The following is a 54,545-nucleotide window of genomic DNA, read 5'->3' on the forward strand; positions in this document are numbered from 1 at the left end:
GCTGCCGGAGAACGCTCCGAAGCCTGCCGCAGTTCGCGCTGCGCAGAAGAATGAAGCTTCGGCCAAGGAAGGAGCCGAATAATGGATCTCAAGATTTCTACGCTTGGCGGCGAAGACGCCGGCAAGGTGAAACTCTCCGAGGAGATTTTCGGCCTTGAGCCCCGCGAGGACATCCTGCAGCGCGTCGTGCGCTGGCAGCTGGCCAAAAAGCAGCAGGGCACCCACAAGATCAAGGGCCGCGCGGAAATCGCCCGCACCGGCGCCAAGATGTACAAGCAGAAGGGTACGGGCCGCGCTCGTCACTCCTCGGCTCGCGCCCCGCAGTTCCGCGGCGGTGGCAAGGCGCACGGCCCGGTCGTTCGCAGCCATGAGCATGACCTGCCCAAGAAGGTCCGCGCTCTCGGCCTGAAGCACGCTCTCTCGGCCAAGGCCAAGGCATCGAACCTGATCATCGTCGATGATCTGGCGATCACCGAGGCCAAGACCAAGGCGCTGGTTGCCAGCTTCGCCAAGCTGGGCCTGACCAACGCCCTGGTGATCGGCGGTGCCGAGCTTGACGCCAACTTCAAGCGCGCTGCGTCGAACATCCCGAACATCGATGTCCTGCCGATCCAGGGCATCAACGTCTACGATATTCTGCGCCGCGGCACGCTGGTCCTTTCGAAGGCCGCCGTCGAGGCCCTCGAGGAGCGCTTCAAATGACGGATCTTCGCCACTATGACGTGATCGTCAGCCCGGTGATCACCGAAAAGTCGACCCTGGCTTCGGAAGCCAACCAGGTCGTTTTCAATGTTGCCCGCAAGGCGACGAAGCCGGAAATCAAGGCCGCGATCGAAGCGCTGTTCAGCGTCAAGGTCACGGCGGTCAACACCCTGGTCCGCAAGGGCAAGGTGAAGCGCTTCCGTGGCACGATTGGCCAGCAGAGCGATGTCAAGAAGGCGGTTGTGACGCTGGCCGAAGGCCAGTCGATCGACGTCGCGACGGGTCTCTGAGCTAGGTCGCGAGGACAGAACAATGGCACTTAAGAAATTTAAGCCGGTAACGCCTGGCACCCGTCAGCTGGTCATCGTCGACCGCTCGGGCCTTTACAAGGGCAAGCCCGTCAAGGGCCTGACCGAAGGTCTGACCAAGTCGGGCGGCCGCAACAACTACGGTCGTATCACGGCCCGCTTCATCGGCGGCGGCCACAAGCGTTCGTACCGCATCATCGACTTCAAGCGTCGCAAGCTTGACGTCGTCGGCACGGTCGAGCGGCTGGAATACGATCCGAACCGCACTGCCTTCATCGCGCTGGTGAAGTACGAGGACGGTGAGCTGAGCTACATCCTGGCTCCGCAGCGCCTCCACGCCGGCGACAAGGTCGTCGCCAGCGAGAGCGCCGACGTCAAGCCGGGCAACGCGATGCCGCTGTCGGCGATGCCGGTCGGCACGATCGTGCACAACATCGAGCTGAAGCCGGGCAAGGGCGGTCAGATCGCTCGTTCGGCTGGCGCCTACGCCCAGCTCGTCGGTCGTGACCAGGGCATGGCCATCCTGCGCCTCAACTCGGGTGAGCAGCGCATCGTCCACGGCTCGTGCTTCGCCACCGTTGGCGCCGTGTCCAACCCGGACCACGCCAACATCAACGACGGCAAGGCCGGCCGCACGGTCTGGCGCGGCAAGCGCCCGCACAACCGCGGCGTGACCATGAACCCGGTCGACCACCCTCACGGCGGTGGTGAAGGCCGCACCTCGGGCGGTCGCCACCCGGTCACCCCGTGGGGCAAGCCGACCAAGGGCAAGAAGACGCGGTCCAACAAGGCGACCGACAAGTTCATCGTGCGCTCGCGCCATCAGCGCAAGAGCTAAAGAAAGGTAGTCTGACGTGACCCGTTCAGTTTGGAAAGGCCCGTTCGTCGACGGCTTTCTGCTCAAGAAGGCAGAGAAAGTGCGCGAGGGTGGCCGCAACGAAGTGATCAAGATGTGGAGCCGTCGCTCCACTGTCCTGCCGCAGTTCGTCGGTCTGACCTTTGGCGTCTACAACGGCCAGAAGCATATTCCGGTCTCCGTGTCCGAAGACATGGTCGGCCACAAGTTCGGTGAATTCGCTCCGACGCGGACCTACTACGGCCACGGCGCGGACAAGAAGGCGAAGAGGAAATAACAATGGGCAAGGCCAAAGCTCCGCGCAGGCTTGCTGACAACGAGGCGCGTGCCGTTCTGCGCACGATCCGCGTCAGCCCGCAGAAGCTGAACCTGGTTGCGGCTCTGATCCGCGGCAAGAAGGTCGGCACCGCGCTGTCGGATCTGGAATTTTCGCGCAAGCGCATCGCCGGCACTGTTAAGAAGACGCTCGAATCGGCTATTGCCAACGCCGAGAACAATCACGACCTCGATGTCGACGCCCTCGTCGTCGCCGAAGCTTTTGTCGGCAAGTCGATCGTGATGAAGCGTTTCCATGCCCGTGGCCGCGGTCGCGCCAGCCGCATCGAAAAGCCGTTTTCGCATCTCACGATCGTGGTTCGTGAAGTTGAAGAGAAAGGGGAGGCCGCCTGATGGGTCAGAAAATCAATCCGATCGGTCTGCGCCTCGGCATCAACCGCACCTGGGATTCGCGTTGGTACGCGAACACCAACGAGTACGGCAAGCTGCTGCACGAAGACCTCAAGATCCGTAAGTATCTCGAGGAAGAGCTGAAGCAGGCTGCGATCTCCAAGGTCGTCATCGAGCGCCCGCACAAGAAGTGCCGCGTCACGATCCACGCCGCCCGTCCTGGCCTGATCATCGGCAAGAAGGGCGCGGACATCGAGAAGCTGCGCAAGAAGCTGACCGAGATGACGAATGCGGAAACGCACCTCAACATCGTCGAGGTCCGCAAGCCGGAGATCGATGCCACGCTGATCGCTCAGTCGATCGCTCAGCAGCTCGAGCGCCGCATCGCCTTCCGTCGCGCCATGAAGCGCGCCGTGCAGTCGGCCATGCGTCTCGGCGCCGAAGGCATCCGTATCAACTGCTCGGGCCGTCTAGGTGGTGCTGAAATCGCTCGTATGGAGTGGTACCGCGAAGGTCGCGTTCCGCTGCACACGCTGCGCGCGGATGTTGACTATGGCACCGCAGAAGCTAAGACCGCCTACGGCATTTGCGGCGTGAAGGTCTGGGTGTTCAAGGGCGAGATCCTTGAGCATGACCCGATGGCTTCCGAGCGCCGTGCTACCGAGGGCGATCATCAGCCGGCTGCCGAGCGCGAGCGTGGTCCGCGCCGTCGTGAGAACGCCTGAGAACATAGAATTTTGGAGTAAGAACGATGCTGCAGCCAAAGCGCACAAAGTTCCGGAAGCAGTTCAAGGGCCGCATCCACGGCACCGCCAAGGGCGGCACCAATCTTGATTTTGGTGGCTTTGGTCTGAAGGCGTTGGAGCCGAACCGGGTCACCGCCCGTGAGATCGAGGCGGCTCGCCGCGCGATCACGCGTGAAATGAAGCGTCAGGGTCGCGTGTGGATTCGCGTGTTCCCCGACGTGCCGGTCACCTCGAAGCCGACCGAAGTTCGTATGGGTAAGGGCAAGGGCGCGGTCGATTACTGGGCCTGCCGAATCAAGCCCGGCCGCGTGATGTTCGAGATCGACGGCGTGTCCGAGGAAGTTGCGCGTGAAGCGCTCCGTCTCGGCGCCGCCAAGCTCTCGGTCAAGACGCGCTTCGTACAGCGCATTGCTGAATAAGGAAGGTCACGAGTCATGAAAGCCGCAGAAATCCGGTCGAAGACCGCCGACCAGCTGAACGACGAACTCGGCGCCCTGAAGAAGGAGCAGTTCAACCTGCGCTTCCAGAAGGCGACCGGTCAGCTCGAGAAGACCGCCCGCGTGAAGCAGGTCCGCAAGGACATCGCGCGCATCAAGACCATCGCCGCCGAGAAATCGGCCGGCAAGAAGGCTTAAGGACGAGAAACATGCCAAAGCGCATTTTGCAGGGCACTGTCGTCAGCGACAAGAACGACAAGACCGTTGTCGTGAAGGTCGAGCGTCGCTTCACGCACCCGGTCATGAAGAAGACCGTGCGTATGTCGAAGAAGTACAAGGCGCACGACGAGAACAACGCCCACAAGGTCGGCGACCAGGTGTTCATCCAGGAATCGGCTCCGATTTCCAAGGATAAGTGCTGGGTCGTCATCACCGACGCCCAGGCGTCGCAGTAACGAAATATTTGGACAAGCCGGGTAGGGCGCTACGCCACTACCCATGAATAAAGAAGGCGGCCAGTCATGATTCAGATGCAAACAAACCTCGACGTCGCGGACAATTCCGGCGCCCGTCGTGTCATGTGCATCAAGGTGCTGGGCGGTTCGAAGCGGAAGTACGCCTCCGTCGGCGACATCATCGTGGTGTCGATCAAGGAAGCCATTCCGCGCGGCCGCGTTAAGAAGGGCGATGTGATGAAGGCGGTCGTGGTTCGCACGGCCAAGGACATCCGCCGCCCGGACGGCAGCGTGATCCGTTTCGACAAGAACGCAGCTGTTCTCGTCGATAATAAGAAAGAGCCGATCGGCACGCGTATCTTCGGACCGGTTCCGCGCGAGCTCCGCGCCAAGAACCACATGAAGATCATCTCGCTCGCGCCGGAAGTGCTGTAAGGAGCCGGAAAAATGCAGAAGATTCGCAAAGGCGACAAGGTCGTCGTCCTCGCCGGCAAGGACAAGGGCCGCTCGGGCGAAGTGCTCCGTGTGATGCCTAAGGACGACAAGGCCGTCGTGCGCGGCGTCAACATGGTGCGCCGCCACCAGAAACAGACCCAGTCCCAAGAGGGCGGGATCATCAGCAAGGAAGCGCCGATCCATTTGTCGAACCTCGCGCTGGCCGACCCCAAGGATGGAAAGCCGACCCGCGTCGGTTTCCGCACCCAGGAGGATGGCACCAAGGTGCGCGTCGCAAAGCGCTCGGGAGAAGTGATCAATGGCTAAGGCAGAGAACCAGCCCCGCCTGCGCAAGGTCTACGAAGAGACCATCCGCAAGGCGCTGTTCGAACAGTTTAAGTACGACAACGAGATGCAGATCCCGCGTCTCGAGAAGATCGTCCTGAACATGGGTGTTGGCGAAGCGACCGCTGATTCGAAGAAGCCGACGGTTGCCGCTGGCGACCTAGCTCTCATCGCCGGTCAGAAGCCGGTCATCACCCGCGCCCGCAAGTCGATCGCCGGCTTCAAGGTGCGTGAGCAGATGCCGCTTGGCGCCAAGGTCACGCTTCGCAAGGAGCGCATGTATGAGTTTCTGGACCGTCTGGTCACGATCGCGCTGCCGCGCGTTCGCGATTTCCGCGGCCTGAACCCGAAAAGCTTTGACGGCCGTGGCAATTACGCTATGGGCATCAAGGAGCACATCGTGTTCCCCGAGATCAACTACGACAAGGTAGACCAGATCTGGGGTATGGACATCATCGTTTGTACGACTGCCAAGACGGACGACGAGGCCCGGGCTCTGCTCAAGGCCTTCAACTTCCCCTTCCGGCAGTAACGGCAGCGAGAAAAGGAAAAATCTGAAATGGCAAAGACCAGCTCAGTAGAGAAGAATAATCGGCGCAGGAAGCTCGTCGACCTGAACGCTGCGAAGCGCAAGGCCCTCAAGGCCATCATCATGGACAAGAGCCTTCCGATCGAAGAGCGCTTCCGCGCTCAGCTGAAGCTCGCCGCGATGCCGCGCAATTCTTCCAAGACCCGCATTCGCAATCGCTGCGAGGTGACCGGTCGCCCGCGCGCCTATTATCGCAAACTGAAGATGTCGCGTATTGCATTGCGCGAACTCGGCTCGCTGGGCGCAGTGCCCGGCCTGGTCAAGTCGAGCTGGTAAGGAGCACACGCTATGTCTCTTAGTGATCCTCTCGGCGATATGCTGACCCGCATCCGTAACGCCTACGGCCGCAAGAAGACCAAGGTTTCGACCCCGGCTTCCCGCCTGCGCGCCCGCGTTCTGGATGTCCTCAAGTCCGAAGGCTATATCCGCGACTACAGCCAGGTCGATTTCGGCAATGGCAAGTCGGAACTCGAGATCGAACTGAAGTACTTTGACGGTGCACCGGTCATTCGCGAAATCGCTCGCGTTTCCAAGCCGGGCCGCCGCGTCTACGTGTCGGTCAAGTCGATCCCGCACGTCGCCAATGGCCTCGGTATTTCGATCCTGTCGACGCCGAAGGGCGTCATGGCGGACCATGAAGCACGCGAACAGAACGTCGGCGGGGAAATCCTCTGCCAGGTGTTCTGATCCGCCGAGCATAAGACAGAAAGAACGAGGACAAGAACATGTCTCGTATTGGCAAGAAACCCGTTCAGGTGCCGGCCGGCGTGACTGCAAACGTCAACGGTCAGACCGTCACCGCCAAGGGCCCGAAGGGCGAGCTGCAGTTCGTCGTCAACGACGAAGTGCTCGTCAAGTTCGAGAACGGCGAAATCGCCGTTCAGCCGCGTGACCAGTCGAAGGACGCGCGCTCCAAGTGGGGCATGTCGCGTACTCAGATCGTCAACATCCTGACCGGTGTGAAGGACGGCTTCGAGAAGAAGCTCGAGATCAACGGCGTTGGTTACCGCGCCGCCATGCAGGGCAAGAACCTGCAGCTGGCGCTCGGCTTCAGCCACGACGTTGTCTACCAGACGCCGGAAGGCATCACCATCACCGTGCCGAAGCCGACCGAAATCATCGTGTCCGGCATCGACAAGCAGGCGGTTGGCCAGGTCGCGGCTGAGATCCGCGAATATCGTGGCCCTGAGCCCTATAAGGGCAAGGGCGTGAAGTATGCTGGCGAGAAGATCGTCCGCAAAGAAGGCAAGAAGAAGTAAGCCGCGGTGCTCGGTCGCGGGAGGCGATTTTCGCCTACCGCACATGGCCGTGCCCGTTTCAGAAGGCAAGGAACAACTACAATGGCTTCCAAGGAATCCACCCAGCGCCGCGCAGCGCGCGTTCGCCGTCAGCTCAAGAAGGTCTCCGGCGATCGTCTGCGTCTGTCGGTTCATCGTTCGTCGAAGCACATCTATGCTCAGATTATCGATGATTCGAAGGGCCACACCATTGCTGCCGCTTCGACCCTTGAGAAGGATCTCAAGGGCCTGAAGACCGGTGCCGACACCGCTGCCGCCGCTGCCGTCGGCAAGCTGGTTGCCGAGCGCGCCGTCAAGGCTGGCGTGAAGGAAGTTGTCTTCGATCGCGGACCGTACATCTATCACGGCCGCGTCAAGGCTCTCGCCGACGCCGCTCGCGAAGCTGGCCTCAGCTTCTAACAACGGGATCTTGACGAGGCGCGTGGCGCCTCGTCGCACGATCACCAGTTGCAATAAATCCGGCGACGTTATAGACGCCGGATTTCAGTTTTTAACCCCCGTGCTTCCGGAAAAGAATAAGGATCAGGAAAATGGCACAAGAACGTAGGGACGGCGGTCGCGATCGCGGCCGTGATCGCGAAGAGCGCGAAAGCGAATTCGTCGATAAGCTCGTTCACATCAACCGCGTCGCCAAGGTGGTCAAGGGTGGCCGTCGTTTCGGCTTCGCTGCTCTCGTCGTCGTCGGCGACCAGAAGGGCCGCGTCGGCTTCGGCCACGGCAAGGCTCGCGAAGTGCCGGAGGCTATCCGCAAGGCTACCGAAGCTGCCAAGCGCGACATGATCTTCGTGCCGCTGCGCTCGGGCCGCACGCTGCACCACGACGTTGAAGGCCGCCACGGCGCTGGCCGCGTCCTGCTGCGCACCGCCAAGCCCGGTACCGGTATCATCGCCGGTGGTCCGATGCGCGCTGTCTTCGAGACGCTCGGCATGCACGACGTCGTTGCGAAGTCCATGGGTTCGTCGAACCCGTACAACATGGTTCGCGCAACCTTCGACGCCCTCAAGAGCCAGATGCATCCGAAGGATGTCGCTGCTCAGCGTGGCATCAAGTACTCGGCCCTCCAGGCCCGTCGCGGCGCAGCCGTTGCGGCCGACGAATAAGCCTGACGGGGAAGGATTACGACAATGGCAAAGAACGCTAACAAGACCATCACGGTCGAGCAGGTCGGCAGCCCGATCCGCCGCCCGAAGGAGCAGCGCGCAACGCTGATCGGCCTCGGCCTCAACAAGATGCATCGTCGTCGTACGCTCGAGGACACTCCGGCAGTGCGCGGCATGATCGCCACCGTTCAGCATCTCGTCCGCGTCGTCGACGAGAAGTAAGCTGGAGCGCAGGAGAAGAACGATGAAACTCAACGAACTGCGTGACAACGAAGGCGCGACCCACTCCAAGAAGCGTCTCGGACGCGGCATTGGCTCGGGCTCGGGCAAGACCGGTGGTCGCGGCGTCAAGGGTCAGAAGTCCCGTTCGGGCGTTGCGATCAATGGCTTCGAGGGTGGCCAGATGCCGCTCTACCGTCGCCTGCCGAAGCGTGGCTTCACCAACATCTTCGCGAAGGAATTCGTGACGGTGTCGCTGGGCCGCGTCCAGGCTGCGATCGATGCAAACAAGCTCGACGCCAAGGAAACCGTTACGGCTGAAGTGCTGGTGAAGGCCGGCGTGATTCGCCGCGTCAAGGACGGCGTCCGCCTCCTGAGCGACGGCGAGCTGAAGGCCAAGGTTTCCTTCGATCTGGCCGGCGCCTCCAAGGCCGCCGTCGAGAAGGTCGAGAAGGCTGGCGGCTCGGTGAAGCTGCCTGAGGCGGCTTCCGCCGAATAACAATCCGTGATCAAGCGGCTACCCGGTCGGGTGGCCGCTTGCATCTTTACCGCCCGAAGCCTATTTCGAGGCTTCGTCGACACGTGCCCGCCTCGTGCGGGCTTTCGAACGTGAGCTAGCGGAGAATTTGCATGGCATCGGCTGCTGAGCAACTTGCATCAAATCTGAATTTCGCAGCCTTCGCTAAGGCCGAAGACCTGAAGAAGCGCATCTGGTTTACGCTTGGCGCGCTGCTCGTCTATCGACTCGGCACCTACATCCCGCTTCCCGGCATCAACCCGGAAGCCTTTGCCCACGCTTTCACCCAGCAGGCGGGTGGCGTGCTCGGCATGTTCAACATGTTCGCCGGTGGCGCCGTTGGCCGTATGGCCATCTTCGCGCTCGGCATCATGCCCTACATCTCTGCCTCCATCATCATGCAGCTGATGACGTCGGTCATTCCGTCGCTCGAAGCGCTGAAGAAGGAAGGCGAGCAGGGCCGCAAGATCATCAATCAGTACACCCGCTACGGCACGGTGCTTCTCGCGCTCGTCCAGGCCTACGGCATTTCGGTCGGACTTGAGAGCGGCAACGGCATCGTCACCGATCCGGGCATGTTCTTCCGCGCCTCGACCGTCCTCACGCTCGTCGGCGGCACCATGTTCCTGATGTGGCTCGGTGAGCAGATCACAGCGCGCGGCATCGGCAACGGCATTTCGCTGATCATCTTCTCCGGCATCGTCGCCGGCCTGCCGCACGCCATCGGCGGCACGCTGGAACTGGGCCGCACCGGCGCTCTGTCGACCGGCCTGATCATTGGCATCATCATCCTGGCCGTCGTCGTCATCGCCGCGATCGTGTTCTTCGAGCGCGCTCAGCGCCGGCTGCTGATCCAGTACCCGAAGCGCCAGGTCGGCAACCGCATGTTCCAGGGCGACACGTCGCACCTGCCGCTGAAGCTGAACACCTCGGGCGTCATTCCGCCGATCTTCGCTTCGTCGCTGCTGCTGCTGCCGGCCACCATCGCTGGCTTCTCCAACACGCAGTCGATGCCGGGTTGGGCAAGCAGCATCCTGGCCGCCCTCGGCCATGGTCAGCCGCTCTATATGCTCTTCTATGCCTCGATGATCGTGTTCTTCGCGTTCTTCTACACGGCGATCGTCTTCAATCCGAAGGAAACCGCCGACCAGCTGAAGAAGCATTCCGGCTTTATCCCCGGTTATCGTCCCGGCGAGCGTACTGCCGAGTACATCGACTACGTACTCACCCGCATCACCGTCATTGGCGCCATTTACCTCGTTCTCGTGTGTCTTCTGCCTGAATTTCTGATTTCGGCGACCGGCGTGCCGTTCTATCTCGGCGGTACTTCGCTGCTGATCGTCGTAAGTGTCACACTTGACACAGTTGCACAGATTCAGGGACATCTGATTGCCCATCAGTATGAAGGGTTGATCAAGAAGTCGAAGCTCCGCGGGGGCAAGAGGGGAAGATGAGGCTGATACTGCTCGGACCGCCCGGGGCGGGAAAGGGAACACAGGCGCAGCGCCTGGTTGAGAAGCACGGAATTCCGCAACTATCGACCGGCGACATGCTGCGTGCGGCCGTGAAAGCCGGCACCGAAGTCGGCAAGCGCGCCAAGGCTGTGATGGATGCGGGGCAGCTTGTCTCCGACGAGATCGTCAACCAGATCGTCTCCGAGCGAGTCGACGAGCCGGATTGCCGCAAGGGGTTCATCCTCGACGGTTATCCGCGCACCGTTCCGCAGGCCGAGGCTTTGACCCGGATCCTGGCCGGTAAGGGGCAGGGGCTCGACGCTGTGATCGAGCTCAAGGTCGACGAATCCGCGCTGCTGAAGCGCATCGAGAATCGCGTCGCCGAGACTGTCGCCGCCGGCGGTCAGGTTCGGGCGGACGACAATCCCGAGTCGTTCAAGAAGCGGCTCGACGAGTATCGTGAGAAGACCGCTCCGCTGTCGGCCTATTATGCCGGCACGGGCGAGTTGAAGACGATCGACGGCATGGCGGACATGGATACCGTGACCGCCGAGATCGAGAATATTCTCGGAGAAGCTGCTGCACGCGCCAGCTAAGGCGTCGCAGTTGACTAATTCGGCCTTGTGGACTATAGCGGCGCGTCTCCCAATCTGGCGCGATCCGCATAGTCCTATAAGGACATGCCGATCGTATTGAAGAAGGAACACCCGCAAGGGCCGGTCTCCACCGGACGCGGGGTAACGCAATCGCCGGTATGACCGGCACAATGGAGAAGAAGATGGCCCGTATAGCTGGCGTCAATATCCCGACCAACAAGCGCGTGATCATTGCGCTTCAGTACATTCACGGCATCGGCCCGAAGTTCGCTTCCGAGATCGTTGAGAAGGTGGGCATCCCGACCGATCGTCGCGTCAACCAGCTCACGGACGCCGAAGTTCTGGCAATCCGCGAAACCATCGACCGCGACTACCAGGTTGAAGGCGACCTGCGCCGCGAAGTTTCGATGAACATCAAGCGTCTGATGGACCTCGGCTGCTACCGCGGCCTGCGTCATCGCCGCTCGCTGCCGGTCCGCGGCCAGCGCACGCACACCAATGCGCGCACCCGCAAGGGCCCTGCAAAGGCCATCGCCGGCAAGAAGAAGTAATTTGAGGGAATAGGGGAGTACGGGAGTAGGGCAGTATGATCAGGGTGCGGCAAGCCGCGGCCTTCAGCATACTCCCGACTTCCCTGCTCCCTCACTCTCTTGAAGGTGTAGCCGCTGGAGTTACGGCGGCGTAGAGATCACTTGAAAGGACAAAAATGGCCAAGGAAGCCGGACGTATTCGCCGTCGCGAACGTAAGAACATTTCGTCGGGTGTCGCCCACGTCAACTCGACCTTCAACAACACGATGATCACCATCACCGACGCGCAGGGCAACACCATTGCCTGGTCGTCGGCTGGCGCTCAGGGCTTCAAGGGTTCGCGTAAGTCGACCCCGTTCGCTGCCCAGATGGCTGCCGAAGATGTCGCCAAGAAGGCGCAGGAGCATGGCATGCGCACGCTCGAAGTCGAGGTTTGCGGTCCGGGTTCGGGTCGTGAATCGGCTCTGCGCGCTCTGCAGGCTGGCGGTTTCACCATCACGTCGATCCGCGACGTGACGCCGATCCCGCACAATGGCTGCCGTCCGCGCAAGAAGCGTCGCGTCTAGTTCATTGTTTTAATGCCGCATGGGCGCAATTCCGCGCTCATGCGGTTTTTTCCAGATCGCCTGTCACGATTGGATAGTGCAGGGAACCGGAAGGATGACAAGATGATCCAGAAAAACTGGCAGGAACTGATCAAGCCCAACAAGATCGAGTTCTCGTCCAAGGGCAAGACACTGACGACGCTGGTCGCAGAGCCGCTCGAGCGTGGTTTTGGCCTCACTCTCGGCAACGCGCTTCGTCGCGTGCTGCTTTCGTCGCTGCGCGGCGCCGCTGTCACGGCCGTGCAGATCGATGGCGTGCTGCATGAGTTCTCGTCGATCGGCGGTGTGCGTGAAGACGTCACCGACATCGTGCTGAACATCAAGGAAATCGCTATCCGCATGGAAGGCGATGGCCCCAAGCGCATGGTCGTTCGCAAGCAGGGCCCCGGCCCGGTGCTGGCAGGCGACATCCAGACCGTGGGTGATGTCGAGATTCTCAATCCCGACCACATCATCTGCACCCTGGACGAGGGCGCCGAGATCCGCATGGAGTTCACCGTCGACACCGGCAAGGGCTACGTGCCGGCTGACCGCAACCGCGCCGAAGACGCTCCGATCGGGCTCATCCCGGTCGACAGCCTCTACTCGCCGGTCAAGAAGGTGTCCTACAAGGTCGAAAACACTCGCCACGGCGAGGAGCTCGACAAGGACAAGCTGACCATGACCATCGAGACCAACGGTTCGGTCTCGGGTGAGGACGCCGTCGCTTTCGCGGCTCGCATCCTGCAGGATCAGCTCGGCCTGTTCGTGAACTTCGAAGAGCCGCAGAAGGAAGCTGCTGCAGAGCAGGTTACCGAACTCGCGTTCAACCCGGCGCTGCTCAAGAAGGTCGACGAACTCGAGCTTTCGGTGCGTTCGGCCAACTGCCTGAAGAACGACAACATCGTCTATATCGGCGACCTGATCCAGAAGACCGAGGCGGAGATGCTGCGCACCCCGAACTTCGGTCGCAAGTCGCTGAACGAGATCAAGGAAGTTCTGGCCTCGATGGGTCTCCATCTGGGCATGGAAGTGGCCGACTGGCCGCCGGAGAACATCGAAGATCTCGCCAAGCGTTACGAAGACCAATACTGAGGCGTAGGCCTCTCGAACCAAGATTTGAAGGAGTAAGCCATGCGCCATGGATTCGCCGGCCGCCGGCTGGGCCGCAGTTCCAGCCACCGCAAGGCAATGTTTGCCAATCTGGCCGTCTCGCTGATCGAGCACGAACAGATCACCACCACCCTGCCGAAGGCGAAGGACCTGCGTCCGATCGTCGAGAAGCTCGTCACGCTCGGCAAGCGCGGCGACCTGCACGCCCGCCGTCAGGTCATCGCCCAGATCGGCAACGAGCCGGTCGTCAAGCGCCTGTTCGACACGATCGCCCCGCGCTACGCCACCCGCAACGGCGGCTACCTGCGCATCATGAAGGCGGGCTTCCGTCACGGCGACAACGCCCCGATGGCTGTGATCGAGTTCGTTGAACGCGACACCTCCGCCAAGGGCGCTGCCGACCATGCCCGTACGGCTGAGGAAGCCTCGGAAACGGAAGCCGCTTAATCGGCTCTGGTTCGTCGGAATAGCGAAAGGGGCCTTCGTGGCCCCTTTTTGCTTTTCCAGCCGATCGCTACATGATCCCGAAAGGCGCTCTTGCTCGGAAGACCCGCTTGAATTTCCGGCAAGAAGCCTTTCATTTTGCACAATCGTCGTGACAATGGCGCCCGCTCGTTCAGGAGGATTCGCATGGTCGCGAAAAAGCTTTCCCTGGTTCTGACTGCCGCTTGGCTCGCCGCTGCGCCTTTCGTGGCCGCGCCGGCATGTGCCGAAGATGCGCCGCCACCGGCGCCACCGCCAGCGGAGCAGAAAACCGAAGCGCCGGCACCGGCGCCGGCCCCCAAGGAAGAACCCGGCCTGAAGGAAGTACTGTCGGAGTTCCTGGGCAAGGCGGAGGAAAGCCTGCCGACCCAGGGCAAGCGCCTGCCGCTCGGCAATGCCGAACTTCAGCTTTCCTTCGCGCCTCTGGTCAAGACGACCGGGCCGGCCGTGGTCAATGTCTATGCTTCGCAGCAGGTTCGCGTGCGCTCGCCCTTCGCGGGTGATCCGCTCTTCGAACAATTCTTCGGCGGTCAATTTGGCGGCCAGGCGCCGCAGCGCATGCAATCCGCGCTGGGTTCCGGCGTGCTGGTCGATCCGAGCGGGATCGTGGTCACCAACAACCACGTCATCAAGGACGCAGACGAAGTGAAGGTCGCGACCTCGGACGGGCGTGAATTCCCTTCGAAAGTGCTGCTGAAGGACGATTCACTCGATCTGGCGGTGCTCAAGATCGAGGACAGCAAGCCGTTCCCGGTCATTCCGGTCGGTGATTCCGATGCGCTCGAGGTGGGCGACCTCGTGCTGGCAATCGGCAACCCGTTCGGCGTCGGCCAGACCACGACCAGCGGTATCGTTTCGGCGCTTGCGCGCAGCCACATCGGCGTGTCCGATTTCGGTTTCTTCATCCAGACGGACGCGGCGATCAACCCGGGCAACTCGGGCGGCGCGCTCATCAACATGGGCGGTCAGTTGGTAGGCATCAACACCGCCATCTTCAGCCGCAGCGGCGGCTCGATCGGCATCGGTTTCGCCATCCCGTCCAATATGGTCCGCGCGGTGGTCGAATCGGCCAAGCAGGGCAGGGACTATTTTGAGCGACCCTTTATCGGGGCGACGTTCGAGCCTGTGACGGCTGCAATCGCGGAGTCGCTCGGCATGGCGCAGCCGGCTGGCGCGCTCGTCTCTGCCGTGTCTGCCGACGGCCCTGCGGCCAAGGCCGGCCTCAAGCCGGGCGACGTGGTGCTGTCGCTCAACGATATCGCCATCGAGCATGTCGACGCGCTGGGTTATCGCCTGGCGACGTTGTCGATCGATAATCCCGCAACGCTCAACATCCTGAGCCAGGGCGCGGAGAAGAAGGTCGAGATCACGCCCATTCGCCCGCCGGAAGACGCGTCGGCGGCCGAGATCACCATCGACGGCGAGAGCCCCTTTGCGGGCGCCAAGATCACGGCACTCTCGCCGCGGCTGGCGCAGCGGCTCGGCATGCCCTCGGAGGCGAAGGGCGTGGCGATCGTCGACATCCAGCGCGGCTCCAGTGCGGCCGAGTTCGGCTTCATGCCGCGCGACATCGTTCGCGAGGTCAATGGCTTGTCCATCGACACGCCCAAGAAGCTCAAGCAGTCTGCTGCGCAGAAGACGCGGTGGTGGCGCTTCACCGTGGAGCGCAACGGCCAGCTGATGCGCCAGGTTCTGCGCTACTGAGGTTGAAACGAGTATGGCCGATCTGTTCCAGGCCGAACCGGAGAAGGCAGCGCCCGGGCGCCCGCTGGCTGACCGCCTGCGCCCGGCGAGCCTTGCAGAGGTCGTCGGCCAGGAGCATCTGACCGGCGAGGACGGCGCGCTGACGCGCATGATCCGCTCCGGCTCGCTGGGGTCGATGATCTTCTGGGGCCCGCCCGGCACCGGCAAGACCACTGTGGCGCGGCTCTTGGCTGGCGAGACGCACCTTGCCTTCGAGCAGATTTCCGCGATTTTCTCCGGCGTGGCGGACCTCAAGAAGGTTTTCGACGGCGCGCGCCTTCGTCGTGCGAATGGGCGCCAGACCCTGCTGTTCGTGGATGAGATCCATCGCTTCAATCGCGCCCAGCAGGATTCCTTTCTTCCGGTGATGGAAGACGGAACCGTCATACTGGTGGGCGCGACGACTGAAAATCCGTCATTCGAGCTCAATGCCGCGCTTCTGTCGCGCGCGCGGGTGCTGGTCTTCCGCTCGCTCGACGAGGACAGCATCGCCAAGCTGCTCAAGCGCGCCGAAGAGACGGAAGGCAAGCCGCTGCCGCTCGACGACGAGGCCAGGGCGACGCTGATGCGCATGGCCGATGGCGACGGCCGCGCTTCGCTGACGCTTGCCGAGGAAATCTGGCGCGCGGCGAAGCCAGGCGAAATCTTCGATTCGGAAGGTCTCCTGCGCATCGTGCAACGGCGCGCGCCGATCTACGACAAGGGCCAGGACGGCCATTACAACCTGATCTCGGCGCTGCACAAATCGGTGCGCGGCTCCGATCCGGACGCGGCGCTTTATTACCTTTCGCGCATGTTCGATGCCGGCGAGGATCCGCTCTATATCGGCCGCCGGCTGGTGCGCATGGCGGTTGAGGACATCGGTCTTGCCGACCCGCAGGCACTGGTCATCGCCAATGCCGCCAAGGATGCCTACGACTATCTCGGTTCGCCCGAGGGCGAACTCGCCTTCGCGCAGGCCTGCGTCTATCTCGCCACTGCCCCCAAGTCGAACGCCCTCTACACCGCCTTCAAGGGCGCGATGCGTGCCGCCAAGGAGCACGGCTCGCTGCTGCCGCCGCGCCACATCCTCAATGCGCCCACCAAGCTCATGAAGGAAGAAGGCTACGGGGACGGCTACCAGTACGACCACGACACGCCTGAAGCCTTTTCCGGGCAGGATTATTTCCCGGAGAAGATGGGCCGCCACACCTTCTACGACCCGCCTGAACGGGGTTTTGAACGCGAGATCAGAAAGCGGCTCGACTATTGGTCCAAGCTGCGCAGCGAAAAGAGCCGCGGCAAGTAGAGCGGCGCCTCAGGCTGGCCTTTCGTATGGCGCTGGCCTTTAGCCCGCGAATTTCGTAAACACAGCCAAACGCACCCCCAATTTTCCGGTTAGAAAAATGAACAAGAAGTCTCTCAAGACCGTTCGCAAGATCGGCATTGCCGTAGTTGTTCTGGCGGTCGCCTTCTATTTCATTCCGATCATCACGGCCTTGTTCATCCTGTGCGGCCTGATCGACGTGATGCGCAACGACCGCAAGGACACCAGGCTCTTCAGCCTCTACTTTGCCGGCAACGGCCTGTTCACCTGGCTGCTGTCGCCCTTCAACCTGTTCGTCGACCTTCTGTCCTACAAGAACTGGGGCGTGTGGAAGCTGGAGCAGTTCCCCGACGACTATCGCCGCGAGGTCGAGGAAGTGCTCGACGTGTTCAAGGCCAGGCAGTCGGAAATCATTTCGGACATCGACGCGAACTTCGAGAGCGGTCGCCGCGGCATGTATGTCTACCAGTGGTACGGCAAGCAGCACATCGACAACGTTCCCGAGTTTACCCGCAAGTTCAAATATATCCGTACCATCGCGGTGTCGGTGTTCAGCGGCCGGGAATCGACCTCTTTCCACTATGGTCCGCTGCGGCTGACGCTGCGCGTGCTCTACAACCTCCGCCCTGCGAAGACCGACCAGATCTTCATCGAGTGCGGCAACGTCAAGCACTTCTGGTATGAGAATCCGCTGTTCATCTTCGACGACACCTTGATGCATCGTTCGGTCAACGAGCATGACGGCCGTCGCTATTGCGTGTTCATGGACGTCATCCGCCCGTCTCCGGTGCCGGGTTTCCTGTCCATGCTGCTCGCCGGCATTTCCATCAGCGTCGACCGCATGAAGGCCATGTTCTACAAGAACTGGAAGATGATCGGCGCGCGCGACCCGAAATCGGCGCCGGCCAAATAGAGCATGATCCCGAAAAGTTGCAGACTTTTCGGACAAGATCAGGCTCCAAAAGCAGCATGATCCCGAAAAGTTGCAGACTTTTCGGACAAGATCTTGCTCCAGAAGCAAGAACCTGAGCGGTGGCGATTCAACAGAAGTCATCCCGCTCTAGGCGGATTGGCCTTCTGGCCCATTGAACATCGATCCGAAAGGTGCGAACCGGTTCGGAACGATTATGACAGAAACAAGCGGCATCGCTGCCCATGGTCGAGGCGAGGCTTTCGAGCCGGCCCGGGCCGTGGGCAACATTCATTTCGGATGAAGCCGCGCACTGCCCGGTGCTTAACGCCCGGGCGATTTGGACTGGATGAAATGGCAGGCGTAGAGCAGATCAAGGTTGAAGCCGGCGAGGCGGGCATGCGGCTCGACCGCTGGTTCAAGGCGCACTATCCGGGGCTCGGTTTCGTGCAGTTGCAAAAGCTGTTGCGCTCGGGGCAGGTCCGCATCGACGGCGGCCGGGCCAAGGCCGACACCCGCGTCGAGCCGGGGCAAATGGTGCGCGTACCCCCGCTGGAGGTCGACAAGAAGGGCGAGGGCCCGCTGACCGCGCGCACCATGCGCAACCAGGACGATGCCGATGTGCTCTCCCAGATGCTCCTCTACGAGGACGACAAGGTCTTCGTCTTCAACAAGCCGGCTGGGCTCGCCGTCCAGGGCGGTTCTGGCGTCAACCGTCATGTCGACGACATGCTGGAAGCCTGGCGCAACAAGAAGGGCGAGAAGCCGCGCCTCGTGCACCGGCTCGACCGCGACACGTCCGGCGTGCTCGTGGTGGCGCGAACGCGCCTTGCCGCGATGAAGCTCGCCGAGGCGTTCCGGGGCCGCGACGCCAAGAAGACCTATTGGGCGCTGGTCAAGGGCATGCCCAAGAAGTCCGAGGATAAGATCTCCACCTGGCTGATCAAGGAGATCACGCCGGATGGCGACCGCATGCGCGTGGCCAAGCATGGCGAGCGCGGCGCCGACCACGCCGTGTCCTACTACCGTGTCATCGAGCACGCTGCGCAGCGCCTCACCTGGCTCGAGATGGAGCCCTACACGGGCCGCACGCACCAACTGCGCGTCCACGCCGCCCATATCGGCTGCCCGATCATCGGCGATCCGAAATATTTCGAAGCCGACACCAATTGGGATTTTCCGGGCGGCATGCAGAACCGCCTGCATCTCCATGCGCGGCGCATCCGCATCCCGCATCCCAGCGGCTCCGGCGTGATCGACGTCACCGCGCCGCTGCCGCCGCATATGCGCCAGAGCTGGAACCTGCTCGGATTCGACGAGGCGAACGGCGAGCCCGAGGAATGAGCGTCGGAGAAATTCCGGAGCGGCGCGACACGATCGATTTCGCCGCGGCGGCGATCATGATTTTCCTCACTGTCTCGTGGGGGCTGAACGGCGTCGCCGCCAAGTTCGCCAATATTGGCTTCAGCCCCGTCTTTCTGTCGATGGCGCGATCGGCCATCGGCGCGCTGATCGTCTTCGCATGGTGCCGCTATCGTGGCGTGCGACTGTTCGAACGCGACGGCACCTTGCCGGCCGGCATATTGGCCGGGCTCTTGTTCAGCAGCGAATTCCTGCTGGTGTTCATCGGGCTCCAATACACGACGGTCGCGCGCAGCACACTGCTTTTGAACGCCATGCCCTTCTGGGTGCTGGTCGGCGCGCATTTCCTGCTCGGCGAGCGTATGACGCTGCAGAAGTGGATTGGCCTCGCACTGGCCTTCGCCGGCGTCGTGGTGGTGTTTTCCGACAAGCTCAGCAGTCCCGGTCCGCAGGCGCTGGCCGGCGACGTGATGGCCTTGCTTGCCGGCGTGTTCTGGGCGGCGACCACACTGGCGATCAGGGGCACCAAGCTTGCCAATGTGGGTTCTGAAAAGCTGCTGCTTTACCAACTCGTCGTGGCGACGGTGACGGCTATTCCGCTCTTGTCGGTGGCCGGTCCGGTATTCCGCGACATCACCTGGGTGCCGATCGCAGCCGTGCTCTTTCAGGCTGTGTATGTGGTCGCCTTCACCTATATTGTATGGTTCTGGCTGTTGCGGCGCTATCCTGCCGCGGGGCTGTCCAGCTTCGCCTTCCTGACACCCGCCTTCGGCGTTCTGTTTGGCGGCGTGCTGCTGGGAGAGCCGCTGGGACAGCGAATGTATCTGGCGCTTGGGCTGATCGTCTGCGGCATCATTGTCGTCAACAGGCGCATCCGCCGCCCGCCAGTGTGAGGAAATTATGCGCGACCTTCTGAACGATCTCGAGACTTCCGATTTCCTGTCCGATCCCGATCCGGTGCGGCGGGCGCAGGGCCAACTCAAGCGGCAACTGCCCAAGCGCTTCTACAAGGAAGTGACGGTTGCGCCGGTGGCCGAGGGCTTTGCCGTGCATCTTGACGGCAAGTCGGTGCGCACGCCCACCAAGGCACTGCTCGAGCTGCCGACGGCGGCCGCAGCGCAACTGGTGGCCGACGAGTTCGCCGCACAGGAAGAATATATCGACCCGATGACCATGCCGGTCACCCGATTGGTCAACACCGCCATCGATGGCGTGGCGAGCGACCCGCAGGCGGTGCTGGAAGACATCCTGCGCTTCTCCTCGACCGATCTGCTCTGCTATCGGGCCGACAGCCCGGAGGGGCTGGTGGCGAAGCAGGCAGAGGCCTGGGATGGCGTTCTGGACTGGGCGCGTGCTTCGCTTGGTGCGCGTTTCGTGCTTGCCGAGGGCGTCATGCATGTCGACCAGCCGCGCGAGGCGATCGGTGCCATCGGCATCCATCTCAGCCATCGGACGGAGCCGAACAGGCTCGCCGCGCTTCACCTGATGACGACGCTGACCGGCTCGGCGCTGCTCGCTTTGGCCGTGGAGGCGGGAGAGCTTGACGCCGAGACGGCCTGGGCCGCCGCTCACGTCGACGAGGACTGGCAGATCGCGCAGTGGGGCCAGGATTCCGAGGCGGTCGCGCGGCGCAATAACCGCAAGCGCGACATGATGGCCGCGGTCAATCTGCTGGCGGCACTCTCGCAGCGCTGATTGCAGGCCCGGCGCGGCGGCACGTCTGTTGTGCAAAGTGTCCGCCCAAATGCGCGTACCTGCCTAATTTTTGTGCTTCGCTTTAGAGCCCGCATCTCCTGAACCCGAGGAGATGCGGGCTTTTTCAATCTGGCACGCAGCTTGCTTTTTACATCTGCGGACGGTCGCCAGTGGCCGATGCAGATGATGAGAGGTTTAGCATGACGAAGTACAAGCTCGAGTATATTTGGCTGGATGGATATACGCCGACGCCCAATCTTCGCGGGAAGACGCAGGTCAAGGAATTTGCGGAGTTCCCGAAGCTGGAGCAGCTTCCGCTCTGGGGCTTTGACGGCAGCTCCACCATGCAGGCGGAAGGCCGCAGCTCGGATTGCGTGCTGAAGCCCGTCGCACTTTATCCCGATCCTGCCCGCACCAATGGCGTCCTGGTCATGTGCGAAGTGATGATGCCCGATGGCGTCACGCCACATCCGTCCAACTCGCGCGCCACCGTTCTGGACGACGACGACGCCTGGTTCGGCTTTGAGCAGGAATATTTCTTCTATCAGGACGGCCGTCCGCTCGGATTCCCGGAGCAGGGTTATCCGGCCCCGCAGGGCCCGTACTACACGGGCGTCGGCTACAAGAATGTCGGCAACATCGCTCGCCAGCTCGTCGAGGAGCATCTCGACCTCTGCCTCGCCGCCGGCATCAACCATGAAGGCATCAATGCCGAAGTGGCCAAGGGCCAGTGGGAATTCCAGATTTTCGGCAAAGGCTCGAAGAAGGCGGCCGACCAGATCTGGATCGCCCGTTACCTGCTGCTGCGCCTGACCGAAAAATACGGCATCGACATCGAGTTCCACTGCAAGCCGCTGGGCGACACAGACTGGAACGGCTCGGGCATGCACTGCAACTTCTCGACCGTCCATATGCGCGAAGTGGGCGGCAAGGACTATTTCGAAGCGCTGATGGCTGCCTTCGAGCGGAACCTCGACGATCACATCGCCGTCTACGGCCCGGACAACCATCTGCGCCTGACCGGCAAGCACGAAACCGCGCCGTGGAACAAGTTCAGCTATGGCGTGGCCGATCGCGGCGCCTCCATCCGCGTGCCGCACAGCTTCGTCAACAACGGCTATCGCGGCTATCTTGAGGATCGCCGCCCGAACTCCCAGGGCGACCCGTACCAGATCGCTTCGCAGGTGCTGAAGACCATCTCCGAAGTGCCGACCATCTCGGAGAAGAAGGCGGCAGCCTAAAAATTAGGCAGGGGAACACTCAAATGGCCAGGAGGCGACTCCGGGCCATTCTTTTTTGGCACGAAGCGGATGCGCTAGATGCGCGCACGCCTCCAATGAAAAAAGGCCCCGGATTGCTCCGGGGCCTTTTCCTTTTAATTTCTCGGGGCTTAGATCGAGTAGTACATGTCGAACTCGACCGGATGCGGGGTCATTTCGAAGCGCATCACCTCGGCCATCTTCAGCTCGATGAAGCTGTCGATCTGGTCGTCGTCGAACACGCCGCCGGCCTTCAGGAAGCCGCGGTCCTTGTCGAGGGCCTGCAGCGCTTCGCGCAAGCTGCCGCAGACGGTCGGGATCTTCTTCAGTTCCTTCGGCGGCAGGTCATAGAGATCCTTGTCCATCGGCTGGCCGGGGTGGATCTTGTTCTTGATGCCGTCGAGGCCGGCCATCAGCAGGGCCGCGAAAGCCAGATACGGGTTCGCGCCCGGATCGGGGAAGCGGATCTCGACACGCTTGGCCTTGGGCGAGGAGCCGAACGGAATGCGGCAGGAGGCCGAGCGGTTGCGGGCCGAATAGGCCAGCAGCACCGGCGCCTCATAGCCCGGAACCAGACGCTTGTAGGAGTTGGTCAGCGGGTTGGTGAAGGCGTTGATGGCCTTGGCGTGCTTGATGACGCCGCCGATGAAGTAGAGGCAGTTTTCCGACAGGCCGGCATATTCATTGCCCGCAAAGGTCGGCTTGCCTTCCTTCCAGATCGACATGTGCACGTGCATGCCCGAGCCGTTGTCGCCGAAAACCGGCTTCGGCATGAAGGTCGCGGTCTTGCCATAGGCATTGGCGACCTGATGCACGACATACTTGAACAGCAGCATCTTGTCGGCGTTGCGAACCAGCGTATCGAACTTGACGCCAAGCTCGTGCTGGGCGGCCGCCACTTCGTGGTGGTGCTTTTCGACGCGCACGCCCATTTCGGTCAGCACGGTCAGCATTTCCGAGCGCATGTCCTGCGCAGCATCGATCGGCGGAACCGGGAAGTAGCCGCCCTTGACCCGCGGGCGATGGCCCAGGTTGCCGGTCTCGTAATCGGTGTCGTCGTTGGACGGCAGTTCGCTCGAGTCGAGCTTGAAGCCGGTGTTGTAGGGGTCGGCCTTGTACTTGACGTCGTCGAAGACGAAGAACTCGGCTTCCGGGCCGACGAAGATGGTGTCGCCGATGCCCTCGGCCTTCATGTAGGCCTCGGCTTTCTTGGCGATGCCGCGCGGGTCGCGGTTATAGGCTTCGCCCGAAACCGGATCGAGAATGTCGCACAGGATGACCATGGTCGACTGCGCAAAGAACGGATCCATGTGGACGGTGTCCGGATCCGGCATCAGCAGCATGTCGGACTCGTTGATCGCCTTCCAGCCGGCAATCGACGAGCCGTCGAACATGACGCCGTCGGCGAACATGTCTTCATCGACCTCGGCAATGTCCATGGTGACGTGCTGCAGCTTGCCCTTGGGGTCGGTGAAGCGAAGATCGACAAACTTTACGTCGTTGTCCTTGATCTGCCTAAGGATGTCTTTGGCTGTCGTCATATGTCTGAATTCCTGTGCAATGACGTTGAAACGGGAGAATCTTTAGGGGGCTGCCTGTCAGATGGCGTCCAGGCCGGTTTCGCCGGTGCGGATGCGCACCACTTCCTCGATGTTGGAGACAAAAATCTTGCCGTCGCCGATGCGCCCCGTTTGGGCCGCCTTCCGGATCGCCTCGATGGCCGCTTCGACGGCATCGTCGCCCAGCACCACCTCGATCTTCACCTTGGGAAGGAAGTCTACGACGTATTCGGCGCCGCGATAGAGTTCCGTGTGGCCCTTCTGGCGGCCGAAACCCTTGGCTTCGGTAACCGTGATGCCCTGCAAGCCGACTTCCTGAAGGGCCTCCTTCACCTCGTCGAGCTTGAACGGTTTGATGATCGCTTCGATCTTCTTCATTTGATCTTTCGGCCTCCACTGGGAATGAACGGGGCAGACCCGACTGTGCTTCTTTAAGCAGGAAGCGTGCCAGTCGCCAGTCTGCGCAAGGATTTTTCCTTCGGGCTGAAAAGAAAGCGAAAAATTGCGCTTGGGGTGCAATCTGTTCACTTTCGATGCAGACTTCACCGAAGGACGGCGAAGAAAATCCAATCAGAAGATCAAAACTTGTGCAACTCGCCTAAAGTTTGGGCATTTGCGCCGGCAATCGACCCGTTGCGACCTCCGATCTTGAGCCATGGCCTCCATTTTGGGCAAGGCCGCGATATGATAGTCATCATGCGTTCCGACCTCTTGGGATGAGCCTGGCATGTCGCATGAAATCCTGACCCCGAGCGAAATGGGCCGAGCCGACAAGCTCGCGATGCAGCACGGGCCGTTCGACGGCTATGGGCTGATGTCGAATGCCGGCACGCAGATCGCCACGCTGATCCTGGCGCGCTTTCCGGAAATGCGCTGCGCGCATGTGCTTTGCGGGCCCGGCAACAATGGCGGCGACGGCTATGTGGTCGCCCGGCTACTGGTCAAGGGCGGCGTCGACGTGCATTTGTGGGATGAGGGAGAGCCTCGCGCCGGCAGCGATGCAGCCATAGCCGCTGCCGACTACCCGGTTGAACCGCGCCCGCTGGCTGATTTCATGCCCGAGCCCGGCGACCTTGTCGTCGATGCGCTCTATGGCGCCGGCCTTTCGAAGCCGCTGTCTGAGGCGGCTGCACGCGCTGCGCGTGTCGCCAAGGAAAGCAGTGTGCCCGTTGTGGCGGTCGATCTGCCGTCCGGCGTTTCCGGCGAGAGCGGCCAGATACTCGGTGACGCATTCGCCGCGGCCCTGACCGTCACTTTCGCGCGCAAAAAACCCGGCCATCTGCTGGAGCCCGGCCGGACGCTCTGCGGCGATGTCGAGGTCGTCGACATCGGTATAAGTGATGAGGTCATCGCCGAGATCGGCCCGCGCTGCTTCGAGAACCTGCCCGATATCTGGCTGGAAAAATTTCCGGTGCCGGCATTGGACACATACAAATATCGTCGCGGCCATGTCGGCGTCTTTTCCGGCAGCCCTACGGCGACCGGCGCGGCGCGACTTTCAGCGATGGCATCGGCGCGCGTTGGGGCAGGGGCGGTCACCGTGCTCTCGCCGACGCGCTCGCTGGCCGTGAACGGCGCGCATCTGACCTCCATCATGCTGCGCAAGGCCGATACGCTGGACGAGGTGCTGGGCTTTCTCGACGCGCGCAAGCCGCAGACCCTGGTCTACGGGCCGGGACTGGGGCCGGAGCAGGAAGTCGCCAATTTCCTGCTCGACCTGCTTGCTGCAATCGATGGCGCGCCTGAAAGCCTTGTGCTCGACGCGGATGGGCTGACTTCGGCTGCATTCCAGCCCGAAGCGCTGTTCGCCGCTCTGCATGCGCAAGGGGCGCCCAAGGCGATCATGACGCCGCATGAAGGCGAATTCCGGCGTCTGTTCCGGGATATCGCCGACGACACGAAGTTGTCGAAGGTAGAAAAGGCACGTGCCGCGGCCGCGAGAGCGGACGCCGTGATCGTCTACAAGGGGCCGGATACGGTGATTGCTTCGCCGGACGGGCGAGCCGCGATCAACAGCAACGGCACGCCTCTGCTGGCGACGGCAGGTTCTGGCGACGTGCTGTCCGGCCTCTGCGCCGGGCTGCTGGCACAGGGCATGCCGCCCTTCGAAGCCGCCTGCGCGGCGGTGTGGATCCATTGCGAGGCCGCGCGCAGCTTCGGCCCGGGCCTCCTCGCCGAAGATTTGCCGCTGGCACTACGGCCGGTCCTCGGCGATCTTTTTGCGCGCAAGGGTTGGATGGGCTAGGGCGGCGCCACCTTCGTCATCCCCTCTCCGTCGCGCTTCGCGCGCCACCTCTCCCCGCGAGCGGGGCGAGGAACCGGCACCCGCCAAAGTCACGACCTCTCAGAACTTGGGTTCCTCGCCCCCATGAAATGGGGGAGAGGTGGCGCGCGAAGCGCGACGGAGAGGGGGTGCGGCGGCCAGAAAACGGGGATGGATTCCTGAGAATTCCGAAGTCGACCAAAGCTAACCCACTGAAATCATTTGCCCCAAAACAAAAATCACCACCTGCTTTCTCCCCCACATTGCCGCCTCCCGCATAATGCCCGCATCGGCCTCACCGGGAACACGGGTCATGAACCGGATGAGCGTGGAGGGCGACGATGTCCGGGCTGGTGGTGCTACGGTCGCACTGCTGGGTGATGAACCCCCAAGTCCGGGCCCAGGGTGTGGCTGGCCGCGCGAATGCGGAGGCGAACAAACCCAGGCAAGAGCATCGAACGGGCGGTCGCGGAGACCGCAGATTTACTTAAACGAGCGCGTTTCCCGACCGCCCGTCTTCCCAGTTCTTTGAACAAGCCAGACGGTCAAAAAACCGGGCGTGGCAATGAATAGGTGCGTGCCCTGAGCCTGTCGAAGGGCGAGGCTCGCCCTGCGGGCGAGCGCCTCAGCATGAGGGAGCTAGGCGCCACGCCTCAACTCAGGAGAGGGGGTGGGAGCCGCCGGTAGCCCTCATGGTGAGGTGCGCAGTGCAGCGAAGCGAAACGGAGCCTCGAACCACGAGGGCGGGATGGAGCACGCCGACGTTTTACCCGCCAGCCAATTCGCCGCGGGCCTTGGCGGCGGCGATCTGGCGGATTGCGTCGGCCAGCGTGTCGGTGTCCTGCGCGCCCATCACCGCATATTTGCCCTCGAACAAGAAGCAGGGAACGCCGGTGATGCCCATGCGCGAGGCGGTGGCGACCTCACCGGCAACGGCCTCGCTATCGGCATCGGTGGCAAGCATTGCCGCCACCACCGGCGCGTCCATTCCGGCTTCGCCCGCGGCCTCGACCAGCACTGCATGGTCGCCGATGTTCTTGCCTTCCTCGAAATAGAGCTGGAAGAACCGGCGTGCGAGCCTGCCCTGCACCTCGGCGCCGCTGGCGCTGGCCCAGCGCAGCACGCGATGGGCGTCGAGCGTGTTGGGCGACATCGTGATGCCGCCGAAGTCGAAATCGATGCCCTCGACCGCTCCCAACTCCTTGATCCTGCTGTGCATCTCGCGCAGGCGGTCGGCGCTGCCGAACTTCGCCAGCATGTATTCCTGGCGGTCCTTGCCTTCGGGCGGGATGGTCGGATCGAGCTGAAACGGCCGCCAGCGGATTTCGACATCCACGTCCGGCACAGCCGCGACCGCCTTGTCCAGCCGCTTCTGGCCGATAAAGCACCAGGGGCAGACGACATCCGAGACGACGTCGACCGTGAGGGACTGCTGGGGTGCGGTCATAGCGGGGTACCTTCCTGCCGGTCAGTCCGGCTTGTGCCACCAGGTGGGAAGTTGATACCCGAATATAGGAGTCCGGTCCGGGTGCGCCAGATAGTTCCAATAGACGACGAATTTCCGGTTGTCGTACTGCATCGGCACCATGTAGGCGCTGGAGATCAGCAGCCGGTCAAGCGCGCGCACGGCCGCGATGTAGGAATCCTTGTCGCGCGCATTGAGCAACGCCTCGATCATGGCGTCGATCGCCGGGTCGGACGCGCCGGACAGGTTGAACGAGCCCTCGGCTTTGGCGGATTCCGAGCCCCAGCGCCCGAGCAGCTCGATGCCGGGCGACAGCGATCCGACAAAGCCTGTGTTGCCGATCAGCATGTCGAAGTCGAAGCGCTGCTTGCGCATCTGGATCTGGTCGGCCTCGAGCGCGCGAATGGTGACCGCAATGCCGATCTTGGCCAGCGTGCGCTGGTAGAGAGCCGCCAGCCGCTCCTCGCTTTGCGAAGCGGTGAGGATCTCGAAGCTGAAGGGCACGCCATGCGGATCGAGCAGCTTGCCGTCTTCGATGCGGTAGCCGGCGCTCTTCAGGAGATCGAGCGCGGCCTTGAGTTCGGTGCGGTCGCGGCCGGAGCCGTCAGTCTCGGGGGGCAGGTAGGTGCCGTCCATGACCTCCGGCAACACCTTGCCGGGGAAGGGCGCGAGCAGCTTCCGCTCCTCCTCGCTGGCCGGGCGGCCGAGCGCGGACAGTTCCGAATTCTGCCAGTAGCTCGCCGTGCGCTTGAACTGGCCGTCGAACAAATTTTTGTTCGCCCATTCGAAGTCGTAGAGCAGGGCCAGCGCACGGCGCACGCGCGGGTCGGCAAACTTCGGCAGCCGCGTGTTGAACAGGAAACCCTGGACGACGGGCGGCAGACCGTTGTCGAAGGTCTCGGTCACCACCCTGCCGTCGCGCATGGCCGGAAAGTCGAGATCGCGCTCGCGCTTGACCGGGTCAGGCTCCTCGTAGAGCGAGCACAGCCCTTTCTTGAAGGCCTCGAAGAGGGAGTTCGCGTTGAGGAAATACTCGATGGTGATGCGATCGAAATTGTCGTAGCCGCGCTTGGAGGGCAGGTCCTTCGCCCAATAGTCGGGGTTGCGCTGGAAAACGATGCGCTGGCCCGGCACGACCTGTTCGACCCGATAGGGACCGCTGCCGACCAACGGCTTCAGCGTCGTCTGGTCGAAGGTCTCCTTGTCGAACGCGTGCTTGGGGACGATCGGCGTCATCGCAATGATGAGCGGAAATTCGCGATCGGCGTTTTCGTTGAAGGTAAAACGCACGCTGCGCTCGCCCGTCTTCTCGAGCTTGGCGATCTTCTTCATGCGATCGCTGTAGGGCGGGCGCCCCTTGGCGGTGAAGACGTCGTAGGTGAAGAGCACGTCGTCGGCGGTCACCGGCTCTCCATCCGACCATTTGGCGTTCGGATTAAGATGGAACTCCACGACCTTCCGATCAGGCGAGATATCGAGCGAATCGGCGAGCAGGCCGTAAAGCGAAAACGCCTCGTCGGCGCTGCGCTGCATCAAGGGCTCGAACACCAGATTGCCATAGATCGTGTCGATCATGCCGCGCGCGGTGGTGCGCAGGCTTTTCAGGATGAACGGATTGAGGTTGTCGAAGCTGCCGACAACGCAATAGGTGACGCTGCCGCCCTTGGGCGCATCGGGGTTCACATAGGGAAAATTGCGGAAACCGTCCTTGAGCGCGGGTTCCCCCTGCATGGCGATGGAATGCATCGGCTCGGAAAGGCCTGCGCTTACGCTTCCAAGCAACATGGCCGCCCCGGTGCAGAGCGAAAGAAATATGCGGCTTCTCACCGGCGTCCTCGACATAGCAACTTCGATTTGATTCGTATTTGAATCTAACATGACGGCGGTATTGTGAGCTTAGTTGAGTCTTCCCCCAATAATCACAGTGGACGGGGCTGGATTCGGGACGCGGGGCAGTGTAACACGCCGGCAAAAGTCATGCTGTTGCCTCAATTACCAAACAGGTAGCGTGGCGACGGCACCGCGAGCCGGTCCCGGAATCATTTGAGAGGATTGAGATAGATGACGAGCCTGAAAACCGACATTGCCCGTCTTTCGGTCATGGCCGCAGGCGTGGTCGGCGTGCTCGCCGCTGGTTTTGCGTCGGCGCCGGCTGCAGCTCAGCAAATTCCGCAGGGCTGGTTCAAGGCCTGCTCGAAGCAGGAAGACGTGGATATCTGCAACGTGCAGAACATCTCCACCGCCGCTTCCGGCCAGCTCGTCACCGGCATCAGCCTGATCGAGCTCAAGGGCAAGATCAACCGCAAGGTTTTCCAGGTCACCGTACCGACCGGCCGTCTCGTTCCTCCCGGCATCGGCCTCCAGATCGATAACGGCAAGGCCCAGAAGCTCGACTACGTGATCTGCTTCCCCGACCGCTGCGTCGCCGAGGCTCCGATGACCGACCAGCTCATCGCCTCGTTCAAGAAGGGCTCGGAGCTGACGCTGACCTCCGTGAACTTCCAGAACCAGCAGAACCCGGTCAAGGTTTCGCTGCAGGGCTTCACCGGCGTGTTCGATGGCCCGGCCATGCAGCAGTCGGACCTCGAAGAGCGCCAGAAGAAGCTCCAGGAGTTCGTCTCCAAGAACAACGAGGACTTCGCCAAGAAGCTCAAGGAAGAGCAGGACAAGGCCAAGACGGCCAACTGATCTTCAAGCCAGATACAAGAAAGAGCGGGGTTTTAGCCCCGCTTTTTTGTTGCCTCGAAGGCCGGCGCAGATTTCAGTGGCGCGCCTGGCGCTTGGGCGCATAGCTGCCGTCGGCGGCCTTGTCGAAGAACTCGCGCAACTGCGGATGGCGGATCGGGTCACCGGACTGGTCGGCGAGCAGGTTCTGCTCCGACACATAGGCGATATATTCCGTCTCGTCGTTTTCGGCGAGCAGGTGGTAGAAGGGCTGGTCCTTGCGCGGGCGAACCTCGGCCGGAATCGCCTCGTACCATTCGTCGGTATTGTTGAACTCGGGATCGACGTCGAAGATGACGCCCCTGAAGGGGAACAAGCGGTGTCGCACCACTTGGCCGATCGCAAACTTTGCCGTCTTGCTTTCAGTCACGTCTGCAAATTCCTGTAGCCCGGCGAGCCGGGCGTTCCTGACCTCGAACCGTCGAGGCTTGCTGCTCGAAAGTTATTTGGCGTAGCGCTTGCAGCAATTCAATCCCGATCCGCTCAACGCGTTCGGGAACAAGGGGTTAGCCGGGAGAATCCAAGGCGAGGAATCTGTCTCGCTATGCAGACCTCTTTCAGTGCGTGCTCACGCGAGGTGGAAAGCTGTCGCGAAGCGACGACCCGAGCGCTGCGAGGCCGCTGCCAGGTTTGAGCCCTTCGCGCATGAAGAGAGCCCGAAGCGGCGCAAATCCACCGAGAATGCTGAGGCCCGCGCTGCGCAGCATTTGAGCCGGAAGCAGGTTGGACAGCAGCGACTGGTTCAGCAGGCCAACCGCACCGGTGCGAGCGAAAATGTCCGGGCGGCGGCGACGGTCGTAGGTCGAAAGCGCCGACGAAGATCCCGGATCGGACCTATGGCTGGCCGCGATTTCAACGAGTTGCTGGACGTCCCGGATGCCGAGGTTCAGCCCCTGCGCACCGATCGGCGGGAAGACGTGCGCGGCTTCGCCGACAAGTGCGATGCGGTTTTGGGCAAAGCGCGCCGGTAACCTGGCCGAGAGCGGATAAACCTGCCGGCCGGCCTCGACCGTGACACGCCCGAGCATGGATTGCATGCGCTCCTCAACGCGCATCGACAGCGTCTCGTCGTCGAGCGCGACGAGTTCGTCGGCCGTCTCGGGCCTAACGACCCACACAAGGCTCGAGCGGTTGCCAGGCAGCGGCACCTGGGTGAACGGGCCGGTCTCGGTGTGGAATTCCGTCGAGGCAAACCCATGTTCGCGCGTATGCGCGAAATTGAGAACGAGGGCGGCCTGCGGATAGGGATGCGTGGATGTCGAGATGCCGGCCGCCTCGCGAGCCGGCGAAAGGCGTCCGTCGGCGGCCACTGCGAGTGCCGCGGTAAGCGCCGTTCCGTCGGGCAGAATTGCACGGACGCGGTCGGCCGATGGATCCCAGCGTTCGACCATGGCTTCGTGCCACACAATGCCGGGCTGAGCCTTCACGGCCTGTTCGAGCGCCTCATTGAGATACAGGTTCGGGATGTTGAGGCCGAAATAGGGTTCGCTGATCTCGCTGGCGTGGAATGTCACTACGGGGCTGCGGATCAGCCGGCGCGTTGCGTCGACGATGCGCATGGTGCGCAACGGCGCGCCATTGGGTTCGATTGCACTCAAAACGCCGATCGATTCCATGTATTCTAGGGCGGGAACCATGAGGGCGGTGGTGCGGCGGTCCTTGCCGATGACGGCCGGACCGACGAGTTGGACCGAAAAGCCTGCTTGCGCCATCGCCAACGCGGCAATCAAACCAGCGGGACCGGTTCCCGCGACGATGACATTGGCAGTTTCGGCAGGTTCCATGGCGACGCCCCATCCGCATTCACGCAAGCCGGAAACAGAGTCCGACCAGTACTCTCATATAGGTTGCGGCGATCATGTTGATCAACGTGGCGATTCAGCCCATCGATTGGTGATGAACAACAAGCTGGACGGCTTCGACAATCTCGACCGGGCGGGGCGTGCCACGGGGGCGATCGCGCGCGATCCGCGCGAGGCGGTGTACCTTGCCCTGGGAGCCGGCATTGCGCTGTCGTGGATTCTGCTCGCCGCCATGGCGCTGCGCGGGGCCGAGCTTCGCGCGCCGGGCACCGGTGCTCCCGGCGATTTTCTCTTGCGCATGCTGCCCGATCTGCCCTTGCCGGGTTTCCTCGATCGGTTCTTCCTGCTGTGTCTGACGCCGGCGCCGCTAGGCAGCTTCGCGCTGGAGGCGTTCTTTGCGCTGACGCTGATGTGGCTGCTGATGTCGGTTGCGATGATGCTGCCATCGGCGGCGCCGATGATCCGGACCTATTGCGAGATCGCCGATACCGCACGGCTGAAGGGGGAGCTAGTGGTGCATCCTTTGGCGCTCGTTGGAGGGTATTTGTCCGTATGGCTGGCCGCGTCGGTACTGTTTGCGGGCCTGTCGCTTGCGCTCCAGGTCGCCGCGACGGCGCAACCGGGCGCGCCGCTTGCCGGCCTGGCGGGTGGCATCGCACTCGGCATTGCCGGGCTCTACCAGTTCAGCTCGCTTAAACAGGCCTGCCTGAAAAAGTGCCGCAACCCGTTCTCGATCCTGTTCGCCCGCTGGAGCGACAGGCCATCGCGTATTTTCAAGCTTGGTCTGGAGCAGGGCGTCTGGTGCCTCGGCTGCTGCTGGGCGCTGATGCTGGTGATGTTTGCAGTCGGCATCATGAATTTGTTTTGGATGGCGCTGATTGCGCTGTTTACGCTGGTCGAAAAACAAGGAACAAAGCGCCTTCCAACGCGGCTCGCGGGTGCGATACTGCTTGTGTGGGCGGTTGTGCTTCTAGTAAGTTCCGCCTGACCGGGAAGGGGGACATTCCATGGCCGACCAAAGCTGGGCAATGAAAGGAGAATTGGTACTCTCCTGTAACTGCACAGTTTTTTGTCCTTGCGTGCTGTCGCTCGGCAATCATCCTCCCAGCGAGGGCTATTGCCAGACCTGGGCCGGCTTCCGCGTCGATGCCGGTCATTATGGCGACGTTGATCTCTCCGGCCTCAACCTCGGGTTGGTGATGGAAATCCCCGGCTATATGAGCCGCGGCAACTGGACGGCCGGCCTCTTCATCGACAAGCGTGCCTCGATCTACGCCGTAAAGGCATTCACCAAGATCTTCACCGGCAAGGCCGGCGGCACCACGTCGCTCCTTTCGATCCTTGTGGGGAATTTTCTCGGTGTCGAACAGGTGCCGATCAGCTATGAGACGCAAAATAAGACGCGCATCTTCCAGATTCCGAAGATCATCGATGGCGCGGTGACGCCGATTCCCGGCAAGAACAGGGACAGCGACACGGTCATCACCAATTCGGAATATTGGATCGCGCCCGAGATCGTCGTGGCCAAGTCCGACAAAAGCAGGATGCGCGCCTTCGGTCGAAACTGGAATTTTGCCGGCCGCTCGGCCGAAATCTGCAAACTGGACTGGCGGGGCCCGTGAAACCCAAAAAAGTTACCTGGCCGCAAGCAAAGGCCTTTTCCGTTCATCTGCTGACCGCTTCCGGTTCGTTCCTTGCCTTCCTGTCTCTGGTGGCGGCAAGCGAACAGCGCTGGACGGCGATGTTCTGGTGGCTGGGGCTGGCGCTTTTCGTCGACGGCATCGATGGCCCGATCGCGCGCAAACTCGAGGTCAAGGAAGTCCTGCCGACCTGGTCCGGTGAGTTGCTCGACAACATCATAGACTATGTCACCTATGTGCTCATTCCGGCCTTTGCGCTCTATCAACGCGGCTTCATGGGTGATCGCCTGTCGTTCCTGTCCGCGGCGTTGATCGTGGTTACGAGCGCAATCTACTATGCCGATACCGGCATGAAGACGAAGGAGAACTTCTTCAAGGGGTTCCCCGTGGTCTGGAACATGCTCGTATTCACGCTATTTGTGATTCAGCCAGGCGAGTGGGTGTCCTTCGCCGTGGTGCTTGTTGCTGCGATCATGACCTTCGTGCCGATGTATTTTCTGCATCCCGTCCGGGTGAAGCGGCTGCGCGAGATCAACCTCGCGGTGTTCCTTGCCTGGTGTGCCTTCGGCGCCATCGCGCTGGCGCAGGCAATGGATGCAAGCGAGCCCGTGAAGATCGGCATCGCGGTTACCGGCATCTATTTGTTCTTCATTGGGGGCGTCATGCAGCTTTTCCCCAAACTCGGTGCCAAGAGGACCTGACAATGTCCAAAGCCGTTCGCATCCACGCCCATGGTGGTCCGGAAGTGCTCGTCTATGAGGATGTCGATCCAGGCCGGCCCGGTCCTGGCGAGGTTCTTATCCGCCACACCGCGATCGGGCTGAATTTCCTCGACACCTATTATCGCACCGGCCTCTATCCGGCGCCGGCCGGATTGCCCTTGATCCCGGGGGGCGAGGCTGCGGGGGTGGTTGAGGAAACAGGGCAGGGTGTCGACTGGCTCCGCAAGGGGGACAGAGTTGCTTATGTGACGTCAATCGGTGCCTACTCCGAAGAACGCGTCATACCGGCCGACAGGCTGGTGAAGATTCCCGACGGCATCAGCGATGAGCAGGCTGCAGCGATGATGCTGAAGGGCATGACCGCCGAGTATCTGGTCCTCCGCACCCACAAGGTGAAGCCCGGCGACACGATCCTCTATCATGCCGCGGCCGGTGGCGTAGGTCTCATCCTCGGCCAGTGGGCAAAGCATCTCGGTGCAACTGTGATCGGCACGGCGAGTTCGCCGGAAAAGATCGAGTTGGCCAAGGCGCACGGTTTCGACCACGTCATCAACTACCGCGAAAAGGATTTCGTCGCCGAAGTGAAGGAGCTTACCGGCGGCAAGCTCTGTGACGTCGTCTACGATTCGGTCGGCAAGGATACGTTCCCGGGTTCGCTCGACTGCCTGCGGCCGAGGGGACTGTTTGTCAGCTTCGGACAGTCCTCAGGACCGATCCCGCCTTTCAATTTGGCCATCCTGGCGCAGAAGGGGTCGCTTTATGCGACCCGGCCGACGCTCTTTGGCTACAACGCAACGCGCGAGAATCTCGAGGCTTCCGCCAAGGCCCTTTTCGACGTGGTTGCGAGCGGCGCTGTCAAGATCATGATCAATCAGCGCTACCCGTTGAGCGAGGCTTCCAACGCGCAGCGGGATCTGGAAGGGCGGAAAACCACGGGGACTACCATCCTTATACCCTGAAATTCTTGAAGGACTTTCAAAATTCAAGTCGCTTTGCGTTGTCGAAGGCGCGCGCATACGCTAAGGCCGGGAACATAAAAACAATATCAATGGGGGCCTCGTGAAGACGACCCTGGAGACGTCAAACGCCAACCTTCTCGAGGTTCGCGGGCTAACGAAAACTTTTGGCACGCTGAAGGCCTGCGACAACATCGATCTCACCATCGCCAAGGGTGAAATCCATGCGTTGCTGGGCGAGAACGGCGCTGGCAAGTCCACACTCGTCAAAATGCTGTTCGGCACGCTCGAGCCGAATGCCGGCGAAATTCGCTGGGATGGCCAGCCGGTCCGCATCGCCAATCCGCATGCCGCGAGAAAGCTCGGCATCGGCATGGTGTTCCAGCATTTCTCGCTGTTCGACGCGCTGAGCGCGGCCGAGAACATCGCCCTGTCGCTCGACGACAAGACGCCGATTTCGACGATCGCCGCCAAGGCCAAGGCCCTGTCCTACAGCTACGGCCTGCCGCTCGACCCCTATTCTCTGGTCGGCGACCTTTCGGTCGGCGAGCGTCAGCGCATCGAGATCATTCGTTGCCTCTTGCAGGCGCCGGAGCTGATCATTCTCGATGAGCCGACTGCAGTCCTCACGCCGCAGGAAGCCGACAAGCTGTTCGAAACGCTCGAACGGCTGCGCTCCGAGGGCAAATCTATCCTCTACATTTCGCACCGGCTGGAAGAGGTCAAACGCATGTGCGACCGCGCCACCGTGCTGCGCCATGGCAAGGTCGTCGGCCATTGCGACCCGCGCAAGGAAACCGCGGCCTCGCTGGCGCGGATGATGGTCGGGAGCGAGGTGCAGGCCGTCGTTCGCTCGCCCGCCGAGGGCTCGGATAGGGCGGCGGTACTGCTTCAGGTGAAAAACCTGTCGCGTACGCCTGCAACGCCGTTTTCGATCCCGCTTCGGAACGTCAATCTCGAGGTGAAGGCCGGCGAGGTCATCGGCGTGGCGGGTGTTGCCGGTAACGGGCAGGGCGAGTTCTTCGAGGCGGTTTCGGGCGAAGTGCGGCAGGCCGCGGCAGGCACCGTTCGCATTCGTGGCAAGGACGCCGGCAATCTCTCGATTACCGGGCGCCGCCTGCTGGGCGCGGCTTTCGTGCCGGAGGAGCGGCTTGGACATGGCGCCGCGCCGCGCATGAAACTCTCCGAAAATCTGCTGCTTTCGCGCTATGCTACCGACAGGAAGGCTTTTTTGGGAGCGGCTGGCGTGATCCATGACGGCGCCGTGGCCTCTGCGTCTCAGCGCATCGTTCAAGCAATGGATGTGCGCAAGAGCGGAACCGACCCGGAGGCTGCCTCGCTCTCCGGTGGCAATCTGCAGAAATTCATCATCGGACGTGAACTCGACCGCCAGCCGGCGGTGATGGTCGTCAACCAGCCGACATGGGGCGTCGACGCGGGTGCTGCCGCGCGCATCAGGCAATCGCTGATCGAGCTTGCTCGCAGTGGCTCGGCGGTGCTGGTCATCAGCCAGGATCTCGATGAGCTGTTCGAGATCTCGGACGCGATCGCCGTCATGCATAACGGCGAAATGTCAAAGCCAATTCCGATAGCCGAGGCGACGCTGGAAAAGATCGGCCTGCTGATGGGCGGCGCCGAACCCGGTCACGTCGAACATGTGGCGGAGCCAGCCTGATGCGCATCGAACTCGTCAAACGTCCGCAACAATCCGCGCTTTTCAGCGCGCTGTCGCCCTTTATCGCACTGGTGCTTACCCTGGTGGCCGGCGCGATCATGTTCTCGCTGCTCGGCAAGAGCCCGCTTGACGCGCTCTACTACTACTTTGTCGATCCGCTGCGCGAGATCTGGTCGCTGCACGAGCTGGCAATCAAGGCCGCGCCCCTGATCCTCATCGCGGTCGGGTTGTCGGTCTGCTTCCTATCGAACAACTGGAACATCGGCGCCGAGGGGCAATTCATTGCCGGCGCGATTGCAGGCTCGATCCTGCCGGTGATGTTTCCTGATTTCCAGAGCTGGATCGTTTTGCCGCTGATGCTGATCATGGGCATGATCGGCGGCGCGGCATATGCGTCTGTTCCGGCTTTTCTCAAGACGCGCTTCAATACCAACGAAATCCTGACCAGCCTCATGCTGGTCTATGTCGCGCAGCTGTTCCTCGACTGGATGGTGCGCGGCCCGTGGCGCAACCCGGCGGGCATGAACTTCCCCGAAACCCGCGATTTCCACCAATACGCCATTCTGCCGGAAATCTGGTCGTCGTCGGGCAGGGCGCATTGGGGTTTTGTCTTTGCGCTGGTTGCGGCCGTGGTCGTGTGGTTCATGCTGTCGCGGACCCTGCGCGGCTTCGAGGTGAAGGTTCTGGGCCAGAGCCCGAGGGCAGGGCGTTTCGCCGGCTTCTCCTCGTCGCAGATGGTGTTCTTCGCCTTCATCGTTTCGGGCGCGCTGGCGGGCCTTGCCGGCATATCCGAAGTGTCCGGCGCGATCGGGCAACTGAGGCCGACGATCTCGCCCGGCTACGGCTTTACGGCAATCATCGTGGCCTTCCTCGGCAGGCTCAATCCGCTCGGGATCATCGCGGCGGGGCTTATCCTTGCCCTGTCCTATCTCGGCGGCGAAGCAGCCCAGATTTCCATCGGCGTGTCCGACAAGGTCGTGCGCGCTTTCCAGGGATTGCTGCTGTTCTTCGTTCTGGGTGCCGACACGCTGATCCATTATCGCATCCGTTTCGTAGGTTCTGCGCCCCGCAACGCGGAGGTTTCCCATGGGAATGCTTGAAGCGATCCTGATAACGATCGCCACGGCGGCTACGCCGCTGTTGATCGCGGCGGTCGGCGAACTCGTTGTCGAGCGTTCCGGCGTTCTCAACCTCGGCGTCGAAGGCATGATGGTGATGGGCGCCGTCACCGGCTTCGGCGTGGCGCTGACGACTGGCTCGCCCTGGCTGGGCTTCCTTGCAGCGACCGCTGTCGGCGCATTGTTCTCGCTGCTGTTTGCGTTCCTGACGCTCACGCTGGTGACCAACCAGGTGGCGACCGGCCTTGCACTGACGCTGCTGGGGCTCGGCCTTTCCGGCATGATCGGCGAAAGCTTCGTCGGGCTTCCCGGCGTGAAGCTCGGCAGCATCTACATTCCGTTCCTGACCGATCTGCCGCTGGTCGGAAAATTGCTGTTCGGCCAGGACCCGATCTTCTACCTCTCGCTGCTGCTTACCGGCGGCGTGGCCTATTTCCTCTTCCGCACGCGGGCAGGGCTGACGCTCCGGTCGGTGGGCGATAACCATGCCTCGGCGCATGCGCTCGGCATCAACGTCATTCTCATCCGCTATCTGGCGGTGATGTTCGGCGGCGCCTGCGCTGGGCTTGCCGGCGGCTATCTGTCGATCGTCTATACGCCGCAATGGGTGGAGAACATGACGGCCGGGCGCGGCTGGATCGCGCTTGCGCTGGTGGTGTTCGCTTCGTGGCGTCCGTGGCGCGTCCTCGCCGGCGCCTATCTTTTCGGCGCGGTCACCATCGGTCAGCTCCACGCCCAGGCGTTGGGCATCGGCGTGCCGTCGCAGCTACTTTCTTCGCTTCCCTATCTGGCAACCGTCATCGTACTTGTTCTAATCTCGGGCAACAGGCGACTGACCATGATAAACACACCGGCTTCGTTGGGGCGGCCGTTTGTGCCAGATCGCTAAAAAAGACGGGATAAAGTGCCCCTGGGCAACCACTGAGAGGATCAACTTCATGAAGAAAACCATTCTGTCGATTGCCGCGGCAGCCGCCGTGCTTTCGTTCGGCACGATGGCCGCTGAGGCCAAGGTGAAGGCCTGCTGGATGTATGTCGGCCCGATCGGCGATTTCGGTTATTCCTACCAGCACCATCAGGGGCTGTTGGCGGTCCAGAAGGAGTTCGGCGATCAGGTCGAGACGGCCTATCTTGAAAGCGTTCCGGAAGGCGCTGACGCCGAGCGCGCGCTCGAGCGCTTCGCACGCTCCGGCTGCAACATCATTTTCGCGACCTCGTTCGGCTTCATGGACGCCACCAACAAGGTTGCCGGACGCTTCCCCGATGTGAAGTTCGAACATGCGACCGGCTACAAGCGTGAGCATCCGAACGTCTCGACCTACAATTCCAAGTTCCATGAAGGCCGCTATGTGCAGGGCGTGATCGCCGCCAAGATGTCGAAGACCGGCGTTGCGGGCTACATCGCCTCGTTCCCGATCCCGGAAGTGGTGCTCGGCATCAACGCCTTCATGCTCGGCGCGCAGTCGGTCAACCCCGACTTCAAGGTCAAGGTCGTGTGGGCGAACACTTGGTACGACGCCGGCAAGGAAGCCGACGCTGCCAAGGCGCTGATCGACCAGGGCGTCGATGTCATCACCCAGCACACCGACTCCACCGCGCCGATGCAGGTTGCCACCGAGCGCGGCGTGAAGGCCTTCGGCCAGGCCACCGACATGATCAAGTTTGGCCCTGATACCCAGCTAACGGCAATCGTCGACGATTGGGGTCCGTACTACATCAGCCGTGTCAAGGCTGTTATCGACGGCACCTGGGAGCAGCAGGACGTCTGGCACGGCATGAAGGAGGGCAACGTTGTGATGGCCCCCTACACCAACATGCCTGACGACGTGAAGAAGCTGGCTGAAGAAGCCGAAGCCAAGATCAAGTCGGGCGATTTCAATCCCTACACCGGCCCGATCACCAAGCAGGACGGCTCCGAGTGGCTGAAGGCTGGCGAAGTGGCTGACAACGGCACGCTGCTGGGCCTGAACTTCTACGTCAAGGGCGTGGACGACAAGCTGCCGCAGTAATCGGACCGCACGGTCGCAAAAAAGAGAGGGCGCCACACCGCGCCCTTTTTGTTTTCAGGTCTTGTACGTTTCCGAGCGAGCGCCGCGAACCGCTCGCTTGGGTGCGTCAGACAGCTGTGCCGTAGAGATCGTAGGCGTCGGCCCGGTCGATCTTGACGGTCACGATGTCGCCGGTCCTGAGCGGACGGCGCGACTGGATATGGACCGAGCCGTCGATCTCCGGCGCGTCGTATTTTGTGCGTCCCTTGGCCGATAGGCCGTTTGCCTCGTCGATGATGACGGGCAGGCGCTTGCCGACCTTCTTCTGCTGCTGCACGGCCGCGATCTTCTGCTGGCGTTGCATGAAGCGGTGCCAGCGGGCTTCCTTGACCTCTTCGGGCACCTGTTCGAGGCCGAGGTCGTTCGACTTGGCGCCCGCGACGGGTTCGTATTTGAAGCAGCCGGCGCGGTCGATCTTGGCTTCATCCAGCCAGTCGAGCAGCATCTCGAAATCCTCGTCGGTCTCTCCAGGGAAGCCGACGATGAAGGTGGAGCGAATGGCGAGATCGGGGCACATTTCGCGCCAGCCGCGAATGCGGTCGAGCGTCTTTTCGCCATGTGCCGGACGGCGCATGTTCTTCAAAACCTGCGGCGAGGCATGCTGGAAAGGGATGTCGAGATAGGGAAGGATCTTGCCCTCGGCCATCAGCGGGATCACGTCGGCGACATGCGGGTAGGGGTAGACATAGTGCATGCGCACCCAGACGCCCAACTCGCCGAGTTCCTGCGAAAGGTCGAGGAACTTTGCCCGCACTTCGCGGTCCTTCCAGGTGCTGGGAGCATATTTGAGATCGATGCCGTAGGCGCTGGTGTCCTGCGAGATGACCAGGATTTCCTTGACGCCCGCAGCTGCCAGCTTCTCGGCTTCGCGCAGCACGTCCGCCGCCGGGCGCGAGACGAGGTCGCCGCGCAGGTCAGGGATGATGCAGAAGGTGCAGCGGTTGTTGCAGCCTTCGGAAATCTTGAGGTAGGCGTAGTGGCGCGGCGTGAGTTTGACGCCCTGCGGCGGCAGCAGGTCCACGAATGGATCGTGCACTGGGGGAGCGGCCTCGTGAACGGCGCTCATGACGCTTTCATAGGCCTGCGGGCCAGTGATGGCGAGCACGTTGGGATGCTTTTCGCGAATTAGCTCGGGCGTCGCGCCCATGCAGCCGGTGACGATGACCTTGCCGTTTTCCTTGAGCGCGGTGCCGATCGCATTCAGCGACTCGTCGCGGGCGGAATCGAGGAAGCCGCAGGTGTTGACGACGACGAGATCGGCACCGTCATGCTTGCGGGCGATCTCATAGCCTTCGGCACGAAGCCGCGTGATGATGCGCTCGGAATCGACGAGTGCTTTCGGACATCCAAGGCTGACGAAACTGACGCGAGGCGCTGACATAAGACAAAATCCGGGATTCTTGGGCTGGACCCCGTTTATCGAGGTCTTCGTTGAGCATCTTGCAAAGATGACGGGAACGCGGACCGATCAGCACCGGCAACGCAGCGGACCCGCAAGCTGCGGCGGCATTATCACAGATTTCTCCGCAATGAAATCGTCACTGAGCTTTGCGATCAACTGGCCGGCTTACAGCGGATCCGGCAGCAAGGGCGAGACGTCCATATAGCCCCGATAGATCATGTCCAATGCGACGTAGAGGATGATCAGGAGGCCGACATAGGCGATCCAGGGGTAACGGTTGAGCAGCTTGGCAATGAAGTTCGCCGCAAGCCCCATCAGCGCGACAGAAAGGATCAGGCCGAAGACCAGGACCGTGAAATGGTCGCGCGCCGCGCCGGCAACCGCGAGGACGTTGTCGAGCGACATCGACACGTCGGCAATCACGATCTGCACGGCAGCCTGGGCGAGCGTCTTGCGCGGCTTTCCGGTTGCGGCGGCCGTGGCGGCATCGTTCTCGGCTTCTTCAACAGCGGCGCTTTGCTCTGCCCGGGAGATGCGCAATTCGCGCCACATCTTCCAGCAGACCCACAAAAGCAGGATGCCGCCCATCAGGAGTAGGCCCAGAATTTGCAGCAACTGTATGGTGAGGGCCGCGAAGATGATGCGCAGCACGGTGGCGGCGGCAACGCCGATCAGAATGGCTTTCTTGCGCTGATCGGCAGGGAGGCCGGCTGCGGCCAGGCCGATGACGATGGCGTTATCTCCGGCCAGAACCAGATCGATGGCAACGACTTGCAATAACGCCGTGAACCCCGCGGCCGTGAAAAGTTCCATTCGCCCTTAGCCTTTCAGCTCCCCCGCAGAGCATGCCCGTAGCGCGCCAAGTCGCTCCGCGTCAAGCAAGCAGGTTAAGACGTCGAGGCAGGGGAGGTCGGAAGTTGGCGAATGTAGCCCGAAACAGCGGAGCGGCCGGTTCCGAGGCGGAAGATTTGCCCCTGTGGCGCGGGATCTTCCTATGGGTTTCCATATGACGAACGATGGCGGCTTCTCTCGTTTTCCTATGAAAAAGCCCTCACTTTTTCCGATGTGGGTTGGTCCCACTAGGTATTCTGGCGAGGTCACGTCATGTTGGATATGGATCGAGCAGACCTTGCCCGGCTGTCGGCAAGGATCGCGCATTCAGATCGCGTCACGCCCGAGCTCATTCGTCACGTGATGGCGCGGATCGGTTTCCGCGGCCCGTGGTTCGACGCATCGAATACGCCCATTGAACGGCTTGTCGGCGCAGGCGCGTGGACCGAGGTCGCCCTCGCGTTGGTGATAGAACTGCCCGATTGGACGCTGTCGCGCCTCGATAATGAAGATGGCGAGTGGTGCTGCACGCTCGTAACCGGATGGCAGCTACCTCGCTGGATGGCCGATAGCGTGGACGGGCGCCACGCGATCCTTCCCTTGGCTATCTTGAGCGCGATAGTCGCAGCCCTCGAGCAGCCGGGACGCAAGCCGTTGCAAGCGCGCGTCACTCCGTTGCTGATCCAGGGAAACTCGACACCCGTCAACTGCGAAAACTACGCCTGACGGGCAGGATGGGAATAGTTGACTACAAAGCCCGCCACTCATGAAGAGCAGCGGGCTTTTGTCATGTGGCGCACTTCTTTAGAAAACCACGCGCGTGGTCAGGAAGAATGTCCTGCCGGGCTCGGGGAAGCCGTCCGCCAGTTCGTAATTCGCGTCGAAGAGATTGCGAACCCCGAAGTTTGCCGAAACCTGGTCGCTGAAATCATACTGGAAATCGAGGTTCGCCAGTGCGAAGCCACTGGTTTCGAAGAAGTTGTTCTCCAGCCGGTCGGTCGACCAGCGCGAACTCGACAGCTGCAGGCCCGGCGACACGGTGAAGTTCTCGTAGGGCTGCCAATTGGCGTAGATATAGGCGTTGTGCAGCGGCGTGCCGACGGGCTCGAGATTGTCGCGGACCGGGTCGACCAGTTGCCGCTTCAGGTAGGTGTAGTTGGCGCCGAGCGTCAGTTCGGGCAGCACATCCCACTCGCCCACGATCTCGAAGCCATAGTAGCGACCGTCGCCGACATTCTGGTTCTGGACCTTGTTGTTGCCGACGCCGATCGACTGAATAACGTTCTGAACGTTGCTGTAGAACACGGCGGCGCCGAGGTGGGCGTTGTCGAAGACGGTGTCCGACCAGCCCAGCTCGAAATTGGTAGCGCGTTCCGGCTTGAGATCAGGGTTCGGCAGCGCGTCGCCAAAACGCGTGCTGTAGCGCTCGAAGAGCGTGGGAAAGCGGGTGCGAGACGAGACACTGGCGTGGAATTCGGCCGTGTCGGTGGGGCGATAGATGGCCGCCGCCTGCCAGTTCACAGCATCGCTGCCACCAAGCGGATGTTCGAAGATTTTCTTCGTGCCGCTGTCATATTTCTCGGCGCGCAACAGCTTGTTCTTGTCGTAGCTGACGCCGCCGACGAAATCGATCGTGTCGGTTGCGTGGAACGTGTCTTCCAGCGCCAGCGACCAGGTGTCCTCCAGCTTGGTCTGCTTGGGGTCGACGAAGCTCGAAACGTCTGGCTGGTTGTGGTCCCAGTTGGTGTGATTGTCGCGCCGATAGTGGACCGCAGTCTTCAGGCTGTTCATCGGAATGAGGTCAGTGCCGCCTTCGACGCTGAAGCCGTAGGCGTTGTCGTCATAGTAACTGTTGAAGGCGCGGCTCTGCGTCTGACTGTTGAAATGCGAATCGTCATAGGCGGAGAGAAGATTGTAGAATGTATTGTAATAGGCCTTTGTTTTTACGTAGGAGTCGTCGCCGATCTGCGTGTGGGAGTAGAAGGCGAGACTGCTGAGGTTCCATGCCGGCCAACGCCAGTCGCGCTGGTACGCCAAGCCGTTCGGAAGCTTGGGCGGGGTAGGCGAAATTCGTATCGGCTCATTCACGCTATAGGGCGCATTCTTTTCGCCGGCCTGCCGCGTGTAGCTGATGACGTATTCGTCGGTGGCGTTCGGCGTGTAGCCGGCCTTGAGGTTGATACGCCAGTCCTGGAAGTCGCTGAAGTCGCGCCGACCGCCATCTTCAACCGCGGTCGGTTCGAAATTGCGCGAAAGGAACCAGCCGTCGCTTTTGCGATAGGCACCAGCGGCCTGAAGATAAAAATTCTCCTGGCGGGTACCCACGGAGCCGACGCCCGTATAGGCGGCAAGACCGCCGGTGTTGCCAATGTCGATCCCATTCTGGATTTCGCCTTCGAACTCCTTGGTAGGCTTCCGGGTCACCAGATTGATCGCGCCGCCCATACCGCCAGGTCCGTTGAGAACCGAGGCATATCCTTTCTGCACCTGGATTTCGGACAGGTCGGGCGTGAGAAAGCGCCCATAGTCCAGACGGTTATCGGCCGGCAGATAGACGCGAATGCCGTCTATGTAGAGCGGTACCTGAAAACGGTCGTAGCCTCGGACGTAGATCAAGCGCTCGTTGCGGCTTCCGCCGGCGTTGGCCGTGCTGACGCCGGGAACGATGCTGAGAGCGTCGTCGAGCGTGTCACGGTTCGTCTTGCGTACGTCATCGGCTGTAACGATGCTCTGAGAAATGGCCTGGCCGCTGATGCCGCCTTCGGCGCCGTCTCCGCCATGCACGACGATTCGACCAAGCTCGAACACGTCGCTGTTGGCAGGCTTGAGGCGCGGCTTCTTTTCATTCTCGGCCTTGTTTTCGTTATCCGTTTGCGATTGCGGCGCGGCTTGAGCTGCCTGCGCACTTGCCTGCTGCACCAGAAATGTGCTGCCGAGCAATGCAATCGATATGTTCAATAAAATATAACGCACTGCGAAATGCCCCCCTTGCTTCCAAATTTCAAGTGCCCCCGTTGCCTGCCACCTCAGGGGTAGACAGGGGGACGAGATCGCGATTCCATGGCTTGGTTCTTCACGATATGTTTACGTGAATATAACAGAGTGAGTGGTTTGCAAGCGCTATTGCGCAAATTTCACAGCTGGACCAACAACCAAAGAGCGCTCTGGATTCGCGAGTGATGTTTGATCGTTATGTTTGATTGGATATATCAGGAGCGAGATGTGCTGATCAGGCGGGCAAGAAATGGTACGTGAAAATGAAATCCGGCAGGGCGAGGTCGCTATCGATCCGCCTCCTGCTACCGACGCTGGGCTCGTTTACATCGGGCGCATAGCGACCCCGTGGACATCGCGGCTGGTCGCCCCGCGCCAGGGCAGGGCAGACGGGCCGATATGTCGGATCGAGATCTTCGAACCCTGGCGACAGGCAATGGACGGCATCGAAAAATATGAGCGGCTGGAAGTGCTTTACTGGCTGCACCTGTCGCGCCGCGACCTCGTCAAGCAAAGCCCCGCAAAGGACGGCACCACTTACGGAACTTTTGCCCTGCGTTCTCCCGTTCGGCCAAATCCCATCGGCACCTCGATCGCGACGCTGGTCGGTGTGGAAGGCACGACAATTCTTGTTCGAGGCTTGGACTGCCTCGATGGCACCCCACTGATCGACCTCAAGCCGGATCGGACGCTCTTCAAGCCGATAGCGCCACCGCAGCCGGGTGACTTCGAAACTGAAATGGGCAGCGGCCAACCGACCGATCAGGCGTGAGATGAGGCAGCGGCTACGTTTTTGAGGCTGCTTTCGCCCCGTTGGCCAAGACGGCGCCGTGCGGTGATCTCCGCCAGGATCGACATCGCAATCTCTTCAGGAGTGATCGCACCTATGTCGAGGCCCGCTGGTGCCTTGACGCGGTCGAGCATGGCGGCATCAAAGCCTTCGGCAGCAAGTTTTTGTCTGAGCGCCGCCATCTTGCGACGGCTGCCGACGAAGCCGTGATATTCGGCGTCGATGGAAAGGGCCGCTCTCAGCGCGGCCTCGTCACCCTTTCCTTGCGTTGAGACAACGAGGAAGCGGCGCGTAGCGGTGAGCGGGCCGATCTCGAAGCCGTCGATCAGCACATCGGCTTCGGGAGTGGTGGGAAATTCGGCCAGGGGGGCGGCGAGGGTGACGTGGTAACCAAGCGGCCGCGCCTCTTCGACGAGCGCCTCGGCCACAGGGCTGGAGCCCAATATCAGCAGCGCCGGCCGAGGTAATATGGGCTCGATGAAGATGTCCATCGTGCCTTGGCTAGGGCACATGTTCTTCGCGAATTTTATCCCCTCTCGGTCCTCGTCGGGCTTCACGCCAAGCTCGGCGAGCAAGTCTTCCGGCTGGATGGATACGAGCCGCGACTTACCGTCGGCCAGGGCTTCGTGGGCTGCTCTCAGCGTCGCGCCACGGGCGCAGCCGCCGCCTATCCAGCCGGCCACGATGGTGCCGTCGGGACGGATCACGGCCTTGGCGCCTGCCTTGGCGGCCGTGACAGAAACGGTACGCACGACCGTTGCCAGCACGAAGGCTTCATCGGCTGCCTTGAGGCGCGAGATCAACTCCAGCACATCAGGATGAACGGTCACCGGCGCCTCCCTCATAGCTTCGCCAGATAGGGTTCGAGATCGGCCAGGCTGCGCAGCGTATTAGCCGGCGCCAGGAGGTCGATATGGGGCAGCGCCGCCTTGATGCCGCTTGCCTCGGGCATATAGCCCTGCCAGCCCATCATCGGGTTCAGCCAGACGATGCGCCGGCAGCGTTTCGCCAGCCGGGCCATCTCGCGGCCGAGAAGCGCCGCGTCGCCGGTCTCGTAGCCGTCCGAGACGATCATCACGCAACTGCGCGAATGCAGGACCCGCTGGACGTGCCAGCGATTGAAGGTTTCGAGGCTTTCGCCGATCTTGGTCCCGCCGCCGGCGCCCTGCGCCATGATTGACAGCCGGTCGAGCGCGCGGGCGGGATTTTTGTCACGCATCGCATCAGAGATATGGGCGAGGCGAGTGTGGAACAAGAACGCTTCCGCCCCGCGGAACGTATCCAGCACTCCGTGAATGAAGCGCAGGAAAACTCCCGTATACATGCTCATGGAGCCCGACGCGTCGAGCAGCACGACGAGCCGCAGCGGCTTTTCCTTGCGCTGGCGTTTTACCAGGCTGATCGGCACGCCGCCGTGGCTGATGTTGCGGTGGATGGTGCGGCGCAGGTGGAGCGTGTAGCCGTGCCGTCGCGCCAGATCGCGACGCGTGAGCCTGATGAGCATGGCGCGCGCAAGCTGTGCCGCCACTGCATGGGCTTCCTCCATCTGGGCGGGATCGGCGATCTTGCGAAAATCGGTCTCGACAAGGTTTTCCGCAGCAGACGCACCTTCCATGCGGCCTTCGCCGGCGCCTTCATGATCGGTGCCGCTTTCCGTCAAAATTTCGTCCATCAGGGCGGATCCGCTTGTCTGCTCCTTGCCGCTGCCGCTCAACAGCCCTTGAACCGAAGGCGAGTTGGCAACGCTGCCCGTTGCCACCGAGCGGGATCGGACATGCTTGCGCAGCCAGAAAGCATCGAAAAGCCGGTCGAATTTTTCCCAATCCGCCTTGTTGGCGGAGAACAAGTGCTTAAAGGCCGACCGCAGCAGGCTGGGTCTTGCAGCATAGCCGGATGTGACAAGGGTGAGTGCATCCTGTCCTTCGCTGGGACCTACCGCAAAGGCGTTGTCGCGCAAGACCTTCAGGAAGGTGGCGATCCGGGCCGAAACGAGCCGCGGGACATCATTCGGTCCGACGACAGCAGAGGAGGCACTGTCGGTCATGCAACCCTCCCCAGCAGGCGCTCCGTCACCTCGCGGGTCATGCGGGTCTTGTCCTCATGAGTTTTCAGGAGGCACATCAAGGTCTCGTGTACCAGCTCCGGCCGGTCGTGCAGGTCGGAGACGTCGAGCCCGACCAGGGCCGCGGCCCAGTCGAGCGTCTCGGCCACGCCAGGCACCTTGCGCAGGTCTTCCTTGCGGACTTTTTCGACCATTCGCGCAATCTGCAGAGAGAGCGTCGCGCTGGCGCCGGAAATACGCGCCATGATGATGCGCGTCTCGCGTTCGATATCGGGATAATCGACATAGTGGTAAAGGCAACGCCGGCGTAGCGCATCGGACAGTTCGCGCGTGCCGTTCGACGTCAGCACGACATGCGGGATCGAGACTGCACGCACAGTTCCCAGTTCAGGGATCGAGACCTGAAAGTCCGACAGTATTTCGAGCAGGAAAGCCTCGAACTCCTCGTCCGCGCGGTCGACTTCATCGATCAGCAGGACGGGCGGATTGTCCTGCCGGATTGCCGCCAGCAGCGGTCGCTCCAGCAGATATTTCTCGGAAAAGATGTAGTCTTCGATCTGGGATGCATCCTTGCCCTGGTGCGCCTGGATCGCCAGCAGTTGCCGCTGGTAGTTCCATTCATAAAGGGCGGCGGATTGATCTAACCCCTCGTAGCACTGCAGGCGGATGAGCGAGGTGGCGCAGGCCGAGGCAAGCGCCTTGGCCACCTCGGTCTTGCCCACGCCCGCTTCGCCCTCAAGCAGCAGCGGGCGTTTCAGCAGTTGCATGATGGCGATGGCGGTGGCGAGCTCGTCGTCGGCAATGTAGCCCGCCTCCGCAAGGCGCTCGGCAATTTCTTCGCGGGAAAGGGGCATGGCGTTTCCTTACCCCGTGACCCCCAGCCGCTTTGCCGCCTGCCAGTTGCGCCAGAAGTCGTGCGGCATCTGGATGTGCGTCGAGCCCAAGAACGAGAAGGCGTCGTTGACGGCATTGGAAAAAGCCGGCACGCCGCCGACATTCGGGCTCTCGCCCACGCCCTTGGCGCCGATCGGATGATGCGGCGAGGGCGTGACCGTGTAGTCGGTCTCCCAATGCGGTGTTTCCATGGCCGTCGGCAGGAAGAAATCCATGAACGAACCGGTCAGGACGTTGCCGGTTTCGTCGTAGCGGATCTCCTGGCCCATCGCGATGGCGAAGGCCTCGGTCAGCCCGCCATGAACCTGTCCCTCGATGATCATCGGGTTGATGCGGGTGCCGCAATCATCGAGCGCGTAGAAGCGGCGCACCTTGTAGACGCCGGTATCCACGTCGATGTCCATGACGCAGACATAGGCGCCGAACGGATAGGTCATGTTGGGCGGGTCGTAGTAGCTGACTGCCTCCAATCCGGGTTCCATGCCGGGCGGAACCGAATTGTAAGCTGCCCAGCATATGTCCTTCATCGACATGAACTTTTCGGGCAGGCCCTTTACTCGGAATCCGTCGACGTCCCATTCAAGGTCGTCTTCGTGAACCTCCAGTCTGTAGGCGGCAATCATCTGCGCCTTCGCCTTGATTTTCCGCGCTGCCGTGGCGATCGCAGCACCCGCTACGGGCGTTGAGCGCGAGCCATAAGTGCCAAGCCCATAAGGTGCAGTGTCCGTATTGCCTTCCTCCACTGTGATGTCCTCGGCGGGGATACCGATTTCGGACGCGATGATCTGTGCATAGGTGGTTTCGTGGCCTTGGCCCTGACTCTTGGTGCCCATGCGGGCAATGCCGGCGCCTGTCGGGTGCAGCCTGATCTCGCAACTGTCGAACATGGCGATGCCAAGGATATCGCAGTTCTTGGAGGGTCCGGCGCCGACGATCTCGGTGAAGAAGCACACGCCTACGCCCATGATCTCGCGCGTCTCGCCGCGCCTGAAGGCCTCGCGCTTGGCGGCCTGCTCCTTGCGCAGGTCTTCGTATTTGACCGTTTCCAACGCCTTGTTCAGAGCGGTCTGGTAGTCGCCGGAGTCGTATTCCCAGCCGAGAGCCGAATGGTACGGAAACTGCTCTGGCTTGATGAAGTTCTTCATGCGGAGTTCGGCGGGGTCCATGCCGAGCTTCTGGGCGAGTATGTCCATCGCGCGCTCGATGCAGTAGGCGGCTTCCGTCACCCGGAAGGAGCAGCGATAGGCAACGCCGCCGGGTGCCTTATTGGTGTAGATGCCGTCGACAGAGACATAGGCGGTCGGGAAGTCATAGGACCCGGTGACGATGTTGAAGAAGCCGGCCGGCCATTTGGACGGGTCGGCGCAGGCGTCGAAAGCGCCGTGATCGGCAAGGACATGCACGCGAAGCGCGGTGACTTTGCCTTCCTTGGTGGCCGCGATCTCGGCGGTCATGTGGTAGTCGCGCGCAAACGACGTGGCCGTCAGGTTTTCTATGCGGTCCTCCACCCATTTGACGGGCTTGCCGGTGACAATCGAGGCGACTGCCGCGCAGATATAGCCGGGATAGGCGCCGACCTTGTTGCCGAAGCCGCCGCCAATGTCCGGCGAGATCACATGGATCTTCTGTTCCGGCAGCTTGGCGATCAGCGCCACCACGGTGCGGATGACATGCGGAGCCTGGAACGTACCCCATATGGTCAGCTCGCCCTTGATCTTGTCGAAGGAGCAGACGCATTGGCAGGTCTCGAGCGGCGAGGGGTGGACGCGCTGGTAAGAGATCAACTCCTTGATCGCCACCTCCGCCTTGCTGAACGCAGCGTCGGTGAGTTCCTTGTCGCCGACCGTCCACTCGAAGATGTGGTTGGGATGCCGGCGAGGGCCGTGTGCGCCGTCCATCTTGTCCTTGATATCTTCACGTAGAACTGGAGCATCTGGCTCCAATGCCTTGAAAGGATCGATAAGAACCGGCAACGCCTCATACTCGACGTCGACGGCCACAACGCCGTCATCGGCTGCATAGCGATCGGTGGCGACCACGAAGGCCACCTCCTGTCCCTGGAACAGAACCTTGCCGTCGGCCAGCACCATCTGCACGTCGCCGGCAAGCGTCGGCATCCAGGCGAGGTTGACGCCCTTCAGATCCTCGGCCGTCAGCACGGCAAGAACGCCGGGCACTTTCAGCGCCGCATCCTTGTTGATGGATTTGATCCGCGCATGGGCATAGGGCGAGCGCACGAAGTCGCCATGCAGCATGCCGGGCAGCTTCAGGTCATCGACATAGTTGCCCTTGCCCTGGGTGAAGCGGATGTCCTCCACTCGCTTGCGTCTGCAGCCAAGACCCTCAAGCTTGGCTTCGCGCTCTTCGCGCGTAAGGGTGATGTCGTTCATTCCGCGGCCTCCTTGAATTCGGTGCCGTTCAGCTTGGCGGCAGCGTATTGGATTGCCTTGACGATGTTCTGATAGCCGGTGCAGCGGCAGAGATTGCCCGAGATGCCGAACCGGATCTCTTCCTCGTTCGGGTTCGGATTTTCCTTGAGCAGTCGGTGGGCGCGCATGATCATGCCGGGCGTGCAGAAGCCGCATTGCAGCCCATGCATCATGCGAAAGCCTTCCTGCAGCGCCGAAAGCGTGCCGTCGGCATTGGCCATGCCTTCAATGGTCATGATGTTGGCACCGTCGACCTGGACGGCGAAGACGGTGCAACTCTTGACCGACATGCCGTCGAGATCGACCGTGCAGGCGCCACAATGCGAGGTCTCGCAGCCAATATGGGTGCCGGTGAGTTGCAGGTTTTCGCGGATGAAGTGCACCAAGAGCAAGCGCGGTTCGACCAGCCCGTCAACCTGCGTGCCGTTCACCGTCATCGTCACGTGGATCTTTCCGATCTGGGGCGTGGTCATCGTCCTGCCTCCCTCAAACGGCCACGCTCGCCGCGCGTTTCAACGCGCGCGCGACCATGACACCGCCAACATGCTTTCTGTATTCGACCGGGCCGCGGCCATCCGCAGCCGGCGACATGATTGCCTCAGCCGCGGCGGAAGCCTTTTTCAACGTGGCGTCGTCGAGCGCGGTGCCGATCACCAGCTGCGCGGCGTCTTCGGCGAGGAGGGCCGTTTCCGAGAGGTTGGTGAGGCCGATCGAGCAGGTTGCCACCTTGCCGTCCGACATGGTCAGGATGACTGCGGCCGCCGCGGTGGCGTAGTCGCCAATCTTGCGCTTCAGCTTTTCATACGCATAGCCGTGCCCGACTGGCGGAACCGGAATCGTGATGGCAGTCATGATTTCACCAGGCTCGAGGGCCGTAAAGTAGGCGCCCTGGTAGTAGTCGCGTACGGAGACTTCGCGCGTCTCGTCCGTGCCCACCAGGCGATAGGTTGCGTCCAGCGTCATCATCAACGCCGGCATGTCATTGCCGGGATCGCCATTGGCAATATTGCCACCGATGGTGCCGCGGTAGCGCACCTGTGGATCGGCAATCACCAGCGCTGCCTCATGGAGTATAGGCAGCGATTTTGAGATGATTTGCGAGCTCAGCAGCTCATGCTGCGTGGTCATCGGGCCGATCACGATGCTCTCGGCCTCGCGCCGGATGCCCTTGAGTGCCTCCAGGGCCTGCAAATCTATCAGATGCGACGGCGTTGCCAGCCTGAGCTTCATCATGGGGATAAGGCTGTGGCCGCCGGCGAGGGGACGCGCGTCATCGCCGAAGTCGCATAGGAGCTTGACCGCATCGGCGATCGTCGTCGGCCGGTGATATTCGAAAGGGCCTGGAATCATCGTTTCCTCCACCCGTTTCTTCGTTCCGGAACCTCGGGATCCGAACGTTTTGGGGGAGCCTGTTCCTCTGGCAGTTGGTGTGCAATCCACCCAAGCCGGTTGCGTCACGAGTGCCGGAAATTTGCACGACATGCGGCCAGCCGAGCACCAACTGCGTCAGCTTGGCTTACCTATCGGGGGTTGCATATTCCGCCGCGCCAAGCCGAGACGGGTGCGCAGTTCGGCCATCTTCGCGCGACTGACCGGCACGATATGGGGGTGAGGGCCATCCAACTCCACCATCGCTCCATCTCCTTCCCGGCGCATGACGACAACATGAGGAATCGCGATGATATGGCTTCTGTGTACGCGCAGAAAAAGTCCCGGATCGAGCCGCGCCTCCACGTCCGAGATCGACCACAGACACATGCGCTCGCGAACACCGTCGTGGATTTGCGTGTAATGGGCGTCGGCACGCACGCTGCGGATGTCGCCGACGTCGATGAAAAGTGTGCCTCCCACACCCTCCAAGGGCAGGCGTGATACAGATGCGATGCGCGGCTGCCCCAAGCCACCCAGCGGGGACGCGGCGAGACGCGGCCCACTCGTTTCGCGCCATGCCCTTTCGAATGCCGGGCCTTCGACAATGGTGTCGGCCGATGGCGGAGTTCGATCGGACAATCCGGGGGCAACCGGTGCCCGCGGTTCAGGGACGAGAAAGAGCAGAAAGCCAGCCGTGATCAGGAAGCACAAAGGTGCCACGACCAGCGACAGATCCTGCGGCGACACGGCAACTCCGGCCGATGCATGTGCTGCCTCGGCTGTTGGCATGAAATGCATGCCGTGCATCGCGGTATAGTGCATGCCAGATACGGCGATGCCGAATGCAATCGCGCTGAGAGCCAGCCGACGGCCGACATGGCGTGCCATGAAGATGTGCAGCCCGCCATAGGCCGTGGCAACGGCAATCAGGATGGAGAGCAGGACCATCGATCGGTCATGCTCTATGCGGAATGGGCCATCCAGGCCGTGGATGCCGACATAGTGCATCGAGACGATGCCGGCTCCGAGGAGGAGAGCGGCGGCTGCTACACGCACTTCCGAGGGTTCGCCAATGCTGACGAAGAACAGTGAGACGCCGACGACCAGTGCGCAAATGAGGAAGGACAAGACGGTAGGCAATACGAGATAACTGGTGCCCTGCGGCGTCGGAGTTGCGAGCATGCCGACGAAATGCATGGTCCAGATTCCGAGGGCCAGAAAGCAGGTGGCGCCAGCCAGGAGAAGTCTTCTCCTCAGGCCCGGCGTGCCGCGAATGCGCGCCGCGAGGCCAAAACCGGTGTAGCCGCCCAGGATGGCGATCAGTATCGAAAGCACGACGAGATATGGATTATGCCCTTGGAGCATATCGGCACCGGCACGCGTTTACCGTTGCCCGAGCGTGCCTTCTCCTTGCGCAACACTATATGCGCCAAGGCTTGGTTGACAACGACGGGCGAGTTCTCCCGCCACCGTGAACGCCGGGCAACCCTGGCCTGCGGAGAGAGAGCGGCTACAACCATGTGCAATTCCAGGCTACGCTGATACGCAACCCGTGAGCGCGCCATGCCAGAAGAGATCGAAGTCGACACCGACAAGCTGCACGAGGCTATCCACGAGGAAGTGGAGAAAGAGGGCAGCCCGTTGCTTCGCACGATAGCGCTGACCACCGCGCTACTTGCAGCATTGGCCGCTGTGGCCGCGCTGCTTGCGGGCAGTTCGGTCAACGAGGCGCTCGCGCTCAAGACCGAAGCGGCGCAGTTGCAAACGCAAGCGTCGGACCAATGGGCCTACTATCAGGCCAAGGGCATCAAGGCTGTCGTCCTTGAATCCCAGAAAAGCCTGCTTGCGAGCCTGGATAAACCAATTCCGCCAGACATCGAGAAGAACCTTGCTCGCCACAATGACGAGCAGCAGCAAGCGCAGAAGAAGGCGCAGGAACTTGAGAGCCAACGAGACGAGAAGGGCGTGGAGGCCGACAAACTGATCCATCGGCATCACTTCTTCGCCAATGCGGTTGCGCTTCTGCAAGTCGCGATTGCCCTGGGCGCGGTGGCTGCATTGACGCGAAAGCGCCTGGCCTGGCTCGGTTCGA

At 61.8% G+C, this 54,545-nt stretch carries 62 protein-coding genes (2 of these 62 only partly in view); 46 read left to right on the forward strand and 16 right to left on the reverse strand.

Translation table 11 applies throughout. The annotated features are described in order from the left end of the window. The 33 genes from rplC to C7I85_RS03345 form a co-directional block, all read left to right on the forward strand. Positions 1-82, forward strand: the final stretch of a protein-coding gene (gene rplC, locus C7I85_RS03185) for a 50S ribosomal protein L3 (RefSeq protein ID WP_106722474.1). The gene continues 632 nt to the left of window position 1, outside the view; only the last 82 of its 714 coding nucleotides appear in the window; its start codon lies beyond the left edge, outside the window; its stop codon occupies positions 80-82. After that, positions 82-702, forward strand: a complete 621-nt coding sequence (gene rplD, locus C7I85_RS03190; protein WP_106722475.1) for a 50S ribosomal protein L4 — start codon at positions 82-84, stop codon at positions 700-702. The genes rplC and rplD overlap by 1 nt, the downstream gene beginning before the upstream one ends. Further along, positions 699-992: a 50S ribosomal protein L23 gene (locus tag C7I85_RS03195; protein WP_106722476.1), complete on the forward strand. Its 294-nt coding sequence runs from the start codon at positions 699-701 to the stop codon at positions 990-992. The genes rplD and C7I85_RS03195 overlap by 4 nt, the downstream gene beginning before the upstream one ends. 22 nt (positions 993-1,014) lie before the next feature. Next, on the forward strand, positions 1,015-1,848 hold the full coding sequence (rplB, locus tag C7I85_RS03200) for a 50S ribosomal protein L2 (RefSeq protein WP_106722477.1): 834 nt from the start codon (positions 1,015-1,017) through the stop codon (positions 1,846-1,848). Positions 1,849-1,864: 16 nt separating this feature from the next. Next, positions 1,865-2,143 (forward strand): 30S ribosomal protein S19, encoded by a 279-nt coding sequence (gene rpsS, locus C7I85_RS03205; protein ID WP_106722478.1) that lies wholly within the window; start codon positions 1,865-1,867, stop codon positions 2,141-2,143. Between the two features lie 2 nt (positions 2,144-2,145). Next, positions 2,146-2,535 carry a 50S ribosomal protein L22 gene (rplV, locus tag C7I85_RS03210; RefSeq protein ID WP_106722479.1) on the forward strand — a complete coding sequence of 130 codons (390 nt, stop codon included), beginning with the start codon at positions 2,146-2,148 and terminating at the stop codon, positions 2,533-2,535. Next, positions 2,535-3,257, forward strand: a complete 723-nt coding sequence (gene rpsC / locus C7I85_RS03215; RefSeq protein WP_106722480.1) for a 30S ribosomal protein S3 — start codon at positions 2,535-2,537, stop codon at positions 3,255-3,257. Before rplV ends, rpsC begins: the two co-directional genes overlap by 1 nt. Before the next feature lie 26 nt (positions 3,258-3,283). Next, a complete protein-coding gene (gene rplP, locus C7I85_RS03220) occupies positions 3,284-3,697 on the forward strand; it encodes a 50S ribosomal protein L16 (protein WP_106722481.1) in 414 nt (137 codons plus the stop codon). 15 nt (positions 3,698-3,712) lie between these two features. Next, complete coding sequence (rpmC, locus tag C7I85_RS03225; RefSeq protein WP_106722482.1) at positions 3,713-3,913, forward strand: 50S ribosomal protein L29; 201 nt, start codon at positions 3,713-3,715, stop codon at positions 3,911-3,913. 11 nt (positions 3,914-3,924) lie between these two features. Further along, positions 3,925-4,170, forward strand: a complete 246-nt coding sequence (gene rpsQ / locus C7I85_RS03230; RefSeq protein ID WP_106722483.1) for a 30S ribosomal protein S17 — start codon at positions 3,925-3,927, stop codon at positions 4,168-4,170. Positions 4,171-4,236: 66 nt separating this feature from the next. After that, the gene (gene rplN / locus C7I85_RS03235; RefSeq protein WP_006205457.1) at positions 4,237-4,605 is read left to right on the forward strand and encodes a 50S ribosomal protein L14; all 369 of its coding nucleotides are present in this window, start codon (positions 4,237-4,239) and stop codon (positions 4,603-4,605) included. A 12-nt stretch (positions 4,606-4,617) separates the two neighbouring features. Beyond that, complete coding sequence (rplX, locus tag C7I85_RS03240; protein WP_106722484.1) at positions 4,618-4,932, forward strand: 50S ribosomal protein L24; 315 nt, start codon at positions 4,618-4,620, stop codon at positions 4,930-4,932. Next, a complete protein-coding gene (rplE, locus tag C7I85_RS03245) occupies positions 4,925-5,482 on the forward strand; it encodes a 50S ribosomal protein L5 (RefSeq protein WP_106722485.1) in 558 nt (185 codons plus the stop codon). Before rplX ends, rplE begins: the two co-directional genes overlap by 8 nt. A 27-nt stretch (positions 5,483-5,509) precedes the next feature. Beyond that, positions 5,510-5,815, forward strand: coding sequence for a 30S ribosomal protein S14 (gene rpsN, locus C7I85_RS03250; RefSeq protein WP_106722486.1), 306 nt, complete (start codon positions 5,510-5,512; stop codon positions 5,813-5,815). A gap of 12 nt (positions 5,816-5,827) precedes the next feature. Continuing rightward, complete coding sequence (gene rpsH / locus C7I85_RS03255; protein WP_106722487.1) at positions 5,828-6,226, forward strand: 30S ribosomal protein S8; 399 nt, start codon at positions 5,828-5,830, stop codon at positions 6,224-6,226. Positions 6,227-6,264: 38 nt separating this feature from the next. After that, positions 6,265-6,798 (forward strand): 50S ribosomal protein L6, encoded by a 534-nt coding sequence (gene rplF / locus C7I85_RS03260; protein WP_106722488.1) that lies wholly within the window; start codon positions 6,265-6,267, stop codon positions 6,796-6,798. A gap of 81 nt (positions 6,799-6,879) precedes the next feature. After that, positions 6,880-7,236 (forward strand): 50S ribosomal protein L18, encoded by a 357-nt coding sequence (gene rplR, locus C7I85_RS03265; RefSeq protein ID WP_106722489.1) that lies wholly within the window; start codon positions 6,880-6,882, stop codon positions 7,234-7,236. Between the two features lie 131 nt (positions 7,237-7,367). Continuing rightward, positions 7,368-7,937, forward strand: a complete 570-nt coding sequence (gene rpsE / locus C7I85_RS03270; RefSeq protein ID WP_106722490.1) for a 30S ribosomal protein S5 — start codon at positions 7,368-7,370, stop codon at positions 7,935-7,937. Between the two features lie 24 nt (positions 7,938-7,961). Next, positions 7,962-8,159, forward strand: a complete 198-nt coding sequence (gene rpmD / locus C7I85_RS03275) for a 50S ribosomal protein L30 (protein WP_106722491.1) — start codon at positions 7,962-7,964, stop codon at positions 8,157-8,159. 22 nt (positions 8,160-8,181) lie between these two features. Beyond that, entirely contained in the window at positions 8,182-8,655 is a 474-nt protein-coding gene (rplO, locus tag C7I85_RS03280) for a 50S ribosomal protein L15 (protein ID WP_106722492.1), read from the forward strand. Positions 8,656-8,786: 131 nt separating this feature from the next. Next, on the forward strand, positions 8,787-10,127 hold the full coding sequence (gene secY / locus C7I85_RS03285) for a preprotein translocase subunit SecY (RefSeq protein ID WP_106722493.1): 1,341 nt from the start codon (positions 8,787-8,789) through the stop codon (positions 10,125-10,127). Beyond that, the gene (locus tag C7I85_RS03290) at positions 10,124-10,723 is read left to right on the forward strand and encodes an adenylate kinase (RefSeq protein WP_106722494.1); all 600 of its coding nucleotides are present in this window, start codon (positions 10,124-10,126) and stop codon (positions 10,721-10,723) included. Before secY ends, C7I85_RS03290 begins: the two co-directional genes overlap by 4 nt. Positions 10,724-10,905: 182 nt before the next feature. Beyond that, the gene (gene rpsM, locus C7I85_RS03295; RefSeq protein ID WP_106722604.1) at positions 10,906-11,274 is read left to right on the forward strand and encodes a 30S ribosomal protein S13; all 369 of its coding nucleotides are present in this window, start codon (positions 10,906-10,908) and stop codon (positions 11,272-11,274) included. 155 nt (positions 11,275-11,429) lie between these two features. Beyond that, entirely contained in the window at positions 11,430-11,819 is a 390-nt protein-coding gene (gene rpsK, locus C7I85_RS03300) for a 30S ribosomal protein S11 (RefSeq protein WP_106722495.1), read from the forward strand. A gap of 102 nt (positions 11,820-11,921) precedes the next feature. Beyond that, positions 11,922-12,932, forward strand: a complete 1,011-nt coding sequence (locus C7I85_RS03305; protein WP_106722496.1) for a DNA-directed RNA polymerase subunit alpha — start codon at positions 11,922-11,924, stop codon at positions 12,930-12,932. A gap of 39 nt (positions 12,933-12,971) precedes the next feature. Continuing rightward, a complete protein-coding gene (gene rplQ / locus C7I85_RS03310) occupies positions 12,972-13,397 on the forward strand; it encodes a 50S ribosomal protein L17 (protein WP_106722497.1) in 426 nt (141 codons plus the stop codon). A gap of 183 nt (positions 13,398-13,580) precedes the next feature. Then, positions 13,581-15,137, forward strand: coding sequence for a Do family serine endopeptidase (locus C7I85_RS03315; protein ID WP_106722498.1), 1,557 nt, complete (start codon positions 13,581-13,583; stop codon positions 15,135-15,137). A 13-nt stretch (positions 15,138-15,150) separates the two neighbouring features. Continuing rightward, positions 15,151-16,464, forward strand: a complete 1,314-nt coding sequence (locus C7I85_RS03320; protein WP_106722499.1) for a replication-associated recombination protein A — start codon at positions 15,151-15,153, stop codon at positions 16,462-16,464. A 97-nt stretch (positions 16,465-16,561) separates the two neighbouring features. Further along, positions 16,562-17,395, forward strand: coding sequence for an aspartyl/asparaginyl beta-hydroxylase domain-containing protein (locus C7I85_RS03325; RefSeq protein ID WP_106722500.1), 834 nt, complete (start codon positions 16,562-16,564; stop codon positions 17,393-17,395). 351 nt (positions 17,396-17,746) lie between these two features. Continuing rightward, positions 17,747-18,736 (forward strand): RluA family pseudouridine synthase, encoded by a 990-nt coding sequence (locus tag C7I85_RS03330; RefSeq protein ID WP_106722501.1) that lies wholly within the window; start codon positions 17,747-17,749, stop codon positions 18,734-18,736. Beyond that, a complete protein-coding gene (locus C7I85_RS03335; RefSeq protein WP_106722502.1) occupies positions 18,733-19,647 on the forward strand; it encodes a DMT family transporter in 915 nt (304 codons plus the stop codon). Before C7I85_RS03330 ends, C7I85_RS03335 begins: the two co-directional genes overlap by 4 nt. A gap of 7 nt (positions 19,648-19,654) precedes the next feature. Beyond that, on the forward strand, positions 19,655-20,449 hold the full coding sequence (locus C7I85_RS03340; RefSeq protein WP_106722503.1) for an ATP12 family chaperone protein: 795 nt from the start codon (positions 19,655-19,657) through the stop codon (positions 20,447-20,449). Between the two features lie 200 nt (positions 20,450-20,649). Then, positions 20,650-21,690, forward strand: coding sequence for a glutamine synthetase beta-grasp domain-containing protein (locus tag C7I85_RS03345; RefSeq protein WP_106722504.1), 1,041 nt, complete (start codon positions 20,650-20,652; stop codon positions 21,688-21,690). A 149-nt stretch (positions 21,691-21,839) separates the two neighbouring features. On the opposite strand, the gene glnA is transcribed toward C7I85_RS03345, so the two are convergent. After that, positions 21,840-23,249, reverse strand: coding sequence for a type I glutamate--ammonia ligase (gene glnA / locus C7I85_RS03350; RefSeq protein ID WP_106722505.1), 1,410 nt, complete (start codon positions 23,247-23,249; stop codon positions 21,840-21,842). 57 nt (positions 23,250-23,306) lie between these two features. After that, entirely contained in the window at positions 23,307-23,645 is a 339-nt protein-coding gene (locus tag C7I85_RS03355) for a P-II family nitrogen regulator (RefSeq protein ID WP_106722506.1), read from the reverse strand. A 349-nt stretch (positions 23,646-23,994) separates the two neighbouring features. Here C7I85_RS03355 and C7I85_RS03360 point away from each other — a divergent pair, with 349 nt between their 5' ends. Next, positions 23,995-25,512 (forward strand): NAD(P)H-hydrate dehydratase, encoded by a 1,518-nt coding sequence (locus tag C7I85_RS03360; RefSeq protein ID WP_106722507.1) that lies wholly within the window; start codon positions 23,995-23,997, stop codon positions 25,510-25,512. 784 nt (positions 25,513-26,296) lie between these two features. On the opposite strand, the gene C7I85_RS03365 is transcribed toward C7I85_RS03360, so the two are convergent. Together C7I85_RS03365 and C7I85_RS03370 are read right to left on the reverse strand one after the other, a co-directional pair. Then, a complete protein-coding gene (locus C7I85_RS03365; RefSeq protein ID WP_106722508.1) occupies positions 26,297-26,977 on the reverse strand; it encodes a DsbA family oxidoreductase in 681 nt (226 codons plus the stop codon). 21 nt (positions 26,978-26,998) lie between these two features. After that, complete coding sequence (locus C7I85_RS03370) at positions 26,999-28,780, reverse strand: extracellular solute-binding protein (protein WP_106722605.1); 1,782 nt, start codon at positions 28,778-28,780, stop codon at positions 26,999-27,001. Between the two features lie 276 nt (positions 28,781-29,056). Here C7I85_RS03370 and C7I85_RS03375 point away from each other — a divergent pair, with 276 nt between their 5' ends. Further along, positions 29,057-29,683, forward strand: coding sequence for an invasion associated locus B family protein (locus C7I85_RS03375; protein WP_106722509.1), 627 nt, complete (start codon positions 29,057-29,059; stop codon positions 29,681-29,683). 73 nt (positions 29,684-29,756) lie between these two features. Here C7I85_RS03375 and hspQ read toward each other — a convergent pair whose 3' ends face one another. Next, positions 29,757-30,089 carry a heat shock protein HspQ gene (gene hspQ, locus C7I85_RS03380; protein ID WP_106722510.1) on the reverse strand — a complete coding sequence of 111 codons (333 nt, stop codon included), beginning with the start codon at positions 30,087-30,089 and terminating at the stop codon, positions 29,757-29,759. 187 nt (positions 30,090-30,276) lie between these two features. Then, the gene (locus C7I85_RS03385) at positions 30,277-31,503 is read right to left on the reverse strand and encodes a UbiH/UbiF family hydroxylase (protein WP_106722511.1); all 1,227 of its coding nucleotides are present in this window, start codon (positions 31,501-31,503) and stop codon (positions 30,277-30,279) included. 112 nt (positions 31,504-31,615) lie between these two features. On the opposite strand from C7I85_RS03385, the gene C7I85_RS03390 reads away from it, so the two are divergent. The 8 genes from C7I85_RS03390 to C7I85_RS03425 all read left to right on the forward strand — a co-directional run bounded on the left by C7I85_RS03390 (position 31,616) and on the right by C7I85_RS03425 (position 39,641). Further along, positions 31,616-32,509 carry a DUF2182 domain-containing protein gene (locus tag C7I85_RS03390; protein WP_106722512.1) on the forward strand — a complete coding sequence of 298 codons (894 nt, stop codon included), beginning with the start codon at positions 31,616-31,618 and terminating at the stop codon, positions 32,507-32,509. A gap of 19 nt (positions 32,510-32,528) precedes the next feature. Then, the gene (locus C7I85_RS03395) at positions 32,529-33,143 is read left to right on the forward strand and encodes a DUF1326 domain-containing protein (protein WP_106722513.1); all 615 of its coding nucleotides are present in this window, start codon (positions 32,529-32,531) and stop codon (positions 33,141-33,143) included. Continuing rightward, positions 33,086-33,862 carry a phosphatidylcholine synthase gene (pcsA, locus tag C7I85_RS03400; RefSeq protein WP_428832810.1) on the forward strand — a complete coding sequence of 259 codons (777 nt, stop codon included), beginning with the start codon at positions 33,086-33,088 and terminating at the stop codon, positions 33,860-33,862. The genes C7I85_RS03395 and pcsA overlap by 58 nt, the downstream gene beginning before the upstream one ends. Before the next feature lie 2 nt (positions 33,863-33,864). Continuing rightward, positions 33,865-34,842 carry a quinone oxidoreductase family protein gene (locus C7I85_RS03405; protein ID WP_106722515.1) on the forward strand — a complete coding sequence of 326 codons (978 nt, stop codon included), beginning with the start codon at positions 33,865-33,867 and terminating at the stop codon, positions 34,840-34,842. A 100-nt stretch (positions 34,843-34,942) separates the two neighbouring features. After that, positions 34,943-36,514: an ABC transporter ATP-binding protein gene (locus C7I85_RS03410; protein ID WP_181257060.1), complete on the forward strand. Its 1,572-nt coding sequence runs from the start codon at positions 34,943-34,945 to the stop codon at positions 36,512-36,514. Beyond that, the gene (locus C7I85_RS03415) at positions 36,514-37,614 is read left to right on the forward strand and encodes an ABC transporter permease (RefSeq protein WP_106722516.1); all 1,101 of its coding nucleotides are present in this window, start codon (positions 36,514-36,516) and stop codon (positions 37,612-37,614) included. The genes C7I85_RS03410 and C7I85_RS03415 overlap by 1 nt, the downstream gene beginning before the upstream one ends. Then, complete coding sequence (locus C7I85_RS03420; RefSeq protein ID WP_181257061.1) at positions 37,601-38,521, forward strand: ABC transporter permease; 921 nt, start codon at positions 37,601-37,603, stop codon at positions 38,519-38,521. Before C7I85_RS03415 ends, C7I85_RS03420 begins: the two co-directional genes overlap by 14 nt. A gap of 49 nt (positions 38,522-38,570) precedes the next feature. Next, a complete protein-coding gene (locus C7I85_RS03425; protein ID WP_106722518.1) occupies positions 38,571-39,641 on the forward strand; it encodes a BMP family ABC transporter substrate-binding protein in 1,071 nt (356 codons plus the stop codon). 106 nt (positions 39,642-39,747) lie between these two features. Here the strand turns inward: C7I85_RS03425 and rimO are convergent, their stop codons facing one another. Together rimO and C7I85_RS03435 are read right to left on the reverse strand one after the other, a co-directional pair. After that, on the reverse strand, positions 39,748-41,061 hold the full coding sequence (gene rimO / locus C7I85_RS03430) for a 30S ribosomal protein S12 methylthiotransferase RimO (RefSeq protein ID WP_106722519.1): 1,314 nt from the start codon (positions 41,059-41,061) through the stop codon (positions 39,748-39,750). A 186-nt stretch (positions 41,062-41,247) separates the two neighbouring features. Then, positions 41,248-41,895 (reverse strand): TerC family protein, encoded by a 648-nt coding sequence (locus C7I85_RS03435; protein WP_106722520.1) that lies wholly within the window; start codon positions 41,893-41,895, stop codon positions 41,248-41,250. 291 nt (positions 41,896-42,186) lie between these two features. On the opposite strand from C7I85_RS03435, the gene C7I85_RS03440 reads away from it, so the two are divergent. Beyond that, the gene (locus C7I85_RS03440; RefSeq protein WP_106722521.1) at positions 42,187-42,639 is read left to right on the forward strand and encodes a hypothetical protein; all 453 of its coding nucleotides are present in this window, start codon (positions 42,187-42,189) and stop codon (positions 42,637-42,639) included. A gap of 78 nt (positions 42,640-42,717) precedes the next feature. On the opposite strand, the gene C7I85_RS03445 is transcribed toward C7I85_RS03440, so the two are convergent. After that, positions 42,718-44,871, reverse strand: coding sequence for a TonB-dependent receptor plug domain-containing protein (locus tag C7I85_RS03445; RefSeq protein WP_245444770.1), 2,154 nt, complete (start codon positions 44,869-44,871; stop codon positions 42,718-42,720). A gap of 286 nt (positions 44,872-45,157) precedes the next feature. Here C7I85_RS03445 and tsaA point away from each other — a divergent pair, with 286 nt between their 5' ends. Next, complete coding sequence (gene tsaA, locus C7I85_RS03450; protein ID WP_106722523.1) at positions 45,158-45,679, forward strand: tRNA (N6-threonylcarbamoyladenosine(37)-N6)-methyltransferase TrmO; 522 nt, start codon at positions 45,158-45,160, stop codon at positions 45,677-45,679. Here the strand turns inward: tsaA and C7I85_RS03455 are convergent. From C7I85_RS03455 to C7I85_RS03485, 7 genes are all read right to left on the reverse strand, one after another. Further along, entirely contained in the window at positions 45,670-46,527 is an 858-nt protein-coding gene (locus C7I85_RS03455; RefSeq protein ID WP_106722607.1) for an XdhC family protein, read from the reverse strand. The genes tsaA and C7I85_RS03455 overlap by 10 nt on opposite strands. 11 nt (positions 46,528-46,538) lie before the next feature. Continuing rightward, positions 46,539-47,741, reverse strand: a complete 1,203-nt coding sequence (locus C7I85_RS03460) for a vWA domain-containing protein (protein WP_106722524.1) — start codon at positions 47,739-47,741, stop codon at positions 46,539-46,541. Then, positions 47,738-48,613, reverse strand: coding sequence for an AAA family ATPase (locus tag C7I85_RS03465; RefSeq protein WP_106722525.1), 876 nt, complete (start codon positions 48,611-48,613; stop codon positions 47,738-47,740). The genes C7I85_RS03460 and C7I85_RS03465 overlap by 4 nt, the downstream gene beginning before the upstream one ends. A 9-nt stretch (positions 48,614-48,622) precedes the next feature. Further along, the gene (locus C7I85_RS03470; RefSeq protein ID WP_106722526.1) at positions 48,623-51,043 is read right to left on the reverse strand and encodes an aerobic carbon-monoxide dehydrogenase large subunit; all 2,421 of its coding nucleotides are present in this window, start codon (positions 51,041-51,043) and stop codon (positions 48,623-48,625) included. Next, the gene (locus tag C7I85_RS03475) at positions 51,040-51,540 is read right to left on the reverse strand and encodes a (2Fe-2S)-binding protein (RefSeq protein ID WP_106722608.1); all 501 of its coding nucleotides are present in this window, start codon (positions 51,538-51,540) and stop codon (positions 51,040-51,042) included. Before C7I85_RS03475 ends, C7I85_RS03470 begins: the two co-directional genes overlap by 4 nt. Before the next feature lie 28 nt (positions 51,541-51,568). After that, positions 51,569-52,432 carry an FAD binding domain-containing protein gene (locus tag C7I85_RS03480; RefSeq protein WP_106722527.1) on the reverse strand — a complete coding sequence of 288 codons (864 nt, stop codon included), beginning with the start codon at positions 52,430-52,432 and terminating at the stop codon, positions 51,569-51,571. A gap of 156 nt (positions 52,433-52,588) precedes the next feature. Then, positions 52,589-53,818, reverse strand: coding sequence for an MHYT domain-containing protein (locus tag C7I85_RS03485; RefSeq protein ID WP_106722528.1), 1,230 nt, complete (start codon positions 53,816-53,818; stop codon positions 52,589-52,591). A 198-nt stretch (positions 53,819-54,016) separates the two neighbouring features. Here C7I85_RS03485 and C7I85_RS03490 point away from each other — a divergent pair, with 198 nt between their 5' ends. Next, a protein-coding gene (locus C7I85_RS03490; protein WP_106722529.1) for a DUF4337 domain-containing protein crosses the window boundary here: on the forward strand, positions 54,017-54,545 show its 5' portion. The gene runs 56 nt beyond the window's last position; 529 of the gene's 585 nt are visible here — the first part of the coding sequence; the start codon lies at positions 54,017-54,019; its stop codon lies off the right edge, out of view.

It is taken from the genome of Pseudaminobacter soli (ex Li et al. 2025), from assembly GCF_003012705.1.
GTDB classification, from domain to species: Bacteria; Pseudomonadota; Alphaproteobacteria; order Rhizobiales; family Rhizobiaceae; genus Pseudaminobacter; species Pseudaminobacter soli.

Excerpts from the sequence above, each read along its gene's own strand:
- rplD (WP_106722475.1), top strand. The coding sequence starts at position 82 with ATGGATCTCAAGATTTCTACGCTTGGCGGCGAAGACGCCGGCAAGGTG.
- C7I85_RS03195 (WP_106722476.1), top strand. The coding sequence starts at position 699 with ATGACGGATCTTCGCCACTATGACGTGATCGTCAGCCCGGTGATCACC.
- rplB (WP_106722477.1), top strand. The coding sequence starts at position 1,015 with ATGGCACTTAAGAAATTTAAGCCGGTAACGCCTGGCACCCGTCAGCTG.
- rplV (WP_106722479.1), top strand. The coding sequence starts at position 2,146 with ATGGGCAAGGCCAAAGCTCCGCGCAGGCTTGCTGACAACGAGGCGCGT.
- rpsC (WP_106722480.1), top strand. The coding sequence starts at position 2,535 with ATGGGTCAGAAAATCAATCCGATCGGTCTGCGCCTCGGCATCAACCGC.
- rplP (WP_106722481.1), top strand. The coding sequence starts at position 3,284 with ATGCTGCAGCCAAAGCGCACAAAGTTCCGGAAGCAGTTCAAGGGCCGC.
- rpmC (WP_106722482.1), top strand. The coding sequence starts at position 3,713 with ATGAAAGCCGCAGAAATCCGGTCGAAGACCGCCGACCAGCTGAACGAC.
- rpsQ (WP_106722483.1), top strand. The coding sequence starts at position 3,925 with ATGCCAAAGCGCATTTTGCAGGGCACTGTCGTCAGCGACAAGAACGAC.
- rplN (WP_006205457.1), top strand. The coding sequence starts at position 4,237 with ATGATTCAGATGCAAACAAACCTCGACGTCGCGGACAATTCCGGCGCC.
- rplX (WP_106722484.1), top strand. The coding sequence starts at position 4,618 with ATGCAGAAGATTCGCAAAGGCGACAAGGTCGTCGTCCTCGCCGGCAAG.
- rplE (WP_106722485.1), top strand. The coding sequence starts at position 4,925 with ATGGCTAAGGCAGAGAACCAGCCCCGCCTGCGCAAGGTCTACGAAGAG.
- rpsN (WP_106722486.1), top strand. The coding sequence starts at position 5,510 with ATGGCAAAGACCAGCTCAGTAGAGAAGAATAATCGGCGCAGGAAGCTC.
- rpsH (WP_106722487.1), top strand. The coding sequence starts at position 5,828 with ATGTCTCTTAGTGATCCTCTCGGCGATATGCTGACCCGCATCCGTAAC.
- rplF (WP_106722488.1), top strand. The coding sequence starts at position 6,265 with ATGTCTCGTATTGGCAAGAAACCCGTTCAGGTGCCGGCCGGCGTGACT.
- rplR (WP_106722489.1), top strand. The coding sequence starts at position 6,880 with ATGGCTTCCAAGGAATCCACCCAGCGCCGCGCAGCGCGCGTTCGCCGT.
- rpsE (WP_106722490.1), top strand. The coding sequence starts at position 7,368 with ATGGCACAAGAACGTAGGGACGGCGGTCGCGATCGCGGCCGTGATCGC.
- rpmD (WP_106722491.1), top strand. The coding sequence starts at position 7,962 with ATGGCAAAGAACGCTAACAAGACCATCACGGTCGAGCAGGTCGGCAGC.
- rplO (WP_106722492.1), top strand. The coding sequence starts at position 8,182 with ATGAAACTCAACGAACTGCGTGACAACGAAGGCGCGACCCACTCCAAG.
- secY (WP_106722493.1), top strand. The coding sequence starts at position 8,787 with ATGGCATCGGCTGCTGAGCAACTTGCATCAAATCTGAATTTCGCAGCC.
- C7I85_RS03290 (WP_106722494.1), top strand. The coding sequence starts at position 10,124 with ATGAGGCTGATACTGCTCGGACCGCCCGGGGCGGGAAAGGGAACACAG.
- rpsM (WP_106722604.1), top strand. The coding sequence starts at position 10,906 with ATGGCCCGTATAGCTGGCGTCAATATCCCGACCAACAAGCGCGTGATC.
- rpsK (WP_106722495.1), top strand. The coding sequence starts at position 11,430 with ATGGCCAAGGAAGCCGGACGTATTCGCCGTCGCGAACGTAAGAACATT.
- C7I85_RS03305 (WP_106722496.1), top strand. The coding sequence starts at position 11,922 with ATGATCCAGAAAAACTGGCAGGAACTGATCAAGCCCAACAAGATCGAG.
- rplQ (WP_106722497.1), top strand. The coding sequence starts at position 12,972 with ATGCGCCATGGATTCGCCGGCCGCCGGCTGGGCCGCAGTTCCAGCCAC.
- C7I85_RS03315 (WP_106722498.1), top strand. The coding sequence starts at position 13,581 with ATGGTCGCGAAAAAGCTTTCCCTGGTTCTGACTGCCGCTTGGCTCGCC.
- C7I85_RS03320 (WP_106722499.1), top strand. The coding sequence starts at position 15,151 with ATGGCCGATCTGTTCCAGGCCGAACCGGAGAAGGCAGCGCCCGGGCGC.
- C7I85_RS03325 (WP_106722500.1), top strand. The coding sequence starts at position 16,562 with ATGAACAAGAAGTCTCTCAAGACCGTTCGCAAGATCGGCATTGCCGTA.
- C7I85_RS03330 (WP_106722501.1), top strand. The coding sequence starts at position 17,747 with ATGGCAGGCGTAGAGCAGATCAAGGTTGAAGCCGGCGAGGCGGGCATG.
- C7I85_RS03335 (WP_106722502.1), top strand. The coding sequence starts at position 18,733 with ATGAGCGTCGGAGAAATTCCGGAGCGGCGCGACACGATCGATTTCGCC.
- C7I85_RS03340 (WP_106722503.1), top strand. The coding sequence starts at position 19,655 with ATGCGCGACCTTCTGAACGATCTCGAGACTTCCGATTTCCTGTCCGAT.
- C7I85_RS03345 (WP_106722504.1), top strand. The coding sequence starts at position 20,650 with ATGACGAAGTACAAGCTCGAGTATATTTGGCTGGATGGATATACGCCG.
- glnA (WP_106722505.1), bottom strand. The coding sequence starts at position 23,249 with ATGACGACAGCCAAAGACATCCTTAGGCAGATCAAGGACAACGACGTA.
- C7I85_RS03355 (WP_106722506.1), bottom strand. The coding sequence starts at position 23,645 with ATGAAGAAGATCGAAGCGATCATCAAACCGTTCAAGCTCGACGAGGTG.
- C7I85_RS03360 (WP_106722507.1), top strand. The coding sequence starts at position 23,995 with ATGTCGCATGAAATCCTGACCCCGAGCGAAATGGGCCGAGCCGACAAG.
- C7I85_RS03365 (WP_106722508.1), bottom strand. The coding sequence starts at position 26,977 with ATGACCGCACCCCAGCAGTCCCTCACGGTCGACGTCGTCTCGGATGTC.
- C7I85_RS03370 (WP_106722605.1), bottom strand. The coding sequence starts at position 28,780 with ATGTTGCTTGGAAGCGTAAGCGCAGGCCTTTCCGAGCCGATGCATTCC.
- C7I85_RS03375 (WP_106722509.1), top strand. The coding sequence starts at position 29,057 with ATGACGAGCCTGAAAACCGACATTGCCCGTCTTTCGGTCATGGCCGCA.
- C7I85_RS03385 (WP_106722511.1), bottom strand. The coding sequence starts at position 31,503 with ATGGAACCTGCCGAAACTGCCAATGTCATCGTCGCGGGAACCGGTCCC.
- C7I85_RS03390 (WP_106722512.1), top strand. The coding sequence starts at position 31,616 with ATGAACAACAAGCTGGACGGCTTCGACAATCTCGACCGGGCGGGGCGT.
- C7I85_RS03395 (WP_106722513.1), top strand. The coding sequence starts at position 32,529 with ATGGCCGACCAAAGCTGGGCAATGAAAGGAGAATTGGTACTCTCCTGT.
- C7I85_RS03405 (WP_106722515.1), top strand. The coding sequence starts at position 33,865 with ATGTCCAAAGCCGTTCGCATCCACGCCCATGGTGGTCCGGAAGTGCTC.
- C7I85_RS03415 (WP_106722516.1), top strand. The coding sequence starts at position 36,514 with ATGCGCATCGAACTCGTCAAACGTCCGCAACAATCCGCGCTTTTCAGC.
- C7I85_RS03420 (WP_181257061.1), top strand. The coding sequence starts at position 37,601 with ATGGGAATGCTTGAAGCGATCCTGATAACGATCGCCACGGCGGCTACG.
- C7I85_RS03425 (WP_106722518.1), top strand. The coding sequence starts at position 38,571 with ATGAAGAAAACCATTCTGTCGATTGCCGCGGCAGCCGCCGTGCTTTCG.
- rimO (WP_106722519.1), bottom strand. The coding sequence starts at position 41,061 with ATGTCAGCGCCTCGCGTCAGTTTCGTCAGCCTTGGATGTCCGAAAGCA.
- C7I85_RS03435 (WP_106722520.1), bottom strand. The coding sequence starts at position 41,895 with ATGGAACTTTTCACGGCCGCGGGGTTCACGGCGTTATTGCAAGTCGTT.
- C7I85_RS03440 (WP_106722521.1), top strand. The coding sequence starts at position 42,187 with ATGTTGGATATGGATCGAGCAGACCTTGCCCGGCTGTCGGCAAGGATC.
- tsaA (WP_106722523.1), top strand. The coding sequence starts at position 45,158 with ATGGTACGTGAAAATGAAATCCGGCAGGGCGAGGTCGCTATCGATCCG.
- C7I85_RS03460 (WP_106722524.1), bottom strand. The coding sequence starts at position 47,741 with ATGACCGACAGTGCCTCCTCTGCTGTCGTCGGACCGAATGATGTCCCG.
- C7I85_RS03465 (WP_106722525.1), bottom strand. The coding sequence starts at position 48,613 with ATGCCCCTTTCCCGCGAAGAAATTGCCGAGCGCCTTGCGGAGGCGGGC.
- C7I85_RS03470 (WP_106722526.1), bottom strand. The coding sequence starts at position 51,043 with ATGAACGACATCACCCTTACGCGCGAAGAGCGCGAAGCCAAGCTTGAG.
- C7I85_RS03480 (WP_106722527.1), bottom strand. The coding sequence starts at position 52,432 with ATGATTCCAGGCCCTTTCGAATATCACCGGCCGACGACGATCGCCGAT.
- C7I85_RS03485 (WP_106722528.1), bottom strand. The coding sequence starts at position 53,818 with ATGCTCCAAGGGCATAATCCATATCTCGTCGTGCTTTCGATACTGATC.